Consider the following 57671-nt stretch of genomic DNA (forward strand, 5'->3'; position numbering starts at 1 on the left):
CTGCAAAGCATTAAATAGTGCCGCTGTTGTAAATTTGTTGTTAAGCTACGTTTTTTAATTACAACGTAAAAGTGGGCGATTTATCATGAAGAAGCTTAACAAGATCATGCTGGCCGGATGGTTAAGTATGCTTGCAGCGGGCCAGGTGTTTGCAGCACCTACTGAAGTGGCTAAAGCCAGTTCGCCGGTTGTTATCGACGGTAAGGCCGACGAAGCGGCCTGGGATAACGCAAAGTGGCATCCTCTTAAGCACCTCATGGTGGGCACTATGCCCATTCCGGCAGACTTTAGTGGCCGGTTTAAAATGCTTTGGGACGAAGATCAGTTGTATCTGCAGGTAGAAATTATCGACGATGTATTGATCGATACTCACCCGAATCCGCTCCTGGCTTATTGGGATGATGACTGTCTTGAAATCTTTATTGATGCCGATGCATCGGGCGGCAATCATCTAAAATCTTACAATGCTTTTGCGTACCACATTGCCCTTGATGGTAATGTTGTGGATATTGGCCCAACAAGCAATGGCGGTCAGGAGTTTGTTTTACTCAATGAGCATGCCACCAGTCACTGGACTCGTGAAGATACGTCACCCTATCAAATAACCTGGGAAGTCAGCTTCAGAGTGTATCCGGACACTTTTCATCATAATAAACCGGTGCCGCCACTGAGCCTGTCAGCAGAGCAGGTGCTGGGTTTTATGCTGGCCTATTGCGACAATGATGGCAGTGAAGAGCGCGAGCATTTTGTGGGATCCCACGAAGTTGAACCGGTTAATGGCGACCGCAATCTAGGTTATATCGACGCATCAGTTTTCGGCCAAATTAAGCTGGTTGACTAACCTTCGGGTAAGGACACCTCAACCCGTTACAGGCTAACTGCGGCATGCTTTTGTTCATACATCAGCATGTCGGCAGCGTGAAGTAACAGCGACAGATCATTGTGTGGGGCATCAATAATTTGTGCCCCCACGCTCGCTGACAGCGGGATATGTTGTTCATCAATTTTGACAATTAGGTCTTCCAGACGCTCAGTAACACGCTTTGTAACCCGCTCGGCAATGTTGCGGCTGTGGCAATGACTCATCAATACAAACTCGTCGCCGCCGAGCCTGCCTACAATATCCTGAGCCCGTGACTGACTGTTGAGAATTTTGGCCAGAATAATCAGGGCTTTGTCGCCTACCCGGTGGCCATAGGTATCGTTAACTTGTTTAAACTCATCCAGGTCGATAAACAGCAGCAACAGCACGCCACCTTCTTTGCTGTGGGCTGATAACATCTTTTGTGCCGACTCTTCCCAGCCCCGCCGATTGAGAACCGGACAAAGGGGGTCGCTTGAGGCAGCAAGATACGCCTGCATTTTGTCAGACTGAAGGCGCTTAACCCGCTCCGATGCCGCAATAGCCAGTACCAGAGCTTCTACCGTGACCGCCACTATCAGGGCATAGCGATGGAGGAATTCATTTACGTCAGGCAGGTAAACACGGAACAGCATGGCTGCCAGTAACACCATTAGCGCTATCAGTACCCAACCAGCTCCGTGTACTTTGCGTAATGTTGCGTATGCAGTGGCCAGAGTTACCGCTACCATGCCAAGCAGGGTAATCAGCCCCATTAACTGATTGGCGATAGCGGGCAGCGTGGTAACCGGGAGCGCCGCTACAAAGCCAAGTGCAAGCACGGCCATGCCGCTGAAGATAATGGTGTGATATTCCCAGCGCTTTAATATCAGTCGCAGATCGAGCAGTAAACAGATAAAGCGCAGAGCTGTGTAGACCGTGGTGCCAGCAAAGATGGCTTTGATCTGATGGCCGTGCAACCAGTGCGCCTCAGGGAGCAAAATTCGTAACACACCTTCCTGAAGTACAAAGAAAAATCCGGCGCTTAAGATATACCCACTGTAGGCATAAAATCCGGCGTTGCTCAGGCTACGGCCCAATATGCCTACATAAATACACAGTGCTATACAAAACCCACCAAAGGCACTGATGGTTAAAATATGCAAACTGTTGGCACGCTGAAAGGTTGTTAAATCGCGCAGAGATAGGCTTACTTTACTGTCATGGTCTGACTCGGCGGTCAGAGTGAAACGGTAAACCCCCTCAGGCAGCAGGTAAGCGGCCCGGGCACTAGCCAGGGGGGTAATAGTAGAGGCGTCATCAGCATAAATGGTGGGTTTGTGCAGGGCATCCAGCGGAAAACTCAGTACGCGGGCTTCGGCTAACTGACAACGAAACTGAATATCGTTTAATCCCACGGTTACATCAACCGTTTGCTGAAGTGATTGCGTACGAGGTGCAATGATCTGGCAATCGGCGAACCCTGGCGATGAAAATAGCATCATCAGCAGTACAGCGGTATACCACCCTTTGATACAGCACATTCCCTGTTTCACAGCTCAGCAACCCGATACCAAAATATTCGATTATTCATCTATTTACTGCACGCACCACTATGATGTTGCTTACTTTACGCGCACTATTGCGTGATGTGAACGAAAAAAAGGTTATGTGAGTATTTATTTCGATTAATGTCGGGAGACGAGGTTAGTCGCCTCCAACAATTTGTACCTGAGCAAGGTCGGTATCGCCTTTAATAACCTTGTAAATGGCATCCTGAACCAGGGTACGCATGCCATCCTGCATGGCCTGGGCTTTCATCTCGGCCACAGACGCTTCTTTATAAACCAGGGAGCGCAGCGCCGGTGTCATGCCTAATAACTCGTGTACACCGGTTCTTCCCCGATAGCCGGTATCACCGCAATCATCGCAGCCTTTAGCGCGATGCAATTCAAGGTTATCCGGTAGATTAAGTTCGTCGATATACTCCTCACCATACTGGCGTTTGATAAACGCTATATCGGTGTCTGAAGCCGGGTGTTTTTCCTTACAGGTGCTGCAGAGGGTTCTGATCAAGCGCTGCGCGAGGATCCCCACACAGGCATCGGAGAAGTTCACCGGGTCGAGGCCCAAATCCAGTAACCGGGTAATCGTTTCCGGCGCTGAGTTGGTGTGCAGGGTAGATAATACAAGGTGACCAGTTAAGGACGCTTCGATACCAGCATGGGCGGTTTCTTTATCCCGCATCTCACCAATCAGGATAATGTCCGGGTCGGCCCGCAGGAATGCTCTGAGTGCATTGGCAAAAGTAAAGCCTATTTTCGGGCTAACCTGCACCTGCTGAAGACCTGGCTGAGTGATTTCCACCGGATCCTCTGCCGTCCAGATTTTCTTTTCCGGAGTATTCAGGTACCCCAGAATAGCATGCAAAGTGGTAGTTTTACCGGAACCGGTCGGCCCTACAACCAACAGAATCCCGTGTGGTTTCTTGATCATGTCCTCAAGTCGCAACATATTGCCCGGCGCAACGTTCATTTTACCCATGGGCATGGCGCCGCCCGATGCCAGAATACGCATAACAACGCCTTCACCGGCAACCGTTGGAATAGTAGCGACCCGAACCTCTACCAACTGACCACTCATTCTGAAAGCCAGTTTACCGTCTTGGGGAACACGCTTTTCGGCGATGTTCAGGTTCGACATAATTTTAATCCGCGCGATAACAGCACTGTGGTGCGAGGCCGGAACCTGGTTGATATCCCGGCATACACCGTCTATCCGCATCCGCACGCGGGTAGGACCACTCTTTTCCGGATCAATATGAATATCTGAAGCGTTGAGCCGTTTGGCATCATGAAGAATGCGGCTGACTAAACGAACAACTGCAGGCGCATCGTCTGAAAGTTCATCAATCCCTTCCTCTGATTCCTCTGCTGAGGTACCAATTTCATCGAGGATCTCACTCATCTCGCCAGGCGCGCCGCTACCCGCTGAATCGCCGAGGTACTGCAGAACATGGTTAGGTAAGCCAACGGCAATATCATAGCTGTCGATACCCAGCGCGCTTTCAATTTCCATCAACAGGGAAGCGTTATTGGGCTCGGCCATCAGCACGATAGGTTTATCATGGGCATCGGCAATCACTGCCACAAAATTACGCTTCAGATAAGAGGTGTTGAGGCGGCTTTCGCTCTGGTAGACGTGGTATTTTTCAGGGTCAAAACCAATGAAGGGTACCTGATAATGAATAGATAACGAGGTGCCAAGTTTGCCTTCATTGATGCGGTATTCAGACATTAACCGCTGCACCATCTGACGAATATCGCCACTGGTTTCCTGTAGTTCCGTGAGGGCTTTCTCGTTGATCAGGTTTTCGTGGAGTAACAGATCAAATGGGTTTTGCGTGCCGCCGAGTTCGTAACGGAATTTAGTGCCTAAGATGTCGTTGAGCTGCTGTGCAAGCTCCATGTCGCGGTTGGTAAAAGGCCCGTTGTTTTTATTGATGATCTGAAAAACACCCATGATAACGCCGGCATTCAGAATAGGTACACACAGAATATTGCGGGTTCTGAAGTCGCTGCTTTTATCAAACCTGTCGGCAAAGCGCAGGCGCGGATGAATGGCGGCTAGCTCTTCCTGATCATAGGGATTAGAGATAATTAATGGCCGCTGTGATAAGGCAACGTAGCCCGCAATAGACAGTGGACTGATGGGCACCTTGATTTCCATTGTCTCTTTACCGGTTTTAAACCGGGCGACCAAATCCTGATGCTGACGACGACGCTGAAAGATACTCATGCGTTGTGCATCAAATAAACCGAGTATAAGGGGTTCTAGCTCTCTGTAGGCATCTAACAACGTAGGCTTTTTCTCAAGCACTGTGTTGATTTTATCGAACACCAACTGGTTTTCATTTATGTCTGACATATTCTACTACAAATTAGTAAGCTGTTACTCACAGGGCAGGAAACATATCCGGCTGTGACGAAGTATAGTATTAATATATATCACCTTATACCCTCTGACCTAATGCAGCAATACTGCAAAAGGTGCAGGTGGTAAAAGTCGGTGCATCTCGGGCTGTTTACTGCCCCTGCTCAGGTGATGATTTTAGTTGTTCGTTCAGCGTCACGCTAAAGTGAAAATCACCGATTTGCATTATGCGGTACTGCGGTTGACTGTAATTTACCTCCAGTGCCTGAAGATGCTCGCGTAGAGTCTTCGTTTTATTTTTGCCGGTCGGGCCCAAATCCTCTATACCTATCGGATACCAATTACTGTTTCTGCGTATATACAGGGTGGCATCTACCAGGTAGTTAGTTTCCAGCATTAGCAGGTAGTCGGTTTGGTTATCGCCATCAGGGTCGACCGCCAGCAGGTAAAGATGTTCAGCCTGTCGCAACAGGTAGTTACTTTTAGTCAGGCTGCCGTAAATGACATCGGCGAGATCTGAGGGCATCTCGCAGTCGTTGAGACATTCGATACTGTTGATCACCATCAGCTTGTCCTGCTCAGGCTCTATAGCATCTTCCTGATAGGCTCGGGAAAGTCTTAGCGCCAGTGTCGGGTGACTGTCGCCATAGGTTTGCTTTAGTTGTTCAATGGCAAGGTAGCCAGGCAACGCAAGCTGATTGGCAAAATACGCTATGTCTATGTCCTGCAAATCGGTTTGTCCGGATTCGATACGGGCTAACTGGCTATCAGCCGTCAATTTTCGTAAGTCTGCAAACGGGCTGTTTACCAATACCATCACCAGCATCAGTAGCCAGCCCATCGCGACATTAATGCGGCCGAGACCGGCAATCCAGTCATCTCTATAGCGGGCTATACAAGTTACATAGCCAAGGGAAAAAAGCGCCAGAAACATCCATACTATCATCCCCCAGTAACGACTTACTGACCAGCCATACTGCTCCACCCTTAGGGACAGACCATAAAATACCAGCCCACTGTAAACCGGTAACAAGAGTATGCCGAGATAGATAAACCGGTGCACAAAAGGGGAGTAAGGGCGTTCATCTGCATCACCCTGATAGACGCTGTTCAGCGCAAACAGCAGACAGGCCTGCATCCACAGAATGAGATAACTGCCCGGGCCTTTTTCCCATAGCGGCGATAAACCGGTAAACGGTAAAGCGAGCAGGAAGATCACCGAGACAAATACCAGTAATACCAGAAGGTACTTCAACAGCGCTTGCTGCAACTGTTTAATGGTATCGACGATAATGCTGAGCCGGCGGATAAGAATTACGCCCAGTGCCAGAGCAAGATTAAGCGCCGGGTAATAAAACCACTTTTGCTCAAACAATTCGTCAAAAAAGTCGATATTAATCACCGAGAACAACCCGGCCCACAGCATCAGGACCCCCCAGGTAACCAGCGTAAATGCCAGTGCCAGACCCAGAGTAAGCAGGTTGCGCCAGGAATAGTGAAACAACTGAGGATAAACGAAGGGCTCATCGGCCGTTTTCACCTGCACGTACATCAGCGCTTTAAAGGTCAGTAAAGCCAGAGTAAATGTCATGGGGGCGAGCAGAGTATCCAGGCGTGAGGGAGCAGAGGGGATTGCCTGGCCACCGGTGTAAAAGGCAAGCAGCGCACAAAGCGCGGCAAAGGGGGCTATGTAGGTAACCAGTCTGACCTTATTGCTGTCGTTAACCCCCAGCAGATACAGGCCAGGCCCGATAATGACCAGAGCATAAGCCGCAAATAGCCACTGCGGCGCCGTGGCCGGCCAGAACTCAAAGTCGATGGACTGATGTAATAGCAACAGAGCGAGCCCCTGTAGCAGGGCAATAAGTAGCATCAGCCGGGTAGGATAGCGCTGTTCTTCCATAAATATCATCGCCGGATTGTTTTACTAATTAAACTACAGTAGTTTTATGAATTGGTGAAAATTAAATAAAGAGAAGAACTTATGCCCGGTACTGAGCGTTCATTAACGTTGCGCTTTCTGGCAGAGCCTGCGGATGTTAACTTCGGTGGTAAAGTGCACGGCGGTGCGGTAATGAAATGGATCGATTTAAGTGCCTATGGGTGTGCTGCCGGCTGGAGCGGAAAATACTGCATCACCGCTTACGTGGGGGGAATGCACTTTGTGAAGCCAATCCTGGTGGGTAACATCGTGGAAGTTGAAGCGAAGGTTATTTATACCGGCACCAGCTCCATGCATATTCGTATCCTGGTTCGCGCTGGCGATCCTAAAAGCAGTGAACGCGAGCTTTGTACACATTGTATTGCGGTAATGGTGGCCATGGATGAAAACGGCAAGCCGTCGGCGGTTCCGGATTGGGTACCAAAAACGGAGCAGGACAAGCGTCAGCGCGAATCGGCCATCAAACTCATGACGATGCGAGACCAGATCCGCGAAGAGATGACCACCTACGTGGATAACTAAGGTATTCAGGTTAATCAACATGGCGCATAATGTTTGTTGACGGAGCCGGGCGTTGTGCCATGCTCAATGGATGATCTATTTTATGCTGGATGAATTGCCTGCCAGCTAGGTTGAGACAGTTTGAAGTTTAAGTGTTTCGTATTTCCAAGTAAACTACTGTTAAGTGTTATGGCTGCCGTGGCGTTGTCTGTCGCCAGTGCCAACGCCAGCGCTATTGAGTGGTCTGAAGAAAAGACCAGGCTACTCAGTGACATCAATCATCATCCTACCGAGGTCATCAACTCTATTGAGGCCCGGTTAGCGAATGCATCCGTATCGGTGCATGAACAAGCGCGGTACCATTACATACTCAGTGATGCTTATTATGCTTTATTCCTGGGTGATGAAGCGCTCGTTGAAGCCCAAAAAGCCCTTTCACTGGCACAACAGAGCGACGACGAAGAGTTCATCCAGGCATGTAACATTAAGGTCGCCAGGGCCTACGATACGATGGCCGATGCCTCACCTGGGATTGAATACGCCCAACGGGCATTATCCTGGGCGGTCGAGAATCAGTCTCCCTCTGTGCAAATTGATGCAATGATTGCCCTGGGTTCTATCAATCTGACTATTGTTAACCTGGTAGAAGCGCTCGACTATTTTACTCAGGCCTATCGCATAGCGCAGCAACATGAGCTGGATACGGTTGCTCCCCATATAGCTTCCTTTATAGCACTGGTATACGAAGCGCAGGAAAAATCGCGTTCGGCGATCCCTTATTTTGAAGAATCCGCACGTTATTATCGGCAAACCGATAATCAGGTTGAGTTGTCTAACTCTTTGTATGGCCTGGGACTCGCTTACGGCAAAATCCATCAGCTTGATAAAGCGGTTGATTACTTCAACGAAAGCATGGCCATATCGGTAGAAATTGGTGATAAACAAGGCGAGGCCTATACAACTCAGGCGCTGTTTGATGTGCTGTTGTCGAGCAATGAGGAACACAGTAGTGAACAACTGGCTCAGCTTATGCCCATGCTCGATGAGGCCATAGACACGTTCAGACAAAGCAATAATGTCCATCTAGAGGTGGGTACACTGCTAATTAAAGCCAAATGGCTTGAGCGAAATGCTTTACTTGAGCAAGCATTTGAGATTATTGAACAGCTGGAAATACTGGTCGCTGAGCACGATATCACTCTCCATAAAGCGACGATTCTGTTATTAAGGGCAAAATTGCATGCAGAATCGGGTGATTACGCTGCTGCTTACCAAACTCTGCAGGCTGCCAGGCAAGAGGAAGTAAAGCGCCGGCAAGAAACCGATGAAGAGAGGTTTCAACAGTTACGAGCCGGTTTCGAGCTGGATCAGAAAGCGTATGAAAACCGATTGCTGGCAGAAACCAACGCCCGGCAAACCGCCGAGCTGGCGGTTAATAAACGGGACCAAACTATTGTCGCGCTGATTATTGCTGTATTAGTAGTGTTGATTTTTGCCATCGTATTTATGTACTTCAGCATCAGACGTCAGCACCAACAGCTGGAAAGGCTGGCTCAAACTGATGAACTCACAGCGCTGTATAATCGCCGTCAGACATTTTTGTTACTTGACCGTGAGAAAAAACTGGCCGTCCGGCAGAATCAACCGCTGAGTGTCGCCATAGCCGACCTCGATGATTTTAAGTATATCAATGATACGTACGGGCATCAGGTTGGCGATGATGTGCTCAGGCACGTAGGCGAGTGTATCAAGCGCGATTTCCGCAATACCGATATTATTGGCCGGATTGGTGGGGAAGAGTTCTTATTTGTGTTTCCGTCAGCTGCTTGCGAGGAAGTGGCGGTTGCCCTCAGGCAATTTATGGACGAGTGCAAGGTGTTGCCCGCGGCACTCTCAGCGTATTCGGATATTAAGGTGGCCTTTTCCATAGGGCTGGTGGATGCCCAGGACCAGGAGTCTGTTACCCATACGCTGGCACAGGCGGATAACCTGATGTACCAGGCTAAAGCCAATGGTAAAGACCAGGTGGTTTATTAAGATGAAATAACTATGTGAATAAAGAGAAGTAACTAACAGGGCGATACTACGTACCCTGCTTAAATGACGGCTACTTGTTGTACTTTATTACTAAATGACTCAGTAAGTAAAAAAAAGTAATGATGCTAAACACAGGAAGCAAGTGATGCTTTTCGACAAACGATAAGCAAAACAAAATCGCACTTACGAAGGCGGAAAACGCAACGCCAATTGCAAAAGTGCTTAGCTGGGGGGTTATAAGTATTTCTTTGGCATTATCCATGCTAAACCTCTAGGTTTACTCAGGCTCGTATGCAGTGGCGATCGCGATACCTGAGCTGATAATTGATGCAGTTAAGAGTATACCCATCCCCACAGGGGTTAATGCGGCCGCTGATGTAATGGCTGTAAATAGAAATCCACCGGCACTGGCTAATGCGCCCGCATAGATAGTATCATCTGAAACTCCGCCTGAGACTGCATTCAGTTCTTGTATACTTAATTCTTTCATATGTTCATCCTCGTAAAATTTAACAGTTGCGTTAATCAACGCAACTAAATCGTACGACTCACAAAGCTATATCGCTACTGGACCTGAGGCGGTTTTTCTTTGCTTTAGGGAAAAGGTAAGCATGTGAGTACGAATCCGAGATTTGCTGATACTGCGCTTAACCAATAAGCTTTATCGCAGAGATGATCGAATTATGTACAAAAAGTGAAATCGCTAGTTGCATTAGTCCGGTAACTCTGTATAATTCGCGCCCACTTGCCCCGTACATATGTACCCAGGGCATGGTTTCAGCCGCAGCCACACTGTTTTTAGGGTGGTCGCCAAAGCGACGTCTTATGATGAAGCGGGCGTGTTAGAAACAAAAACAAGATTCCGATTGGGAATCACTGGTTTATAAGCACATCTTTTCGTCCCGGAATAATTGGGAGTGAGAAGATGATTTTTTTGTTCTTTCGATTGGAGCTTAATCGATGCCAAATCAAAGAATTCGTATTCGTTTAAAAGCGTTTGATCACAAGTTGATCGATCAGTCTACGGCTGAAATCGTTGAAACGGCGAAACGTACTGGTGCTCAGGTCAGCGGTCCAATTCCACTGCCTACTCGCAAAGAACGCTATACAGTATTGACTTCTCCACACGTAAATAAAGATGCGCGTGACCAATATGAGATTCGTACTCACAAGCGTTTAGTAGACATCATCGAGCCAACTGACAAGACTGTTGACGCTCTGATGCGTCTGGACTTGGCTGCTGGTGTTGATGTTCAAATCAGCCTGGGCTAACAAGAGAGGGTAATAACAATGGCGATTGGTCTAGTCGGTCGTAAAGTGGGTATGACTCGCATCTTCACTGAAGATGGTACGTCTATCCCTGTGACTGTTATTGAAGCGACCCCAAACCGTGTTACTCAGTTACGCACTGAAGAAACTGACGGTTATCGCGCACTGCAAGTTACTGCAGGTACCAAAAAAGCGAACCGCGTAAACAAAGCTGCAGCAGGTCACTTTGCTAAAGCTGGTGTAGACGCTGGCCGTGGTCTTTGGGAATTCCGCCTGGAAGATAACGAAGGTGGCGACATCGAAGTAGGCAGTGAAATCACTGTTGAAATCTTCAACGACACCAAAAAAATTGACGTCACTGGTACGTCTAAAGGTAAAGGTTTTGCTGGCGCTATCAAGCGTTGGAACTTCACTGCTCAACGTGCTACTCACGGTAACTCATTGTCACACCGTGCACCTGGTTCAATTGGTCAAAACCAATCACCAGGTAAAGTATTCAAGGGCAAGAAGATGGCTGGTCAGCTTGGTAACAAGCAAGTCACCACTCAGTCTTTGGAAGTTGTACGTGTAGACGTAGAAAACAACCTGATCCTGGTTAAAGGTGCCGTACCTGGCGCAACTGGCGGCGACGTTGTCGTAAAGCCAGCTGTTAAAGCGTAACGTCTGGGAGTTGAACTGATGGAATTAACATTGAAAGACGCGCAAAGCGCTCTTGAAGTATCCGAAGCGACCTTTGGACGTGAATTCAACGAAGCCCTGGTTCACCAGGTCGTTGTAGCTTACGGCAATGGTGCTCGTCAGGGTACTAAAGCACAAAAGACTCGTTCTGAAGTACGTGGTGGTGGTAAGAAGCCATGGCGTCAAAAAGGTACTGGCCGTGCTCGTGCAGGTACAATCCGCAGCCCAATCTGGGTTGGTGGTGGCCGTGCATTCGCAGCCAAGCCTCGTGACTTTGATCAAAAAGTTAACAAGAAAATGTATCGTGGTGCGGTTAAGAGCATCCTGTCTGAACTGGTTCGCCAAGACCGTCTGGTAGTGGTAGAGAAGTTCGGTGTTGACACACCTAAGACTAAAGCTCTGGTTGCTAAGCTGAACGAAATGGAATTAAACGATGTTCTTATCGTTACTCCAGAAGTGGAAGAGAACCTGTTCCTTGCTGCTCGTAACCTTTACAAGGTAGACGTGCGCGATGTAGCTGGTATCGACCCGGTCAGCCTGATTGCATTCGAAAAAGTACTTATCACTGCTGATGCAGTGAAACAACTTGAGGAGGCGTTAGCATGAAAGAAGAACGTCTACTAAAAGTGCTTAAGGCACCACACGTTTCAGAAAAGTCGACTATGGCTGCTGAAGCGGGTAACACAGTTGTATTTAAAGTAGCTAAAGACGCGAACAAAGCTGAAATCAAAGCGGCAGTTGAGAAACTGTTCGAGGTTGAAGTGGATTCGGTTCGTACTGTTAACGTTAAGGGTAAAACCAAGCGTCACGGTATGTCTTTCGGTAAACGCAGCGACTGGAAAAAAGCGTATGTAGCGCTTAAAGAAGGTCAGGACATCGACTTTGTCGGTGGTGCTGAGTAAGAAGGGGATTAGAAATGCCATTAATGAAAGCTAAGCCAACTTCTCCCGGTCGTCGTCACGTAGTTCAGGTTGTTAATCCTGACCTGCATAAAGGTGCACCTTATGCACCTTTGCTGGAAAAGAACAGCAAGTCTGGCGGCCGTAATAACAATGGTCGTATTACTACACGTCACATCGGTGGTGGTCATAAGCAACATTACCGTGTAATTGACTTTAAACGTAATAAAGACGGCATCCCAGCAAAAGTTGAGCGTTTAGAATATGATCCTAACCGTTCTGCAAACATTGCATTAGTACTGTATGCAGATGGTGAGCGTAAGTACATCCTGGCACCTAAGGGTATCCAGGCTGGTGACGCGATCCAATCTGGTTCAAATGCGCCTATCAAAGCGGGTAACGCTATGCCTATGCGCAACATGCCAGTGGGTACCGTTGTTCACGCGATTGAAATGAAGCCTGGCAAAGGTGCACAAATTGCACGTTCTGCCGGTGGTAGTGCACAGATCCTGGCACGTGACGGTAACTACGTTACTTTACGTCTGCGTTCAGGTGAAATGCGCAAAGTATTATCTGATTGTCGCGCCACCATTGGTGAAGTGGGCAATGCAGAACACATGCTTCGTTCATTAGGTAAAGCTGGTGCCAGCCGTTGGCGCGGTGTTCGTCCAACCGTTCGTGGTGTTGTAATGAACCCGGTTGACCACCCACACGGTGGTGGTGAAGGTCGTACTTCTGGCGGTCGTCACCCAGTAACTCCTTGGGGTGTTCCTACTAAAGGTAAGAAAACCCGAAGCAACAAGCGTACTGATAAGCTTATCGTACGTCGTCGTAACAAGTAATAGCGAGGATTCACCATGCCACGTTCTCTCAAGAAAGGTCCATTTATCGACCTTCACTTGCTGAAGAAGGTAGAGGCTGCAGTGGAAAAGAACGAACGTAAACCAATCAAAACCTGGTCTCGTCGTTCTATCATCATCCCAGATATGATTGGGTTGACCATTGCAGTCCATAACGGCCGCCAACATGTACCTGTCATCGTGAGTGACGAAATGGTCGGCCACAAGTTGGGCGAATTTGCGCCAACGCGTACTTACCGCGGCCATGTCGCGGATAAGAAAGCTAAACGTTAAGGGGTAGGAAGATGGAAGCATTAGCTAAACACCGTTTTGCCCGCACGTCGGCTCAAAAAGCACGCTTGGTTGCGGATCAAGTTCGCGGTATGCACGTAGAAAAAGCTCTTGAGCTTTTAGCGTACAGCCCAAAGAAAAGCGCTACGCTGATTAAGAAAGTTTTAGAATCAGCAATCGCTAACGCAGAGCATAACGAAGGCGCAGACATTGATGAACTGCGCGTCGCTAAGATCTTCGTTGACGAAGGCCCAACTATGAAACGTATCAAGCCACGTGCCAAAGGCCGTGCGGATCGTATCTTTAAGCGTAGCAGTCACATCACTGTGGTTGTAGCGGATAACTAGGAGTAGATAATGGGACAGAAGGTACATCCTACAGGTATACGCCTGGGTATCAGTAAACCATGGACTTCTACCTGGTACGCTAATACCGCAGATTATGCAGATAACCTGTACAATGACCATCAGGTGCGTCAGTACCTGACTAAACAACTGAAAAACGCTTCACTGTCTAAAATCGTGATCGAGCGTCCTGCTAAGAGCATCCGTGTGACTATTCACACTGCTCGTCCAGGCGTAGTCATCGGTAAGAAAGGTGAAGACGTTGAAAAGCTGCGTAACTATGTTTCTAAGCTGGCCGGCGTGCCTGCTCAGATCAACATTGCTGAAGTACGCAAGCCAGAGCTGGATGGTCAGTTGGTCGCTGACAGCATTTCAAGCCAGCTGGAACGCCGTGTTATGTTCCGTCGCGCCATGAAGCGTGCGGTTCAAAACGCAATGCGCCTTGGCGCAAAAGGTATCAAAGTAGAAGTTAGCGGCCGTTTGGGCGGTGCAGAGATTGCACGTTCTGAATGGTATCGCGAAGGTCGTGTTCCTCTGCACACTTTCCGTGCAGATATCGATTACGCGACTTCTGAAGCGGCTACTACTTACGGTATCATCGGCGTAAAAGTATGGATCTTCAAAGGTGAAGTGTTAGGCGGACTGCCTACAACACAAGAGCCGGCAGCGCCAGCTCAACCTAAGAAGAAAGGCCGCAACGCTAAGCGAGAGGGCTAATCATGTTACAACCAAAACGCATGAAATTCCGTAAAATGCACAAAGGCCGCAACCGCGGTACAGCTGCGGGAGCGACTGTTGCCTTTGGTACTTACGGTCTTAAAGCGGTTGGTCGTGGTCGTATGACTGCGCGCCAAATTGAGGCTGCACGTCGTGCCATGACTCGTCACGTTAAGCGTCAAGGTAAAATCTGGATTCGGGTTTTCCCTGACAAACCAATTACTGAGAAGCCTCTTGAGGTTCGTCAAGGTAAAGGTAAGGGTAACGTTGAGTACTGGGTATGCCAAATTCAACCTGGTCGTGTTCTTTATGAGATGGAAGGTGTTCCTGAAGAGCTTGCACGCGAAGCGTTTACTTTGGCTGCGGCAAAACTGCCATTTAAAACAACCTTTGTAACTCGGACGGTGATGTAATGAAAGCAGCTGAACTGAAAGATAAAAGCGTAGAAGAGCTGAATGCAGAGTTATTAAACCTGCTACGCGAACAGTTCAACTTACGCATGCAGCATTCAACTGGCCAGCTTGAAAAAACCGACCAGTTGAAGACAGTGCGTCGTAACATCGCGCGTGTTAAAACCATTCTGACTCAAAAGGCTGATGCGTAATGACTGAACAAAAAATTCGTACAGTACAAGGTCGTGTGGTTAGCAACAAAATGGATAAAACCATTACTGTTGCAGTAGAACGTTTTGTTAAACACCCTATCTACGGGAAGTTCATCAAGCGTACTACTAAACTGCACGCTCATGACGAAAGCAACGTTTGCAACGAAGGCGATACAGTTACTGTTCGCGAATGTGCACCAATCTCCAAGAATAAAAACTGGACTTTGGTTGATGTTGTAGAGAAAGCTGGCGTTTAATCGCCGCTTTTAAAGCGCTTAAAAAAAGCCGCTCTCAGGAGCGGCTTTTTTATTGCCTGCAATTCTATAAAACTGTTAAATATTCAGACTTAGCGCTTATCTTCGGGTAAAGCGCTGTTAAGTTAATGAATAAAGAGTAAATAGCTGAAATAAATAGTTAAACTCGATTGGTTTTCAAAGTTAAGGGTTGTTTAAAGGTATTTTAAGTAAAACTTTAAGTATAGAACCTGCAGCTTTCGCCAAAACCCTTGTTATAAATGAACCACAGAAGGTTTTAGTTACACAGTGTTCAAGAGTGATTCTGATAATGGTTTCTATCTTTATGAATACTTTGATTTTATTTTATTATTTTTGGTTTTTTTGAAGCTGTGTCAAAAATAAACAGCTCTACAATTTTCTATTTGTGTAACAGAAACATTGATAGTTGGCTATGCAAAGGCGAACAGCCTTTTGTCCCCTTTGCATAGCGGCAAATCAGGCGCCTTTAAGGCTATTCATATCGATAACAAAACGATACTTCACATCACCCTGTTTCATCCGCTCATAAGCAGCGTTGATGTTTTGAATATCGAGCATTTCGATATCACAGGTAATATTGTGAGCAGCACAAAAATCCAGAACTTCCTGAGTCTCAGCCAGGCCGCCAATCAGAGAACCCAGTATTGAGCGGCGCTTCATCACCAGTGCTCCGGTATTCAGAGCGGGTTCAAGCGGGGTCAGCTGGCCTACCACAATGTGAGTGCCATTGTATTTAAGACAATTCAGGTAGGGGTTAAAATCGTGCTCTACCGGGATGGTATCAAGAAGGTAATCAAACTGCTCTGTGGCCGCTTGCATTTGTTGCTCGTCCGTAGATATCACTAAGTGATCGGCTCCCTGCTGAAGTGCTTCTTCAACCTTTGCCTGTGAACGGGTAAAGATGGTGACTTCCGCGCCCATTGCCTTAGCAAACTTAACGCCCATATGGCCGAGACCGCCCATGCCCAGAACGCCAACCTTATCGCCTTTTTTTACGCCGGCAAATTTCAGTGGTGAATAGGTGGTTATGCCGGCGCATAAAATTGGCGCGGCTGCCGCCGGCTCAAGGCCGGTGGGGATAGTCAGCACGAAACTTTCTTTGACGACGATGGACTCTGCATAGCCGCCCTGATTTGGCGTACCATCGATTCGGTCTACGCCACCATAAGTGCCGTGGATCCCTTCATAACAAAACTGCTCCTGATGGTCATCACACGCCTCACAGGTTCCGCAGGAATCTACCAGGCAGCCAACGCCTACTGTATCGCCGACCTTATATTGGGTAACTCTGGGGCCGATGGCCGTTACTGTGCCAACGATTTCATGGCCGGGGACAATAGGATAGCTGGTGCGCCCCCAGTCGTTCTCTACAGTGTGGATATCAGAATGGCAAACGCCGCAAAAATCGATTGATATGGCAACGTCATCATCACGCAATGGCCGCCGTTGAATGGTTAATGGGTTAACACCGGAATCTGGTGCCGTGGCACCATAGGCTTTGGTCGTCATTATCTGTTCTCTTCAGGTTAAGTCATCACATTGTGCGAGATTAGTTAAACCAAAGCTTTAACATTTCTCTATCTGTTTTGACTATTACTCTAAAAATAAGGCAATTATCTGGTGTTGAAAAACTTCTGATTGCATAATTCTACTAAGCCCTCGGCAGGAATCATTATGTCCACTACTGCACTAATCCCCAACCAGGCAAGCCGTGTTAGCCATCCGTACCAGCATGCGCTGCTTGATCGGGTCAATCAGCTATTGCCGCAGGAAGGCGTTATTACTACCGCCATTGCGGGACTTACGGTGTTTCATAGCTGTCACCACCGTCCTGCCCGACCCTTTATTTATAATCCGGGCATTGCGGTCGTTTTGCAGGGCCACAAAATAGGCCGCGTCGGTGGCCGGGAGTTTCATTACGGCCCTGGCCAGTATCTGCTGCAAACGCTGCCAATCCCGTTTTATTGCGAGACCATTGGCAGTGTTTCCACACCGGCTATTGGCGTGCGTATCGACTTTGATCCGGCTATGGTTGCTGAACTGGTACAAAGCCTGCCTGAGACTCAGCCACTAGCCGATCAGATTGAGCCGACCGTTTCTGTCCCCATGCATACCGAGATGGCCTATGCAGTTATGAGGCTGTTGGAAGCCGGAGCCGACTCTGCGATGGCCGCGGTATTGGGGCAGGCCAGATTAAAAGAGTTAACTTATGAAGCGTTAAAAGGGCCTAATGGCCATGCTCTCAGAGCGCTGGCTGTGGATGGCGGTCATTACGCACGCATAGCCCGCACATTAAAGCAGATTTCGGCTAATCTGGACGCAGAGTTTAGTGTTGCTGCGCTGGCCCGTGATGCAGGGATGAGTGTGTCTGGCTTTCATGCAAGCTTTAAACAGATTACTCAGACATCGCCCATCCAGTATCTCAAACGTTGTCGGCTGCTGAAAGCCCAGGCAATGCTGAGCCGCCGTAGTTACAGTGTGTCGCAGATTGCCAGCGAGGTAGGCTATACCAGCATTTCTCAGTTTAGTCGCGACTACCGAAAAGCATTTGGTTATTCGCCTACTCAGGAACAGGGGATTGGCATTGTGGCCTAACGCGGGTCTTGTCGCTTTAGCCAACTGGTGAGTATCGCCTGAGTGATCAGCGGCCTGTCCCCGTAAAAGCCATGGGCGCCGCCAGGCACTACGGCAAGCTCCGCCCCCGGGGTTAAGGCCAGGTAATCCTGTACTGTATCGATTCGGGCAGAGTCGTACTGACCTATCATAAACAGTGTTTTAGCAGGGTCTATCGAGGCCAGTAAATGTGTTGCATCATAGTGTTTAAGCACCCCGGTGGAAGAAAATTCACTGGGGCCCCACATGGCATTGTAGATCACCGGATTAAAACCATTACCGCCGACGTTTTGGTAATACTCCTGTTCTTTCTTGGATGTAGCACCAGGCGTGTAATAAGCGGAATACAGCTTGGTATAGGCAGCACTGCATTTATCCCCTTCAGGAGGCTCTGCTGACTCACACTCTCGCAGTGTGTGCTGCACTGGTGCAGGCGCTGCTTTCACCAGCAGGTTGGCATCCATAATCCAATGTGGGGTAGAAATAAAGGTGCCACCAAGTACTGTGGATACCACATTGTCGGGGTACTTCGCGGTATATTCCAGTGCCAGTGCTGACCCCCAACTATGTCCTACCACATGCCAACGGGGAATATCGAGATGTTGACGAATGGTTTCAATAGCCTCAACAAACCTTGCGACCCGCCAGTTTGCGGGATCATTGGTTTGCTCGGACTTACCACTGTCGAGCTGGTCATACATGATCACCATGCGATCATCGGCCAGCCCTGTCATGCCGGCAAAACCATTGTGAGTACCGCCGGGTCCGCCATGAATAAAAATAACCGGGATAGCGCTTTTATGAGCGATGCCGTTGAGCCTGACATACACTTTTCCTCCCGCCACAGGCACCATTAATTCTTGCTCCGGTGGCGCGTAGGGGGGCGTTTCTGCATGGACCTGAGAAAGCAGTGAAGCTGTCAGGAATAGCCAAAGCGAAGATAACAATAAACGGCCGGATTTAATCACAACGGATCCCTTAATTTGAGTGGTCGACAACAGTATAAGGGGCTTTGGGGTTCGTCTCCAGCCAGACTAACGCTTAATCTGGTGATACAAACTGATATAGCCTGAAGCCATGCTATCAGTAGAAAAGTGAGTACTTACATGCTTGTATAGTGCACTAGCATAATTACGCCACTGGCGAGGGGCTTCTAGCGCACTAACGATGGCGTTGGCAAGTAACGTTGGCTCGCCAGCCGGGGTCAACCAGCCAGTTTGCTTATGTTTAATAATTTCCGGGATGCCTCCGGATGGACTGGCAATAACCGGGAGTGAACAGGCGCCGGCTTGCAATAAGATTACCCCGAGCCCTTCTGCATGGGCCGGGTGTACCAGCAAATCAATATTAGGCAGTATTCTGGCTACCTGCTCGGTAAATCCACACAAGCGGACATGACCGGCTAAACCCGCTTCGTCAATCTGCTGCTGATATTGTTCTGCCAGACTGCCTTTGCCAAACAGTAAGCAGATGGTGTTCGGCTGCTTTGCAACCACCTGTTTCATTGCTGCAATCAGTTCGCGCTGACCTTTTCGCTCAATAAGCTGGGCAAAGCTAGCCAGTACCCGGTAACCAAAAGGTACAGCGTAGGTTCGGCGAAACCAGTCCGGGTCATCGCCGTAGTGAAATTCTGATAAGTCCACCGACGAATGAATAATTCGCTGAACTACTGACGCCGGGCAACGCTGTGAAACCACTTTGCGAACGCCTTCGGAGATACTGATAACGGCCTGATACTGCGCATATTTCAGCCTGCTTATCGCAGACTCCGGGTTATCCACTCGTCTGGTGCAAATGGCCGGAACACCGGTACGCCGTGCGATTATTGCGCCCCACACATCGGCGCCACGGCGACTGTGTACATGCAGTATGTCTGGCTTTAACGCTTTTACTAACGCAGCCAACCGCCACAGAATACTGATATCAAATTCACCGGCGTAAGGCAAAGCGTGAGTTTCACATTCGGTAAGGTTGAGCGCGGCGATAGCGCTGCCCTCGGCACACACCAGAAACTGTTTTACTGAGTTGTCCCGGGCTGCAATGGCATTGATTAGGTATTCCACCTGTTTGGCGCCGCCGTACAAATGTCTGCCCAGTTCAAGGTGCATTACACGCATAATCACAGCAGTCCCTGAAGTGTGTGGTAAACCTGCCCGGGGGTTATTGCCTGCATACAATCAAAACGACCATCACAGGTAGGGCGACGCTTACAGGGAGCACAACTTAAATCTGCATACAGAATACGGGCATGAGGGTTCTGTGTTCGGGTATACGGACGGGTTGAACCGAAGATAGCTACTGTGGGCCGTTGATAAACCATGCCCATGTGAGTCAGGCCGGTATCCACGCCAACCAACGCGCCGCATTGTTCTATTACTGCGGCGCTTTCGGTCAGGCTTAAACTGCCGGCCATATTGAGGCACTGTGGATTGCCACCAGCGAGAAGTTCAGCCGCGCTTTGATCGGACGGGCCGCCAAGAATTACCACCTGATGACCGCTGTTACCAAGTATAGCAATAAGTTGCTGCCAGTAAGGCAAAAGCCAGTGTTTTTGCGGGCGCGTGGTAAAGGGGGCAATGGCAATAAAATGACGATTAAAGCCCTGAGCTCTGAGTAAGTCTTGCGCAGTTGCACGCGCCTGCTCACCCGCATGCAGGGTGAGTTGATAGGGAGCATTACTGAACTGGCTGGCTAAAAATTTATATTCACTGCTAATGTCATCGGACAGCGGCTTATCGAATGATTCTGTTAGTAACCACTGGCTGTGCTCCTTGCTGTTAAAACCGATTCGCTTTCGGGCACCGGTAAACCAGGCCAGCATGGCACTTTTTAACAACCCCTGGGCATCAATGACCATATCAAACTGAGCGGCACGCAAAGAACGGCGAAACTTTAACACTGCTTTTAACAAGGCGAGGTATTGGCGGGATTTCGCGAGGGCACGCCATTCCTGTTTAGGCCAGGCAATCACCTTGTCTACATCAGGATGACCAGCAACCAGTGAAACATAGGGCGTTTCAACCAGCCAGCTGATGGTCACATCGCTGTCAAAATGGTGTTTTAAGCTGGACGGCAGACCTGAGGTCATTACAATATCGCCCATTGCACTTAACCTGATTATGAGCACGGCGGGTTTGGCGGCAGTCGATAACATGCATCAGCAGTAAAAATATAATCCTGTGGTTCAGTGAAACAAAACTTCACGACAATTTGATGACGGCCACTTCAACGGTGTAAAAGGCAACATGAGCAAGCAACACACAACATATTCACCCAAGTGGTATCAGGATGCCTTTCGCTGGTTTTATTCGTTTATTCTGGCGCTGATTATTCCGTTTGCTTTTTTGAATCTGGTGAAGCGCGGCATGACCCGCCAGAAAGATTATAATCGCCGTCGGTTTGAACGTTTTGGTTATGTAGCGCATGCGCCGAAAGCCAATGGTTATCTGTTTCACTGTGTGTCGGTGGGAGAAGTGGTGGCAGCTTCAGTGCTCATAAAACGCATTATGCAGGAGCAGCCGGAGCGCCAGATTACCGTAACCACCACTACGCCAACCGGCTCGGCACGTGTGCGAGCTATCTTCGGCGAGAAAGTACATCATTTTTATCTGCCCTATGATTTACATATGGCTATGGCTGGGATGTTAAGACGAATTAAACCCAGCGCCGTCTTTATTACCGAGGTTGAGCTGTGGCCTAATCTTATCCACGCCTGCTGGAAGCGAGATATTCCGGTACTGGTGGTCAATGCCAGAATGACCGATCGCTCGGCGCGACGTTATGCGAAGTTTCCCATCCTGTTCGAGCCAATGCTTAACAAGCTGGCGCATGTGTGCGCGCAGGGCGAGCGTGATTATGCCAATTACCGGTTTTTAGGCATGCCGGAAACCAAACTCACACTCACCAACAATATTAAGTTCGATCAGGCCTCTGCCATTGATGAAACTGAAAGCGGCTTTTTAGGTCTGGAGGGCGCTGGTCGAACCATTCTGGTGGGAGGCAGTACTCATGATCCGGAAGAAACCGTGTTGCTGCAAACCTATCAGGCTGTCAAAGCGCAGTGCCCGCAGTTAATGCTGGTGCTGGTTCCTCGCCATCCTGAACGGTTTGAAACCGTCGCCAGACTGATTCAAAAAACCGGCTTAACCATGGCGCAAAGTGCCTCGGTGAGCAGCGTGCCGGATGAGTGTGATGTGTTGCTGGTAAATGAGATGGGCAAGCTCAACGCAGTCTATACCGTGGCAGACTTCGCGTTTGTTGGGGGCAGTATTGCCGACCGCGGCGGTCATAATGCCCTTGAGCCGGCGGCTAAAAAGCTACCTGTGATGATGGGACCGAATACCTACAACAACCCGGTTATCTGCGCCAAATTAGAAGAATCCGGTGCGTTGTTTATTGTGGCAGATGCTGACGCAATGACCGCGCTTACGTTGTTGTGGTGCAAGGATCCCAACGCTGCATCTCAGGCTGGACTGGCCGGTTATGAGGTGTTGGCTCAAAATAGCGGCGCCCTGGATAAAACCATGAAAGTTGTTGAGTCATACAACAACTGATACTCTTAGTTCTGCAGTGATTTCTCCTCAGGACTTTGATTATGCTAGGAAAGCTTATCGTTCGCCTGATGCTATTAAGCAGCATTTTAGCGTTGCTGTCAGGTTGTGTAGCCACCAGTGTTTCTTCCCAAAAGCAGGATGCCGACAAACTGGCAGATACCAATCAGGGCTACTTATTGATTGGCCTGGTGAATGATTATGATCTTCAGGCGCTGTACGTCTGGGGCGAAGAAAATTTCAAATTAACTCACGCCGATCTCTCAGCAGGAGAAAACTATATTTTGCTACCGGTGAAAGCCGGTGAGTATCATTTTGGTCGAATCGACTACAACTATTATTATCGTACCAAGCTCAACGAAGACGAATGGCGCTTTGAAGTCAAACCCGGGCGCATTAACTATGTGGGTCATTTAACCGTTGAGCAGCCTTTTTATTTCTTCTTTGCCAATCATATTGAACTGGAAAACCGAGCTGCCAACGCGCAGATGTTTATGGAAGCGCACTTTCCCGGTTTACTGACCAGTCGCGAGATGTTTTATGCCGGCCCCGGCCAGGATAGGTTTTACGACTTAATCGCAGAACTGGAGAACCCACAATGAGATGGGGATGGGTATTACTTGCTGTATTGAGTTTTTTGGGGGAGGCCCGGGAAAGTCGGCTGGCGGTGCCTGTGCCGGGCAAAAGTTTATTTACTAATCAGCAGTTTAGTGCACCGGTATTGTCGCCTGACGGCCGCTATATTGCACTGTTTGAAATGACCGGTGAGGCCGCCCAGGTAGGGCTTATCGAGCGTTCATCACTTAACTACGTGCCGTTGCTGAATTTAGGTGCCGGGGGCCGGTTGAAAGAGTATTTCTGGCTTTCCCCGAACCACCTTTTCTTTACCGGATCTCTGATCAGCAAGGGCGAAAGACAGGATGTCAGGGTCACGCTGGAAGTGATTGCCAGTGAGGAAGCCATTGCTGAAGTCAAAGCCCATGTTGTGAAAGTGAATGGCTATATTATGGGGCAAGCCGGTGCAGACCCGACCAAGGTACTGTTTACCACCACAAGTCGTAGCGGCGATACCGAAATTTATGTGGTTGATCCAATGGCTCTGGCCGATCCGCAGTGGTCAGGTAAAGACCGAATACGCCATCTACCCGATGACATGGTGCGTTACTTTTATGACAGCGGCGCCGACATGTTACTGGGACTGAGTTACGATAATGACAACGCTACCTACACCATAAAATATCGAAAACTACGAGAGAAATCGTGGCAGGTCATGCTGCAGGATTTTAATACCGACTACACGTTTGAACCCATGGGATTTCTCAACGATACGCAAATTGCAGTATTGAGTGATATCTCTACCGATAAAATTGCTTTGTATCTTTATGATATTCCGTCGGCCACTTTTGTTGACGTACTGTATGAGCATGAAAGTTACGATCTGGTCTCTGCCGAGATTGATCACGACCGCGCTCAGGCGGCCAGCGTACGCTACTACAAAGGTGGCGAAATGGTGGTGGAATACCTCAATGCGGCACAGGATTATCACCAGGCGCAATTAAATAAAAGTGTGCCCGGCCGTCATTTTGCGCTGGCTGATTACAGTGCGGCCGCCGATGTGTATGTGGCTGTTGCTTATGCCCCGGATGCGCCGACGGATTACTACTTGTTTGATGTCGCCAGACAGGAAGCGAGGATCCTGTTTTCGGCTCAACCTGAACTCGATAGCTACAAATTCTCAAAGCCGCAGGTGTACGAAGTGGCGTCTGGTGGCAGTATGGTTGAGTCTTATTACTATCCGCCCGTGGGACCAGACAACAATGTACTGCTAGTTATGCCCCATGGCGGGCCGGTAGGCGTTAGGGATACAACCGAATTCAACCGCCTGACGCAGTTCTATACCACCCGGGGCTATGCTGTTTTAAAGGTAAACTTTCGCGGCTCATTTGGCTTTGGGCGCGCGTTCAGGGAAGGAGGGGTTGGCGAGTTTGGCCAGCAGATAGAGCAGGATATTCTGGCCGCTATCACAAAAATTCAGCAGGTAGCGCCCGCAGAGAACATCTGTGCCATGGGATCCAGTTACGGTGGTTATTCTTCACTCATGCTTAGTATCCTGCACCCTGATTTGGTGGACTGTGTTATTTCCCGCTTTGGGGTGTACGACCTGCCCTTGCTGTTTAATCAAAGTAACCTGAAAACAGATGAAGTCTGGGCCAGTCAGGTATCGGAAACAGTGGGGGAGTACAGTGAAGACTTATATCAGATATCCCCGCTGTACCTGGCCAACAAAATAACCACGCCACTGCTGATCACGGCAGGTTATGACGATAAGGTGGCTTCTTTTGAGCATACTCAGCGACTCGATTATGTGCTCAGTAAGCTGGGCATCGCTTTTGAACATGTTTATTACAAGAATGCCGGTCACGGGCACCCTACCTGGCAAGGTGACATTCATGAAAATGTGATCATTGAAGATTTCATCCGGCGCACGCTGGGGCTTAAAACACTGGAAATCAGCACCCAACCTGAAGAGGTCAGAGCCGGCCTGGTGACGGACCTTACGGTAGCTGCTGATGCGTTTTACGGCAGTAATGTTGTCGATCATGACGAGACTAAAGCATTCACCTACTATCAAAAGGCGGCCGCCAATAATGATCATCATGCTTTGTATAAGCTGGCGCTGGCTAAATTGAATGCCCGCGAGACCCTCTATCCTATCGAAGATATCGTCCATTTGTTAAACCGGGCTATTGAGAATGGCAGTACCGAAGCGGCTAACTTCCTGGTTCGTGCCTATTTATTTAACGACCGGTTTGACGGTAATCAATCGCTTGTAAAGCAAGCCATGCTCAAGGTGCCAGATAGCCAGGATGACGCCACTACTAAGATCCTCGAGACTATTTATGTTTGTCTGTATCCCCAAAACGGTATACACAACGCAACCTGTGCTGATGCCTTTGAGGCCTTGCCTGCACAATCCAGAAAAACACACGGCCCACTGTTACGGCAGCTGATTGCCCGCTTGATCACAGAGCAGCGGCTAACTGAACCTGAGCTTAACGTTATCCTCAACAGTTATCACGCCATTACTACATCCAGAATCGATACCGAACTGGTTGAAGCTGGCAGACTGGTGACCCAGGTTAACGGCCAGAGTGACTATCAGTCGGATGCGCTGCCACTGAAAATCGGTGATCGGCTGGGCGTTAAGTTTACCGTTTCCGCCGGCGACTTTTTTGTACAGGCCGATGAACAGCTTGGTGCGGTGGTGCAATGGATTGGGCTGCGCGAAGATGGAACGAGCAGGGTATTAAAGAATATGTTGTTTTATGGATCGCCAAAACAACTCAATTACTTTAATTACTGGCGTGCAGAGTTTGATATTGGCGCTTACGACGCCACTTTTAAAGCCATTAAACTGCTTATCAGAGACGTTCACAGTGAGCCCAAACTGGAACACGTGTTTCAGCTTCACTAAAAGCAGAACGGATTGATCAATCCGTGAAATTTAATGAAATGAATAATTTATTAAACTGTGAATTTATCATTTCATTAACCTTTCTTAAATTTATAGCTTATTGTTTTCCTTACAAATTTGTAAAAATTTACACCTAAGCTTTTGATCTAAATCAACTAAAAATATTATTTTCCGGCCTGGCACCGCCTTTGCTTTTGTTGGCTTAATGTTAACAAAATATTATTAAAATAATGAAATTAGGTGAATATAAGGTTCGGTGTTACACCAAAGTCATTGCTTGTTGTTTCTTAACCACTCTGCTGTTAACCGGCTGCGAAGCCCCCTTAAATCTGGCAGCCGTTGAAGCGCAACGAGCGCAATCCATTCAACGTATCGATTTTTATCAGTCCATGGTAGCTAACGGTGATGAACTTATCGCCGTGGGGAATAATGGTCTGGTGATCGCTTCTGAAGATGGCGAGATCTGGCAGCGTCAGACATTGCCAGATGCGGCCTCGCTGTTGAAAGTGTCTGCCTGCCCATCAGGCGAAACCATAGCGCTGTCATTCGACAATAACATCTGGTTGAAACAACCGGGGGGCAGTCAGTGGCAGTCCCTGGCTATTCCTACCAACGAACAATTAATGGATGTGACCTGTGCACCCGATGGCAGCTGGTGGGTGGCGGGCAGCTTTTCCACCATCATGCACAGCACCGATAGCGGGGCTAACTGGCAGACTTTCTCACTTCAGGAAGATGCCATCATTACCAATATCGCCTTTGTGAATGACACCGATGCCGTGGCCAGTGCCGAGTACGGGATTATTTTATCGTCTACCGATGGCGGTCAGAACTGGGACGTCACCGGCTACCTGCCTGATGAATTCTATCCTCACGGTATGTATTTCTCGTCGCTGCAAAACGGCTGGATCAGCGGCCTTAACGGCTACATTTATGCCACCGAAGATGGCGGCGAAACCTGGACAAAAGAAGCGGTGGATACCGCCGTGCCGGTTTATCAGTTAGTTACCGCCAATGACCAGTTGCTGGGACTCGGAGAAAACACCACGGTCCTACGCCGCAATGCTGCCGGCAACTGGACCACTATTGTTTCCCCTTCTGCGCCGGTTTATTTGCGGGCTGCTGCAACCTCTGCCGACGGCGTTACGCACGTAGTGGGCGGGCGAGGCGTTTATCTGGCGCTGACTTCATCAATGACGGGTTCTCAGGAGTAATACCATGAATAAGCCAAAGCATAAGTTTACGCACGCGTTACATGGGTTGGAATTAAGCCTGTTTCGTCATCCTAAAACCGTCTTGCTGGTCATACTGGCTCTGACTTTATTTTTTATGAGTCGTATTCCGGCGCTCAGGATCTTTACCGACTTTTCTAACCTGTTGCCCCAGCAACACCCGTACATCCAGCTGCATAATAGTATCAAAGACAGTTTTGGCGGAGCCAATGTGCTGGTGGTGGGCATTGAGTTTACCGACGGCGATATCTTTACCAACGAGAATCTGAAAAAAATTGATCGGATGACCCAGGCGATTGATAGCCTGCCCGGAGTTAACCACAACCTGGTGTCCAGCGTAACCCACCGGAACTCACGTCATATATGGCTTACAGAAGTCGGGAGCATTAACTCGCAGCCCTATTTTGATGCCACATCCGGCGACTATACTCAGGCGCAACTGGATGAAATGCAGGCCAATATTGCGGCAAACCCCAGGGTTTACGGACCACTGGTTTCACCGGATTTTAAAATGGCGTTGGTGAAAGCCCAGTTAATTGAAGGTCAGCTCGACTACGCCGGGACGTTCGAGAAGCTGCAAAAAATCCGTGAACAGGAAAACGTTGCAGGCATCAACATTTATGCCACCGGGCAACCGGTACTGGTGGGCTGGGCGTACACCTATCTTGACCAGATTGTACAAATTTTTCTGTTCACCATTTTAATCATGCTGGCGTTGTTGATTTTCCATTTTCGCCGAGCCTACGGAGTACTGGTACCACTTGGCGGCGTGATGGTCTCGACCATTTGGGGCCTTGGAATTATTAGCTTGCTTGGCTATAACCTCGACCCGCTGGGCCTGGTGATCCCTTTTCTCATTGCCGCCCGGGCCATGAGTCATGGTGTGCAGTTAGTTGAGCGTTACTATGCTGAAGTCGCTCAGTGTGGTGATGGGGTGGTAGCCGCTAAAGAAACCTTTAACAGCCTGTTCCGCCCGGGAACCCTCGGGGTGGTTTCTGACGCGGTTGGTCTGTTGTTGATTGCGGTGGGCTCGATCCCACTGAATACCCAGCTTGGGTTTTATGCATCGCTGTGGGCGATTACGGTGGTCTTTACCGTGTTGGTGGGGGTCCCGGTGCTGCTGACGATCCTGCCCACACCGAAAAATCCGCAGATCAAAGAAACGTTCCTGCGTCATATTGGCGCGAGTTGTTCCCGCTTGGTCGGCCGACCCGGTGCCGCGCGGAGTTTGTTGCTCACTGCCGCAGCACTGATGGCTATCGGCCTGGTCAGTGCTTCGCAGGTGCAAATAGGCGATTCGGAGCCGGGCTCACCCATTCTCTATCCCCATCATGATTACAATGTGTCGTCACGGGTGGTTAACGAGCAGTTCCCAGGATCTGAAGAGCTGTACATCGTGGCAGAGACTGATGAGCCGGGGGGTCTTAAGTGTCCGAAAGTTCTGAAGTCGCTGATAGATTTGCAGCAGCATATGCTGAGCGACCCGGAAGTAGGCGGTAGTAAGGGGCTGACCGACCTGGTAATGCAGGTTAACCGCCTGATGCACAATAACGATCCCCGTTGGTATCAAATTCCCCATGATAAGTCTTATGTGGGCGGTCTGATGTTTACGTATATGGCGTCAAGCCCGATCCCCGGTGCGCTAAATGAGTTCAACGATACCGACGATCGTATTGCCAATCTGGTGTTCTACTACAAGGACCGCCAGGGCGAAACTATTCGCCGGGCCATTCATATGGCCAAGGCCTGGATTGCTGATCACGGCGATGATGTGCAAGGGCTCACTATTCGTTTAGCTGGCGGTACACTTGGTGTAGCGGCGGCAATGAACGAGTCTGCATTTGAAACCAACCTAATTGTTCTACCCAGCGTTTTCCTGCTTATCTTTATCTTTGTGATGGTGTTTTACACCTCCTGGCATGCCGGCGTCATGATGTTGATGACCATGATGTTTGCCACCACACTGACCTATGCCTACATGGGACTGTATGGCCTGAGTATCGACATTAATACCGTGCCGGTAGTAGCAGTTGGGATTGGCGTGGGTATCGATTACTCCATTTACATGATGGACAGAATTCGTGAATTTATGGCCCGGACCCAGGATTTAGCAACCTCTGTTCGCCAGTCTATAGCCACTACGGGTATGGCTATCAGTTTTACCGCGGTCACGCTGATGGCCGGTATCGTCATGTGGGTCATTCTCTCCGACCTGCGCTTCCAATCCGACGCCGCCCTGTTGCTGTGCGTCATGATCGTAATTAACGGGTTTGCCGCCATGTTGCTGGTACCAGCATGGGTGTTGGTGTTCAAACCCAAATTTATCGTCAATGTATACAGCGACGAAGATGGTGTGCTGTATGCCGATGGCGAATCTGCCAAAGAACCCACCACGCATAAAGACGTTGGCGACGAAGGCGGAAGTCTAGCCGGAAACGTAAGCCGCGCGTAAGCGGCACTTTCCCTACACATTGCTCCAGAGGACATTAGGATGCACACAATAAAACCCAATAAGTATTGCTCCATATTGCGTCGTTATGCGCTGCCGACGTTGCTGTTATGCAGCACAGGTACAGCGCTGGCAGAAGACGCAAGAGTCAACGGCTTTATCGAGAACGCGACTTATGTTCGCGATGATGTCGGACTGTCAAAGTTTAGAAATACCCTGCAAATCGAAGCTGAAAAAAATTATGGCAACAAAGGTATGTTCAGTAATGTATCGGTTAACGGTACCTTCAGACTCACCTACGATGGCGTATTTGATCTTAATGACGATGAATACGGCGACAACGCCGGCGGCCCCATAGCGCTGGAAAACATCGCGACCGGACCGGGTACTACTGTCCCCTTTGGTGAGGGGATTCCGTTGCCATACACCTTTGATGTGGCCAACCACCCTAACGAAGGCATGATTGTACTGGGTCAGCCTCTGCATGAGGCTAACGGCGGCGTAACCTTTGGTGTACCGGTTCGCCCGTGTGATGTGGACTCTCGCGGCTGTATTAATGGTTATCTGGACAAGGATGGTGATGAATTACGCTCACCGGAGCTTAATGACCGCCTTGACTTCATCCGTGAGTTATATCTGGATTTTGATATTTATACCGACAGCGGCAGTGTGCTGAGTACCCGTCTGGGTAAACAGCAGGTTATCTGGGGGCGTACCGATTTATTCCGGGTACTGGACGTAATAAACCCGGTGGATTATTCGCGCAACAATATCTACGACGAGCTGGAAGATATTCGCATCCCGATGTGGATCCTGAAAATGGATTATCGCATGGGGGCCACGGAAACCTTCGACGATATCAATTTACAATTAATCTGGAACTTCGACCGGTTCCGCCCACATGATTTAGGTCAGTGTGGTAACCCTAACGTTATTCTCGATGCCGGGTGCTTGTTCCGTGGCATGAAGACGCTGTGGGATCAAGGCGGCACGGTATCAAATTTTGCCGGTGGTGCAGCGGCGACTGACTTTGGCCCTGGCCAGGTGGGTTTGCGGCAAGCGCATATGCCAAGCTGGAGCCTGTCTAACTCGCAGGTGGGGCTTAAATTTGAAGGTATTCTGGGCGACCTGGGCTTCTCTCTGAATGCGCTGCATTATCGTTCACAATTGCCTTCACTGCGTGGTGGCATCCCGGCACAAAACTCCTTTACCGGGGAAGTGGGCGTCTGGCCATCGCTGATTGCCTTTGATGTGCATTTCCCACGAGTTACCTTGCTGGGTGGCTCTGTTGATTACTACTCACAGGGCATCGATACGGTGTTCCGGGTTGAGGCGGCTCACACCTCGGGGGAGGAATTTGCGAACACCATGCGTGAAGAGCTGTACTCCGAATCAGCAGTTATTCGCTACGTTATTGGTGCGGATAAAAACATCTTCATCCCGTTCTTAAATGATCGCCGTGCTTTCCTGTTCTCAGGTCAGATTTTTGGTCAGCACCTGCTCGACCATGAAGAAGAGCAGCGAGCTCTGGGCCCGGTGGGCATGCCTGACTGGGACGAAAACTGGACAGCTACCCTGTTGATTAAAGGCTGGTGGATGAATGACCGCTTAAGCCCGCAAATTGTAGCGGCCCACGACTTCCGCGCCGAAGCATCGGTTATCTCTTTTGCGGTTGAATACATCGTGAATGACAACTTCAAAATTACTGGCGGGGCCAACTTTAAGGTCGGTACCGGCGCCCGTGCTTACGATGATTGTCGCACCTGTAATCCATTCTCACCCTTTACCCAGGCGTTCCCGGAACATCCGGATGGATATTCTCTCGGCCTTGGTGGCTATGAACCATTGGGACGCTTTAAATCCGGCCCCATCGGCATGGCACAAAAAGAAGATGAGCTTCAGTTAACGCTTCGTTATAGCTTCTAATAGGAATCCAATTATGACTCTAAAGATAAAAAAACTATCAGCATTGATTATCGGGGGCGCGCTTTCCTCTCTGGCGGGCGGTGCACTGGCTGCCTCTGAAGTAGTGGAAAAATCGTTTTATCCCTACAAAGCAGATACCCCTGAATTTGCCGGACTGACCCCGGGCATGGTCATCGACCAGTCAAACGTAGAGCAGTTCAAAGACATCGTCGATCCGGCCTATTACGACTTTATCTCCAGCGGTATGACATCTATCACCGTAGGCGAAACCACGTCTTTCGGTTTGCATGAAAACTATGTCAAAGCCACGGAAGACGGGCTGGGTAAGGTACAGCTGGGTGACAAAGTGGGTGAGATCAGTGGTTGGGTGGCAGGCCGCCCGTTCCCTGAAGAGCCGGACATGAATGACCCACGCGCCGGTGAGAAACTGGCCTGGAACTATAAATACGGTTACAACTGGGGCGACAGCGCCTCCATCTATCCGTTTTACTGGAAGTACCGGGACATGGGTTCGGGCAAAATAGAGCGTACCATTAAGTTTAATTTCCACTTCCTTAACTTTAAAGGTCGGGTTAACCACGAGCCTAAGCCCGAGATTACGCCTAACCCGTCGGACTTATTCCGCGCGACCTATGCCATGGTGCTGGATCCGTCGGACGTGCGTAACACGCAGTTGCTTATTCACCGCTCAAGCGACGACCTTAAGCGTGATAACTCCTGGTTATATCTGGGCTTCCAGCGTCGGGTAAGACGTCTGGCTACCGGGCAGGTAACCGATGCGTTTCTGGGTTCAGATCTGATGATTGAGGATTTTGAGGGGTATAACGGTCGCGTTTCTGACATGACGTGGACCTACAAAGGCACCCGTAACATCCTGATGCCTTTCTACAATCACAATGACCTGGAACTGGACTCTGAGACTCACCAGGATGATGATGGCTTTGAAATGGTTGCCTTTAGTGGTCAGGGCGGCTGTTTCCCGAATATTACCTGGCAGCTGCGTAAGGTCTATGAGCTGGAATCCGTGCCTGTGAACGATTCACACCCGCTGTCTAAGCGTGTTCATTTCATTGATGCACAAACATTTACTATTCCGCGTACCATCTCTTACGACCGTAAAGGGTCTATGTGGAAGTCGTTTACCATTGGTCAGGCCCACCCTGATCACCATCTGGCCATGAATAAGGGCTCCGGTGTGTCTATAGACGATGCCGTGAGTATGGTGGATGTGCAGGCTAATCACTGCACCACCGCACAGTTTAAAGGGGTGATTGACCCGAGCCTGTCACCAGTGACCAAGTTTAACACGCAGTATATGCGCGCCTCAGGCAGTTAATTCAGTCAGCCATCCTGGCATCCGAACCATGCCAGGTTCCTCCTCGGATAATGGCTAACTGAATAAAGGAATATGGGGCAGGCGACGGTCCGCCCCATCATTCTGAAACATCTCCCTCCTTAAACAAAGCTTTATTGCCACGAATAGCTGGTGCCATCGTTGCTGGCAAAAGCCTTTACTTACCGACATGAATTGCGGACCATGCCTGATAACCATCGCAAATAAAAAGGAAAATCAGATCATGGTAATTTTCAGGCTGGCAACAATACTGATCGCTATTTCGCTAAGCATCTGGCCCTTATTGAGTCAGGCCAGCACCCCGGCACTTACCCTTGAAGAGGCGAATCGCCTGGCTGCTCTGCCGCTTAAATGTACCCAGGTGGAGTATCCGAACAAACTCAATCAGGTGCTCGATAGTGAAACATATCTAAAGTCACCCAAGGCACTGCACCCGGCCTTTTATGGCTGCTTTGACTGGCACTCGAGCGTGCATGGTCATTGGATGATGGTCAATCTGCTACGTAATTTTCCGGATCTGGCCGACAGAGAAGCCATTAAGACCATCCTGAAAACTAACCTGACGGCAGAAAATATTGCAGCAGAAGTGGCATTTTTTGCGACGCCGGGCAATAAAAACTACGAACGTACTTACGGTTGGGCGTGGTTACTAACCCTGGCTGCAGAACTGCATAGCTGGGATGACCCGCTGGCCAGTAAGCTGGAGCAAAACTTACAGCCATTAACCGAGTTGATGGTAAGTAAGTACGAAACCTTTTTGCCGAAACTTATCTATCCCATTCGAACAGGTGAACACCCGAATACCGCATTCGGACTCTCAATGGCGTATGACTTTGCCGTGGTAACGGCTAATAAGGCACTGGCCGAGCTCATTACAGCGCGTGCCTTGCACTGGTACCTTAATGATAAGCAGTGTCCACTTGCCTGGGAGCCTAACGGATTCGATTTCCTGTCGCCTTGTTTTGAAGAGTTAAATCTGATGCGCAAGGTGTTACCTAAGGAACAATTCAAACGTTGGGCCGGTGACTTTATGCCGCAACTGATTCATCAGACATTTACACTGGTGCCTGCCCGGGTGAGCGATCGCACGGACGGTAAATTGGTTCACCTGGACGGGCTAAATTTCAGCCGGGCCTGGTCGTTGTACGGGGTAGCCAAAGCCTTTCCTGCTGAATACGGTCACCTGCGAGCTATAGGCGATGCGCACGTTAATGCGGCATTACCGACTATTGTGGATAACCATTATGAAGGGACACACTGGTTAGGCAGTTTTGCCATGTATGCACTGCTTAGTCGTGAGGGGCTCTGACAGCAATTATCAGAGGGCAGTGTGCCCTCTGCCACATTGCCGTTATTCTGGCTGCTTGGTGAGCTTATACTGAAGTTTACCTCTGCCCATATTCAACAGGCGCGCAGCGGCCGAGACATTGCCATCGGTGCGGCGCATGGCCTGCTCTATCATCTTTTGTTCAATCTCTTCTACACAAACGCCTTGTTCAAGCAGGCTATCAATCAGGGCTTCTTCGTGCGCATCCGTGGTTAAGATTTTCTTGTCGGTTTGTTGTAGCCGGCCTGAAGAACTTAACCCCAGAGAAGCGGTTTCAATATTTTCTCCGCCGTTAAATAAATGGGGGATATCTATCGGCATGTTGTCGTCTACCAGTATGACGGCCCGTTCCACCAGGTTTTCCAGTTCCCGCACGTTGCCAGGCCAGTCATAATGCCACATAGCATCTAAGGCCCTGCGTGTAATTCCGGCAAGTGCTTTACTGGCTTTTTGTCCATACCGCTCGACGAATACATTAAACAACAGGGGAATGTCTTCGCGCCTTTCTTTAAGTGGAGGTATTTCAATAGGATAGACATTTAAACGATAGAATAAATCGGCTCTGAATTCGCCGTCTTCGACGGCTTTGCGCAGGTCATTGTTGGTGGCTGCAACGATTCTTACATCCACCTTAATTACCTCTGTTCCCCCTACGCGTTCAACTTCGCCTTCCTGTATAGCGCGCAGAAGCTTACCCTGAGCCGCGAGGGGTAGACTGCCTATTTCATCGAGAAATAAAGTGCCGCCGCTGGCTCGTTCAAAGCGTCCTGGCCGGGTGGTATTCGCGCCGGTAAATGCGCCTTTTTCGACCCCGAAGAGCTCAGACTCAACCAGCTCGCTGGGAATGGCTGCGCAGTTAACCGACACGCAAGGCCCTTTACTTCGTTTGCTGATGGCGTGCAGGGCTTTAGAAAAACGTTCTTTTCCCACCCCACTTTCACCTAATAACAACACACTGGTATCCGTTGGCGCTACGCGCTTAAGTCGATAAATGACTTTGTTAAAACCTGCGGATGCCCCCACCAGTTCATTTAAAGGCGAGGATGACTCTTCGGCGCTACTGATATCAGCGGGAACCTGATGCTGGCGCAGTTTGGGCAGGTCGACAAACGGTTCAACTTTGAGAAAGCTACCCAGTTCCTCTGAATCTTCCCAGTCATCGAGGGGTTTACCTATTACCCGACAGGTCTTATGACCCATGGCTTTGCACTCAACCTCCCGCCATACCACCGGGCGACCAAACATGGCAGTAGAAAAGCCGTTAGCGTAGCCAACCATGGTCCAGCAGGTCGGGCGGCTGCTCAGACCAAAATGCGACAGGTAGTTTTCCGCTTCCCAGGATGAGTGCCACTGATAGTCGCCCTGAAAAATGCCTTTTTCCACATCGATTTGCATGCTTTCAATGGGGTCGTGATACACATACCCTTCTAGTTCTGCCAGCCGCATGGCTGAACGAATAAGAATATCAGTGTCTTCACCGGAGATGCTTCGCAGATGATGATAGTAATTCACGCCGCGTTGATATCCCAGCCGGGTTAGCAGTTCTTTTGCCTTTTCAAAACTGAAGGTTTCGATCATCTCCTTACGCAATTGCCCGAGAGTCTTACCAGGGATGAGCAGCATACGTTGATCGAATAACCGGATGTGGCCGGTGTCGGGGGCAAACATAAGTTGCTCGGAAAGCAACTGCGTGACTTTAGCTTCAACTTCCTGCTTTTTTTCCATGCTTTTGACGTCTCAAATAGGTGAATGAAATCAGTGACTGAAACCATTAACCCTATTTCAGTATGATTGAAATCATGTAATGAAACCTACCATGAAAGTTTTCAGTTGCAAATAAAAAGTTAACAAATAATACACATATCAACAACATAAGACATTTTTTAATAACCTGGCTCGGCCTTTGCTATCTCTGAGGAAAGATTGCAAAAGTTGTTTTTAATTAATTGGTTAGCTTTCTCTTATTGATTGAAAAGAGACACGGCCGAGAGAGGGAAGAATGAATTCAGAACTGATAGATGTTGAAGTTGTTAACAAGTCTTCAGAAGCCGAAGGGATTGTCAGTGTCGAGCTGGCAGCCACCAATGGCCAGTTGCTCCCGACGTTTACCCCGGGGGCACACATTGATTTGATATTAGCTAACGGTCTTATTCGTCAGTATTCGCTGTTTGAGCACAGTGCCCGTCCGGCCCGTTACAAAATAGCAGTATTGCGGGAGCCTGAAAGTCGCGGAGGCTCCGAGTATGTTCATCAGAATCTGACGGTTGGCAGTACTTTGCAAATCAGCGCACCACGTAATCACTTTGAGTTAGTGCCTGCCAAAAAATACCTGCTGCTGGCGGGTGGGATAGGTGTGACGCCAATTATGTGTATGGCCGGCAAACTGGCAGAGGACAAAGCGGACTTCACTTTCCACTATTGTTGCCGCAGCCGGGAACGCATGGCGTTTCAGGCACAGCTTTCAACCTGTAAATTTGCGAACAATGTGCATTTACACATAGACGAAGAGTCTGACCAGCCGGCATTTGATGCCAGCACCGTGTTTGCAGAAGCTGATCAGGATACACACCTGTTCGTGTGTGGACCGAAAGGTTTTATGGATTTCGTTATTGCGGCGGCGAAAGCGGCCGGCTGGCAGGACAGCCACATTCACTTTGAATACTTCTCCGGGGTTGAGATGACCCCTGACGATGCCGACTCCTTCCAAATCAAGCTAGCCAGCTGTGGTCGGTTACTCACTGTGAAAGATGATCAGACGGTATTACAGGTATTACAGGACAACGGCGTTGAAGTGCCGGTTTCCTGTGAGCAAGGGGTATGCGGGACCTGTGTAACGAAAATCATCGACGGCGAGCCAGAGCATCGCGACTTGTTTTTAACCGAAGCCGAGCGCGCCAGCAATACGATGTTTACACCGTGTTGTTCGCGCGCCAAATCAGCCTTACTGGTTCTCGATCTGTAACGACAGCACCGAGCAAAGTCAGGGCGTTTCACCCCCTTTAAATAAAAGCTAAAAAAACGTGTTAAGGAACTACTAATGAAAGACACTAGCCAAAAATTTCTGATAAATACCTGGTATGCGGCAGCGTTGTCTGCCGATGTCACCGATACGCTGTTTAAGCGGCGCCTGCTGGATACCCCGGTAGTTATGTATCGCCGCAACGACGGCTCTCCGGTTGCTTTACATGACAGATGTCCACACCGGTTTGCACCGTTGAGCATGGGCAAGAAAAAAGATGACTGTGTGGTGTGCCCTTATCATGGCCTGGCTTTTAACGGCGAGGGTAAATGTACGCATAACCCCCATGGTGGCGGGCATATTCCGGCTAAGGCTGAAGTGAAAAGCTATCCTTTAATGGAAAAATACGGGTTTATCTGGATCTGGATGGGCGATAAGCCGGCAGACCCGGCGTTGCTGCCTGACTATTCTTTGTTGGATAACGGCCACCCCAATGCGCTGGCGCACACGTATATGAAGCGTCCCTGTAACTATGAGCTGATCACCGATAACGTGATGGATCTTAGTCATATTGATCACCTGCACGGCGAAATCATTACTACCCGTGGCCAGTTGTCACCGCAGATCCCCAAGGTTAAAGACGAAAATAATGAAGTCGCCGTGCGCTGGGAGTGGGAACAAACCCCACCGATGATGATTTTTAATGATTTTCTGCCCAAGCCCGGCGAGCCTGCCGCACACTTTGTAGAGGTAACCTGGTCACATCCCACGCATATTCAGCTGACCGTAGGCGCTACCCAGGACGGCGTGCCAATGGACTATGACAGTACGATTTCGCAGTATGATTTGCATACTTGTACACCGGAATCGGAGTACAGCACACATTACTTCTTTGCGACCCGTCGTAATCACAATGTTGAGGATGCAGAGTTTAATAAGATCAAAATTGAAGGCATGCACGGCGCCTTTGAGGACGAAGATGGCCCGATCCTGGATGCCGTTCAGGACCAGATGGAAACCAACGACTTCCTGGCCCTTGATCCGGTACTGATTAGCAGCGATGCCGGGCCTGTCAGAGTGCGTCGTATTTTAAAATCGATGATTGAACAGGAGTCAGCGTAAGCAGGCTATCGGTGTGCCGGTGCACCAGAGCGCTGCGCCGGCAATGGGTTAACCAAATTGGTGCGATACAGAATTTTATGCTTTATTGTGGTGCTTTGTAAGCGCATACTTTTGCTGATGCAGCAGGCTTTTGTTTATAAAATTGCTAAATTTCAGCTATTTATAAATTATACTAAAGTTGGCCTGCTGATTGCTATATCCAAGCGACGCTGTAATTAGGCAAAACAAGAATTCAAAAGGTTGCACCTAACGCACCATCTAATTGCTCGTTTTTTCCAGGGAGAGGCACCCTGTCTACAGACAGGGTGCTGTTCTGCTAATCTTCTTTAGGTTTCACTACCTTTTCGGTTTCCAGCATTTCGGCTTCTATCAAACTAACCAATTTACTGCCCGCACGCGGAATCGTCTCGTCTGAACTCAACAGCACGTGCATACGATTGTTTTCGTTGATGTACATCAGCGGTGTAGCGGCGTCGCCATATTTCTCTACATAATCTTTAAAGGTAAATTCCGGGGTCAGGGATGTGGTTTTTATTTTGGCGCCGCGGCTAACGGCACTGGCCAGATAGCCATATGTGATGCCTTCTGCAAACAAAGAGAGTTTCTTGGCGTAGTCTTTAGAAACCTGATGGCTGGGGCGTGTGGCCAGCTCATTATTGGTTAACCCCCACACCTTGTCTTTCCCAAGCGTATACTCGAAGTGGTAACCAATCATGGGGTTGAGTTGTTTATAGGGCGATAACAGCAGCACAGTCCCTATAGTGTTTAAATCCAGGTGAATAGCCGCATGCTCTGACGTTGGATTACCAAAATATACCGGGATATCCTGCATTCTGGCCGCTCTGATGGCATCCCAGTTGGTATCCGCTACCCGCACCGGGATCTTGTGCTTAAGTAATTCTAACGCCAGCATGCGGCTGAATTCGCTGGCGCCAAACAGCAGAAAGCCATTGGGCACCGGTGCCCGTACTTTTAATAATGCTGCAACAGGTTTGGCAGTAAGGCCTTGCAGAACCACCGTTGTAATGATGACCAGAAATACCAGCGGCACAATGATTTCTACCTCAGCATAGCCCAGTTGTTCCAGCTTTAGTGAAAATAAGGCGGAGACTGCAGCGGCCACAATTCCCCTGGGGGCGAGCCAGCTGAGCAGTGCGAGTTCGCGCAAATTCAGTCCGGTTCCTATGGAGGAGATAAACACCGCCAGCGGGCGGGCAATAAATATGATAGACACCAACACCAGCGCCGCGGCCCAGCCTACATCGGCCACCGCACCTAAATCGAGGCGGGTTGCAAGCAATATAAACAAGCCGGATATCAGTAACACACTGAGGGTTTCTTTAAATTCTAGAATGTCCTCTACATCCACATCCCGCATATTGGCCATCATCACGCCAATGACAGTGACGGTTAGCAATCCCGACTCGTGGGCAAAATAATTCGAGCCTGCAAAGGCACCCAGAATAATGGTTAATACCGCTGTATTGCGAAGATAATGGGGAACCAGATTATGGCGTAGGGTGACACCTAAAAAGTAACCGACGGCTATACCCAGGCCCAGGCCTAACCCCAGTGTTTTACCAAAAGCCACCAGGGTATGAGACACCGCACTTTGTGAAGAGATGATATATTCATAAACCAGTACGGCCAGTAACGCGCCAATGGGATCGATGATTATACCTTCCCAGCGCAGGATATTACCCAGGTTGGTTTGCGGGCGCACAGTACGGAGCATGGGCACAATGACAGTCGGACCAGTAACCGTAACTATGGCACCAAACAGAAATGACAGTTGCCAGCTTATATCGAGTGCGTAATGAGCTACGGTGCCCGCTATTACCCAGGTGACCAGAACACCAATGCTGCAAAGGTTGCGTACCATATTCCCGTGGCCGGCAATGTCGCTGTATTTAAGGGTAAGAGCCCCTTCAAACAGAATAATCGCCACCGACAATGAAACCACCGGAAAAAGTAAATCACCGAACAGGGCGTCGGCATCCAGTACGTTAAAAACCGGCCCGACTAATATCCCAACTACCAGCAGCGGCAGGATGGCCGGTAACCGAATTTTATAAGCTAAATACTGACAACTGATTGAAAGCAGGCCAACGGCGACCAGAGCAATGGTTGGATCTGACACTAAGAGAGTCCTTATTATTGTTTGGCTGTTACGCAATACGACAGCAATTAGATTCCTACCAAATGTTATACACCAGAATTGTGTCAGGTGTTCACTTTCCGGTATAGAAACCGAGGCTGGTTTACCGGTATAATTCTGTCGGAGTTTTTTACAATATTAATTATGTCGTTCATTTCGGCAATAATAAACCAATGATCTTGAGCCATTTTTTTAAATGGTATGATTATTGCATTTTTTCTTTTATAACAGCGCATTACCGTAGTAAAAAATGAAAAGACAGAACAGAAAAACGTGGTCAGCCCTGATAACCATTGTCGTACTCGGGTTTGGTTTATTCACTGTTACGGCCCCTGTGAATGCGGCCCTTATCAAAACAGATATTGTTATGCTGGTGGATGAAAGCGGCTCAATGAGTACTATTCACAATAACCTCCGCGACAGTATCAGTAATTTTGCCGGTATTTTGCAAAACGGCGGACTGGATGCCCAGTTTGCGCTGATTGGTTACGGCTTTGCGGGTGACGGCATCCGCCTTTTGTCTGATTTTGTTGATGCGGCAGGTTTCGCCAGCGCGATGTCGGGAATTACGCCGATTGGTGCAGATGAACCCGCTTATGATGCCACGGCTTACGCGCTTGAAGCATTGCCATCAGAACAGCCCGGATTAAGTTATCGCGATGATGCTGTAAAAAACCTGATCCTGTTTGCGGACGAAGCGAGTAACGGTGATAACTATTACAATGCACAATCACTGGATGGTGTGCTAGAAGACAATTCGGCGTTATTCAACGTGGTGCTTGGCGGCGATTTTTCTGATCTGATTGATTTGGCATTAAACAATGGTGGTAACAGCTTCGATTTGAATGCACTTAACACTACTAATCAGTCTAACATAGAAGACTTTGTCACCCACTTTGCGGAAGTGAAGTTGCAGGAAACACTGGATTTTTGTGCTGAAAATCCGGATCACCCTGCATGTACAGACAGTGAACCTGTTCCTGCTCCAGCCGGCATTGCGCTGTTTTCTTTAGGCCTGTTGTTGCTGTCACGCAGAACGTTTAGCTAACCTGTTCAGGGTACGCTGATGGACCCGGGCGGTAAACGATATACCAGCCGGGATAGAACGAATCGCCAACCTTAAAAGCGGCAACAAATGGAACGTTTTACCGCGTTAATTTAGTTATGAAAAACCCATCATGTTTGGCAGGCGCCGGTAAGGCGTTTGCGCTAGGACTGTTATTACTTCCCGCTGCGTGCAGCAGCACGGATGCAGGTAACGACAGCAGTATCGAAGTGATTGAGGAGTTTGCTTTAGACCCACAGCTCCGGGAAACTTCGGGCTTATTTTGTGATGCAAACCACAGTTACACCATCAATGACTCAGGCAATCATCCTGAACTGTTCACCCTGGATGCGACCGGCAAGGTAATAACCAGCCAGTTACTGGCGCGTAAAAATACCGACTGGGAATCGATAACCGCAGACAGCAACTTCTATTATATTGGTGATTTTGGTAATAATGCCGGAAAACGCAGCGACCTTAGCGTGTTGAAAATCAGCAAGTCAGATCCGAGCGACATCAGCGTTTTACCCTTTTCTTATGAAAATTATGATGTGGCTAAAAACGAATACTACGCCCACGATTATGACGCCGAAGCGATGGTCGCTAAAGACGATCATCTTGTGCTGTTTTCAAAAAGCTGGCTTACCCGGGTAATGAAAGTTTACCGGCTGGATAAAGACTCAGAAAATCAGTTGCTGACACCTGTAGCAGAAGTGTCGGGTTTGCCGGGGGTGGTCACCGGGGCCGACTTCGATGCACCAAACAACCGCTATGTTATTGTGGGCTATACCAGCAATGCGCTGGGAATGTTTAAACCTTTTATGGCGACACTATCGGCAGAGTTTACGCTTGTTAAAACCTATAGTCTTGCCGGCTATGGCCAGGTAGAAGGTCTGTGTGTTCGCAGCAATAATACTGTTTGGCTGACCCAGGAAAGCTCACCTTTAAGTGACGCAAAGCTGATTAAAATAACCCTTCCCGAATAAGCGCCCTGTAACACAAACAAAAAAGGCCAGCCGACGGGCTGGCCTTTACAGGCTTAGCAAACCGTTTATTTGTTTTGCTCTGAGGTTACAGGGAAGCCACGATCGCGCATTAGCGCTTCTACGTTAGCATCCCGGCCACGGAACATACGATAGGCCTCAGCCGGATCCATAGCATTGCGCACTGAGAAGAGATATTGTACCAGCTTAGCCGAAACTTCTTCGTCATAGAAACCGCCCGGTGCTTGTTCAAATGCTTCAGCAGCGTCTGCGGTTAGTACCTCCGCCCACATGTAACCATAGTAGCCGGCGGAATAGCCCTCGCCTGAGAACACATGACCAAAGTGAGGAGTACGGTGACGCATCACGATCTCTTCGGGCATACCCAGTGCGGCTAACTTTTCACGCTCAAAAGCGTCGGGTTCTATGTTGGCCGGATCGGTGGTGTGATAAAGCAAATCCATCATCGCAGAGGCCATGTACTCAGTGGTTTTGAACCCTTCATTGAACGTCGAGGCTTTCTTAATCTTAGCGATCAGGCTGTCCGGAATCGGCTCACCGGTTTCATAATGGACCAGGAACTGATCAATGACCTCATCAGTGGTTAACCAGCGTTCCAGTAGTTGCGACTGGAACTCAGTGTAATCCCTGACACCTGAGTGTGAAGTTGGGTATTTTACGCTAGCCGAGAGGAAATGGAGGGCGTGACCAAACTCGTGAAAATAAGTTTCCGCGTCATCCCAGGAAATCAACGACGGCTCGCCCTCAGGCCCTTTCACGAAATTGGAGTTATTGGACGACAGCACGTTTTTATCGCCATCAAAGGTGGTATGACTGCGATAAGTGGTAGCCCAGGCACCCGAGCGCTTGCCCTGACGTGCAAACGGGTCGAGATACCATAAGCCAACCAGCTCGCCAGAGTCCTTATCGGCCACTTCCCATACTTTTACATCAGGATGGAAGACCGGCACAGTCCCTGCTGGTACCGGTTTAAAATCAAAATTAAACAAACGGCCGGCAACATAAAACATCGCTTCACGCAGCTTATCCAGTTGCAGGTACTGTTTTACCTCGTTGGAATCCAGGTCGTATTTGGCCAGACGTACCTTCTCGGCGTAAAAACGATAATCCCAGGGCTTGATAGTAATTTGTGCGCCTTCAGCATCGGCAATAGCCTGCATGTCGGCCACTTCTTCCTCAACCCGGGCCAGCGCGGCAGGCCAGACCTTCATCATAAGCGCCATGGCATTTTCAGGGTTTTTCGCCATGCGATCTTCCAGGCGCCACTGTGCGTAGTTATCGTAACCGAGCAGTTGCACGCGCTCGTGGCGCAGGGTCAGAATTTGTTTAATGATTTCGTTGTTATCAAACTCATCGCCATTGTCACCACGGTCGTAATAGGTGCGCCATACCGTTTCACGTAAATCCCGGTGCGTCGAATAGGTCAGGAAAGGATCCATGGATGAACGGGTGTTAGTGATGGCGTATTTGCCTTCCTGCCCCCGTTCTGTAGCGGCTGCTGCGGCGGCTTTTACAAAGCTCTCTGGCAGGCCGTCGAGCTGCTCTGCAGTAATGTAAGTAACATAGTTCTCTTCATCTGCAAGAACGTTATTAGAAAAGCGAGTGTGCAGGCTTGCCAGTTCTTTATTGATTTCGGCGTAACGGGCCTTGGCATCGCCTTCAAGGGTCGCGCCATTGCGGGCAAAGCTGTTGTATATCAGCCATGTTATACGCTGCTCTTCGTCACTAAGTGAGTTGAGCGCGTCACTTTCATAGACTGCTTTTATCCGTTCAAAGAGCTTGGTGTTTTGATTAATCTGGGAGCGGTAGGCTGACAGTTTGGGTGATAACTCCCGCTGCAGTTCACGAAATGCCGGGCTCGATACATTGGAGCTCCAGATTCCGTAGTAGGTATAAACCCGGCCAATAGTGTCGCCGGCTTTTTCATAAGCGACGATCGTGTTGGCAAAACTGGGTGACTCCGGGTTATTGGCAATGGCGTCAATTTCGGCTAAATGCTCGGCCATAGCGGCCTCCATTGCCGGCATCAGATCGGCAAGTTGCATATCTTCAAATGCCGGTACGCCGCCATAAGGGCCTTTAAACGGTTGCAGCAATATATTCTCCGCGCTCTGGCTGGGCGTTTCGGCAGCGCTTGATGAAGCACTTTCATTAGCTGTTGGCGGCTCAGAACAGCCGGCCAGCGCCAGCACTATTGCAGTAGCAGTAAGCGTCTTTTTTATAGTTAGCATAAGTTTCCTGTCATTTTCTTATTGTTGAATTATGAATAGTGGCTCTTCGCCACACAGGTGTGCAACTGACAGGCGTTATCTCGCGCCTGTCAGCGACAAAAGCCCTAGGCGAATACTACGGTTTTATTATGGTGAATAATGACTCTGTCTTCGAGGTGGTTGCGAACACCGGTCGCCAGCGCATTCACTTCACAGTCTTTACCTTTACGTACCATATCGGTAGCTGTATCACTGTGGCTAATTCGTTTTACGCTTTGCTCAATGATAGGGCCTTCATCGAGATCTCGTGTGACATAGTGACAGGTCGCGCCGATGAGCTTCACGCCGCGGTCGTACGCTTGCTGGTAAGGTTTTGCTCCGGCAAAAGAGGGCAGAAAGCTGTGATGAATATTGATTGCCCGGCCGGCGAGTTTGGTGCACAGATGATCGGGCAGGATCTGCATAAAACGTGCAAGTACGGTGAGGTCGATGGCGTATTCATCCAGCAATACCTCGACTTGCTTGAACGCATTTTCCTTCCCTAGGGTCTTAAAGTCTACCCAGTGGAATGGCACCTTATACCAGTCAGCAAACTGCTTCATTTGTGGGTGATTACCGATAATACAGGGGATATCGCAATGTAACTCACCGGTATGCCAGCGGTGCAGAATATCTACCAGACAATGGGATTCAACGCTGCTGAGCAGGGCCACGCGCTGGCGCTTGGCGGAATCAGTGACTTTCCATTGCATCTGAAACTCGTTGGCCAGCGGCGTAAATTCTTCAATAAACCGATCGTAAGAAAGGGTTAAGGAATCGGTACTGATTTCATGACGCATAAAAAACCGACCAGTTTGCACGTCGGTGTGATGGCTGGCTTCGAGAATTGACGCATCGTGGTCGGCCAGAAACTGGGAAACCCGCGCTACCAGGCCAACCTGGTCGGGGCAATCGATAATAAGTCTGAAAGTTTGGTGCATGTGACTGGTGTTCTCTAAAGTGAAGTGTCTTTTTACCGAGCAGGGAAGGTGCTGTAAAGAGGCAAAGGTTAAAAATTCCCGCGGAGTAATTTTTCGCGTATCGAATTGCCGTCCCGCAACGGCCAGCTCTGGCGGATAGGGTATGTTACACCAGAATGGGTCGAGACCGACTCAAATAAATGGAACTGACTGAACTGACAGGCAATAGACGGCGGAAAAAGCGGTGGCGGGAAGTCTGCCTTAACGTTACGAATCATCGTAACGTGAGGCTGATAGTCACGCTTTTCTATGGCAATGTCAGCCTGGTGCGCCGCGGTTGATACTTTAGCGGCGAGCTGTTTCAGGGGATCAGGAATGACATCGGGGCACACATAGAAAATCTTTGGACCCGACCAGAACCCGGTGTTATTCAGTGTGAGTTCGAAAGGTTGTGCGGTTACTTCCCCCAGTAAGCCGGTGACGGCCTCTAACTGGCGCGGCGTAACAGAACCAAGGAAACAAAGAGTCATATGAAAATTTGCGGCGGGCACCGGCCGTGGCTGGCGGATAGGTGCTTTGGTGTTTACCGGCATCTTAACACGAGGGAATTCTGGCAGGCTTTTTTCACGCCAGCCGTCGAGCGCCAGTTTGTTTGCCGGCGATAAATCCAATCCAATAAAATAACGCATGTCACACCAGGGCCTGATAAGCTAATTCGTTATCTATGTTGGCAGTTTATAAAACGCAGAACAAGACAGGTTTATGTCTGGAATGTCCGCCGATATACTGCCGTACGCACTTATTGTAGTGTAATTAAATAAAGAACAACTATTCTTTTTCTGTTGCTAAAAGTATTTCAATGTCGAACTTGTTACCTGTAGAAAGCATTATTCCCGATTTTCTGGCTACACTGACCACTAATGATGTATTGCTCAGTGCACCGCCTGGTGCCGGTAAGTCTACTGCAGTGCCGCTGGCTTTGTTGCGTTCAACATCGGCCAGAATATTGCTGCTACAACCACGTCGCGTAGTGGTTAAACAGCTGGCGGGTTATCTGGCCCGACAATTAGGCGAACAAGTGGGAGAAACAATTGGTTATCGTATCCGTGGTGAGCAGAAAACCAGTACTGCGACCCGCCTTGAAATTATTACCGAAGGCATTCTTACCCGGAGGCTACAACAGGATCCGGAGCTGCATGATGTCGATATAATCTTATTTGATGAGTTTCACGAACGCAGCTTGCACAGTGATTTTAGCCTGGCGCTGGCGACAGAAGTGCGGCAAAACCTGCGTGATGACCTGCGACTGGTGGTGATGTCTGCAACGCTGGATGTCAGTCCCCTGCGTCGGTTGTTGCCTGACGCCGCAGTATTATCGAGTCAGGGGCGGCGATTTGACGTTGAGGAAGTCTACGTAGGGGAATGCCATATCTCACAGCTTAGCCCGCGTGTGGCAGCGCTGATTGGCGAAGTGCTCAATAGCGAAAACGGCGATGTACTGGTGTTTTTACCGACCGTGAAACATATCAGTCAGGTGATGGGCGCGCTGTCTGCAATAGAGGGAAAGCAGGCTGCAATTTTACCGTTGCACGGTAACTTACCGATTAAGGAACAGCAATTGGCTCTTAGACCTCATGTGGATAATATGAGGAAGGTGATACTCGCTACCAACATTGCTGAAACCAGCCTGACCATTGAAGGGATCAGACTGGTTATTGACAGTGGTCGGGAGCAGGTCGCTCAGTTTCACCCGACCACCGGCATGACCGAGCTGTCATTAAAAATGATCTCCCAGGCTTCCGCTGAACAACGAAAAGGCCGGGCGGGAAGGGTGCAGGAAGGGATCTGTTATCGCCTTTGGAGCAAAGAATCACACAGCCGTCTGGCAGAGTTTTCCCAGCCCGCCATACGGACTGAAGATATCACTCCTCTGGTGCTGCATAGTGCCGACTGGGGCACCGCCCTTGAAGCACTGCCTTTATTGGATCTCCCCAGCGAGGCCCAACTGAATGCCGCTAGCCAATCTTTGCAGGAATTGAATTTGCTCGATGGGCAAAAGCGCATCACGCCACTTGGAAAGGCGAGTCTGCGACTACCGGTTGACCCCAGATTTGCCAGTATGCTGTTACAACTCAAGGATGAAGCTGAGCTGAGCGACGATCAGTCTTTGCTAATCGCCGGTTGTGTGGTGACAGCGTTGGCCGAGGAGTCACCACGCACAGACCAGTGGGTGATAAGCGAGGTGATTCGCTGCCTGACTCCCCAGCAAAGGCAATCGGTGAGTCGCCAGGCGGCGCGGTATGCCCGCCTCCTGGGTTACCAAAATACAATAGCAGATATCCTGCATGTGTCAGAGCAGAGTATCGGACTCGCTGTTAGCCTTGCGAAGCCCGGATGGATTGCCAGGGCGCGGAACCTGCAGGAGTTTAAGCTGGCGATGGGAACCGGCGCTGAGTTGGTTCAGCCGTCCCCTGCTGAGCAGCCCTGGCTGGCGGTATTAAGCGGACAGCGCAAAGGCGCTAATTTACTTATCCGTTTGGCCCAGCCAATTGAAGAGTCAGTCATTTTTAGTCACTTTGCGGCGCTTATCAGGACCGAGCAGTATGCATTTTATGATGCCCAAAGCGATGCCATAAAAGCCGAGGAACGGTGTTACTTCAAACAAATACTTCTGTCTCGCAGACCACTGGCAAGGCTCGGTGAAGCGCAACGGATCCAATGCTGGAAGGACTGGCTGTGTGATAGAAACATTAAAGACTGGCCATTCTTTAACGAGTTGGAAGAGACCTTAAATCGGCTGACTATGGCTCGTGAACTCAATATTGTTTCCGGTGGTTATGAGGGCAATGCCCCCTGGCCGGATATAGATGCTCAGTGGATGCTTGACCAGGATGAGGTGCAATCTGCGTTGGGTCGGTGTAAGTCACTGGGTCAGTTGCAAAAAGTTCACTGGCCGGAGGTCGTTCTCCAGACGTTAGCCTGGCCACTGCGTCAGGCTATTGAACTGCATCTGCCCATGAGCTTGAAAGTACCCAGCGGCAGTGTTCGTCGATTACGGTATGAAAGTGAAAGCCGCGTTGTGCTGTCAGTCAAGATGCAGGAAATGTATGGTAGTGCGGCGCCGGTAACTGTGGGGCAGGGACGCCAGACTGTGACGGTTGAACTGCTGTCGCCGGCCAGTCGACCGATTCAAACCACCAATGACTTACCACGATTCTGGCAGGGCAGCTATGCGGAAGTGAGAAAAGACATGAAAGGCCGGTATCCCAAACATTACTGGCCCGAAGATCCGACCACTTCAATTCCTTCAGTTAAAACAACGAAGAATAAGTAACTGAATACTATTATTAAAATGTCATATAGACCTAATAGGCTATTGACCAGGAGAATAGTTTATAGACCAACGTCTGATTTTCACGGTGGAATATTCGAGCTATAGATGATTATATAGTAATCAGTTGTACGTTGAGCAATATCAAACAAGAAGGAAATAGCATGAGCAGAGTAGCACTCGTTACAGGTGGAACACGCGGTATTGGTGAAGCAATCTGTACGACACTAAAGAATGCGGGTTATACCGTAGTGGCTAACTACGGCGGAAACGATCAGGCAGCACAGGAATTTACCGAACGAACCGGTATTGCTGCGATGAAGTTTGACGTGTCAGATTTCGATAAAACCAAAGCTGCTATAGAGCAGATCGAGTCGGATTTTGGCCCGGTTGATGTACTGATCAACAACGCGGGTATCACTCGTGACGGCACCATGCATCGTATGACCTTTGAGCAGTGGAACGCGGTCATTCAAACCAACCTGGCATCTTGTTTTAACACCTGCCGGGCGGTAATTGAAGGTATGCGCGAACGCTCTTTTGGCCGTATTGTTAATATTGGCTCAATCAACGGACAGGCTGGTCAGTATGGCCAGGTTAACTATGCTGCAGCGAAATCAGGGATCCATGGTTTCACCAAAGCACTTGCTCAGGAAGGCGCTGGTAAAGGCATTACCGTAAACGCTATTGCTCCAGGCTATATCGACACGGATATGGTACGTGCGGTGCCAGAAGACGTACTCAAGAAAATCGTTGCGCGGATCCCGGTAGGCCGTTTAGGTAAGCCGGAAGACATCGCTGACGGTGTGCTATTTCTAATCAAAGATGAGTCCAGCTTTATCACAGGTTCAACACTGTCGATAAACGGCGGCCAACACATGTATTAAAAGAACAAAGCCGGGCATCGCCCGGCTTGTTTTTAGGTGTCAGGAGGTCGGGGTAACATTAATGCCCAAGGCTTCCATTACCGCGAGCGACGGAAAGCCATCGGCAATCATGTCGGTACGGCGCTGAAATTCGCGGATCCCTTCACGGGTCGCTGGGCCTAATATGCCATCTGCTCCACCTACATCAATGCCTTTCAGGTTTAGTTGCTCCTGCAGGGTTTTAATGTCGTCCCGGCGGTAATTAGGCAAAGGCGGCAATGACGCCACTAATTCCCCGTCGCCAGCAATTCTGTCTGCCAGTCGGCCTACGGCAATGGCGTAAAACTCTGAATTGTTCCAGCGCATAATCACTCTGAAGTTAGGATACGCCAGAAAGGTAGGTCCTTCATGACCGGCAGGCATCACTAAATAGGCATTCATATCGCTATTACCCAGGGCGTTACCGTTGGCGCGAGTGACCCCGAGTTCATCCCAGTCAGTCACAGTGCGGCGTTTGGAGTAGCCCAGCAGTGAGTAGTCAAATCCAACGGGCAGTTGAACTTCTCTGCCCCAGCGAAAGCCCGGTTGCCAGCCTAACTGGGAAAGGAAGTTGGCTGCCGAGGTTAAGGCGTCCGCTTCGCTGTCCCAAAGATTAATTTGTCCGTCGCCGTCGCCGTCTATGGCGTAGTTGGCATAGGCAGATGGCATAAACTGGGTATGCCCCATGGCTCCCGCCCAGGAACCTACCATTTTTTCCTGCTCCAGAGACTGTGCTTCCAGTAACTTAACGGCCGTTAATAATTCGCGGGTGAAAAACGTGCTGCGACGCGGATCGCAGGCCAGGGTAGCCAATGAATCCAGTACCGGCATCTTACCTTTGTAGCCACCAAAATTGGTTTCCAGGCCCCAAAATGCCAGTAGGTACTGTGCCGGAATGCCGTATTGTTTTACAAGGTCCTGCAACAATACTTTGTGTTCGCCGGCAAGCTGACGCCCTTTGTTGATTCGCCAGTCATTAACCCTTTTGCTGAAATAGCTGGGAAAGGTTTGCACAAACTCCGGCTGACTCCGATCCAGTTCAATCACTCGAGGCTGATAGTTAATATTGGCAAATACCTGCTCTGCAATGGCTGGCGTAATACCGGCTTCTATAGCTGACTGTTGCAGGCTTTGTTTACAGACGTTAAAGGTCTGCACCGGATCGTCATTCGTAGTGGGTTGTTCTTCGTCATTTTGCTGAGCATAGGCTAAAGGTTGAAAACTCAACGCAGCCAGTGACAACATAAAACAGGAGGTTAACCGTGGGAACAACCGCTGACCTTTAGCGGCTGTGCAGCGGGGAACAAAGCGCATAGAATTCTCCCTGAAATTAAGTGCACCCATGCTAACCTAAGTTGCTAGCATGGGCGAGATAACGTCAGGCAAATTTATGAATAAAATCGGTGATTAGCGGACGAATATGTTTGCGGAACTGAGAGCCACTAAAAATACCGTAGTGACCAGCGCCCTGCTGGACGTGATGCTTGCGTTTGGATTTAGGAATGCTTTTGCATAACTGCTGAGCAGCTTCCGTTTGACCCAGGCCACAAATATCGTCATTAGCACCTTCAACCGTCAATAAAGGCGTGTTGTCGATGGCTTCGAAGTTAACCGGGTGTCCTTTGTAAGTAATGGCGCCGCGGGCAACTTCGTTGTTTTTGAAAACCCGTTCAATGGTTTCCAGGTAAAACTCTGCCGGCATATCCAGCACGGCCAGATATTCATCGTAGAATGCCCGGAAACGGTCGGCATCTTCTTCCTCACCCATAAACAGGTTCTGGTAGAAATCGATATATTTTTGCATGTGTGATTTGTGGTTCATGCTAATGAAACCACCGAGCTGCATAAAGCCTGGATAGACCTTGCGACCTTCACCGGGATAGCCATGAGGCACACTCATGATGGCCACATTGCGAAACCATGACATGGGGTGTTTCTTGGAAAACTCGTTTACCCGGGTTGGGTTTTTACTGGTATCGATTGGACCCGCCATCAGCGTCAGAGAATGCGGCGTACCCGGATTCTTCTGTTCTGCCATAACTGCGGTGGCGATCAGAGCCTGAACCGTGGGCTGACAAATAGCCATTAAATGCGTATTAGGCCCCAGATACTCCATAAAGTTAATCAGGTACTCAACATAACAGTCAAAACTAAATGGCCCCTCTGACAGAGGCACTTCACGGGCATCCGCCCAGTCAGTGATATAGACCTCATGATCTGGCAACAAGGCTTCTACCGTACCTTTCAGTAAGGTTGCAAAGTGGCCGGAGAGTGGTGCAACAAGCAATACTTTATGGTCGTCGTGCACACCTACGCGATTAAAATGAATCAGATCGCAGAAAGGTTTTGCCACTGCGACTTCTTCCTTAACGGCGTGGTACTTGCCATCAATGGTGATCTCATCGATATTAAAGCCAACTTTCTCGTAGCGGCGGGTAAGTCGCATGGCGGTCTCAAGACTCGCCCGGCTGACCCGGCCCGGAATAGTGTGGGAAAATGGATTCGACGGGTGGCTGGCAATATCGTTTAGCAGACTAAACCCTTCATGCATGATTTGCGCACCGCGAGCCATGTAGTCGTATGCTTGGTAATTCATTGTGTCACTCCCGGAGGTACTACTTTTGAGTGATAAGTGGACCAGCAAAAAATACCTTGGTTCCACAAATGTCAAAATAATGTAATACAAATATCAAAAAAGGGCCATTAAATATAACAGCCCTTTTTCTCGGCCCGCATAACACTTTTGTCCAATATTTAGCGCAAGTGTTGCGGGCATTTTTAGCCTGGCGGAGTCTTACTTAGCAGTAAACTTAGTAGAAAACTCTTCGCTCATGCCTTTCATCATTTCGCCCGCTTTTTGCTGGGTTTCAGTGATCAGCGTGTAGCTGCTTTTGGCTGACTCAGTCATTTTTTCCTGCAGGCTTTCTAAATACGCTTTTTGCGCTTCAGCAAGGCTCATCAGGTCTTTTTGCTGGCTGGCAGTCTCAACAAAAGACATACCGTCAGACATCAGGGTAGAAAACAGAGAATTTTGCTTTTCAGCTAATTCCTGCATTGTGTTCATGTTCAAAGTCGCAAGTTCAGTTACTGGCTTCATTGCAGTTTGAAATTTTTCAGTCATTTGCTCTAGCATTAGTCTCTCCTTAAAGAGTCGTTAATTAATTAGTTGATTTGGTTTCGGCCGCTTTAGTTGCTGGCTTTTTAGCTGTCGAAGTTGTTCTGCGAGTACGCGTTGTTTTCTTAGCAGCAGGCTTGCTTGCCGGCTTAGCTTCAGCTTCAGCTGGCTTCGCCGCTGCGGTAACTTCCTTTGCCGGGGCTGGCTCCTCTTTAGGCGCTGGCGCCGGAGTTGGAGCGGCCTTTGCGGCAGGCTTAGGCGCCGCTTTCTTGGCTGGCTCTTTTGCCGGTGCGGCCTTAGCTGCTGGTTTCTCAACAGCCTTGGTGACTTCTTTTGTTACTTCCTTGGCGACTTCAGCCGTATCTTCAATCGAAGACTTCACCACGCCCTTCATGTCGGACTGTAAATGGCTAAGCGTTGAATAAGCGCCCTTAGAGGCAACGGCCAAACGGTCGCGCATTGCTTCTGCAAACTCAGAATTGGCGGCAAAAACACCTTTTGCTTCGGTTTGAACCGATACGGTCTCGAGATATTTCACACTATCGCTCAGTAAACCGGTAAACAGTTCGGTTTGATTTTGCGATAAGTCTTCCAGCATTTTTGCATTCACAGCCATCCATGAATTCACCGGCTTAGAAGACTTTTTGAGTTGTTCTGAAAATTTGCCAAACATATAACACTCCCGTTCGAAGTTTATACTTGCTGCGTTGCAGCATTCGTTGGTTATATATTAGACAGTAGAGGTCGGAATGGTCAAGAGGTATTTTGTTGCAATGCAGCAAAACGACTAGAACAATATAGAATAACTATACAACTTTTTATGCTGCAGTGCAGCAAGTGGCTATTTTTTCTGATCTTTTGTCGATTTGGTCCAGGCGTCGATATTCTGTTCCATGATTTTACTGAACATACCCAGCGGGCTGGTATCTACCATATTCTTCATCATACCCTGCAAACTGTCCTGTTGTTCCATAAAGTTAATCAGGCTTTGTTCCAGGTATTCGCGCAGGAATAACTGCATATCTGAATCGTAGAAACGAATGAGTTGCTTAAGGAGTTTGTTGGTCAGCAGCGACTGATGTTCATTGGTTTCAGATTCACTGATGATTTGTAACAGAATCGTTTTGGTCACATCGTCGCCGGATTTCGAGTCGACAACGTTAAAGTCGGTACGCTCGTTAACCAGGGTTTTAATGTAATCCATGTTCACATACTGACTGCGTGAGGTGTCATAAAGTCTGCGATTTGGATATTTCTTGATAGTAACCATTGGAACCTGTACTTGTCGTGATTGAACATGAGTGAGCAGCGTTCTCAGCTGCTTATCGTTGCTGGTAGCAGATGTCGAACAGCCGGTTTACCAGCGTCAAAATCAGGTGTACAGAGGTCTGAAATATCAACATTCGGCCCGGATATAAGCGGCGGATGGTTCAGCAAACTCTGTCAGCTATCCTGCAATGTAGCGCAGAACAGGCCGACAGAGCAAATATCGGTCGGATGATCCTTAGCCCAGACGTCGCTTAACGTAGCTGCCCGGGGCTTCCTCAATAACAGGGTAAGACTTGTGTTTACCCGGTTTCGGAGCCGTAACCTGTTTATCATCGTGGGACTGTAACCAGTTATACCAGTCCGGCCACCAGGAGCCTTCGTGCTGGGTGGCACCATCAAACCAGGCCGCCGCATCTTCCGGCAGGTCTTCGTTTATCCAGTGCGGATACTTGCCTTTGGCCGGCGGATTGATCACGCCGGCTAAGTGTCCTGAGCCAGCCAGCACAAAGCGGGTATCTCCCCCTACCAGCTGCGTGCCTTTGTAGGCAGCTTGCCAAAGCACAATGTGATCGGCAATCGTCGCCAGGAAATATACCGGCACGTCGATATTGCCTAAATCAATTGGCACGCCGTCAATCACCATGCCCCCTGGCTCGCGCAATTTGTTTTCCCAGTACATAGTCCGAACATACTGTTTGAAGCAGGCCGAGGTGATGTTGGTCGCATCACTGTTCCAGAACAGAATATCGAAAGCTGCCGGATCCTCACCTTTTAAGTAATTATTAATAAAGTACGACCAGAACAGGTTGTTCTCGCGCAACAGACTGAAACTTAAACCGAGTATACGGCCATCGTAGACCCCCTTAATGTCAGCGTTTTGCTCCATGGCGTTGAGGCTTTCTTCAGTCAGATAGTTACCGATTTCGCCTGGTTCACTGAAATCGGTCAGGGTAGTCAGCAGGGTAAGTGACTGAATACGTTTGTCGCCCTGAGCTCGCAGGTACGCCGAGGTAACGGCTGACAATGTGCCGCCAACACAAAAACCGACCAGGTTTACCTTCGGTTGCCTGGTTATATCGCAAACCACATCCAGTGCGGCCAGCGGCCCGAGCTTCATGTAGCGGACAAAGTCATAGTCGGCGAGCGTTTTATCCGGATTAACCCAGGAAATCATAAACACACTAAAGCCGTTTTCGAGCAAGCCTTTTACTGCCGACTTCTTTTCATCCAGATCGAGTATGTAATATTTATTGATAAACGGCGGCACAAATAAAATCGGCGGTGCGTAGGTTTTCGCTTTCTTGGGCGTATAGTGAATAAGCTGGATCAGTTCATTCTGATACACCACTTTGCCTTCGGTGGTCGCCAGGTTTTCGCCGAGTTCGAAGGCTGACATGTCGGTTTGGGTAATCTTGAACGCTTCAAGGGGGCTTTGCTCAAGATCGCGCATAAAATTCTCAATGCCTTTGAGCATGCTTTGCCCTTTGGACTTAAGGATTTCTTCACAAACGTCGGGGTTCGAAAACAAGTAGTTGGTTGGTGCGACCGAGTTAATGTACTGGCGGGTGTAGAATTTAACCTGCTCAGCCGACTTAGGATCGGCAAAGGTCATGGAGTCCATCATACCCTGCAGCATTTTGGAGTTGATCAGATAGGCTTGCTTTAAATAGTTAAATACCGGGTTTTCGTTCCAGTCGGAGTGGCTGAAACGCTTATCCCCCCGTTGTTCGTTTACCACTGTTTCGGCTTTTTCACCGAACATCGCTTTGGTTGCCTGTTGCCAGAGTTCGGTTTGCTGGCGCATGAACTCCATTTGGTTTTCAACCAGCCTGGATGTGTCTACCTCTACCTTATCGGCCAGTTTTGTGGTCAGTAGCTGTTGCAAGTGTTGCGGGTCGAACATCGCAGCAGCGTCATTCGAATCAGCCTGTCGGGTAAGAATTTTCTGTACCATGCTATTAAACTGCTCAGCATACTGGTTCAGCGTGTTCAGAATTTCCTGCTTATCCTGTTGCTCCACAAGTGCTCCTTGAAGTTGTTATTTTTTGCCTGACGCAGCGCCAGTGGCAATGCCTTCCATCATTTTCTGGTAGAAAGAAAAGGCCTGCTGACTGCCGTCAAGGTAGGGTTTTAGAAGGGTCATCATTGTTTCCTGGTTACCGTTTTGTAATTGTTCGGTAAACATAGCAATGGTGGCTTCATGGATTTTGGTCATGTCCGGCCAGCCTAAGAGTTCGCGAGCTTCTGACGGTGACAGATCGATATCGACGGTAATTTTCATGGTAAACTCCTTACTTTAGCCAGTATTATGGCTTTCCCATGGGCTGTTTGACTTACAGAGTAAAAAGCGAACAATCACTTGTCTAGTCTGATGAGCCTAAAGTTGCATAAAGGTAATTGATACAGCGCAAACAATCCTGCTGTATCCCTTGCCCGGTCTGAATGCCAGCAACCGGTCGTTCCCGCAAAGTATTTACAGGAAGTGTTGTGACATCAAAAAAAGCCGAACCTACTGCTAATCCTAACCGAAAACGTCGACTCTGGCGGTTTTTCTGGAAGCTATCTTTGATCCTGCTGGTGCTGTTTGGCGCCTATGTCATTTATCTGGATGCCCAGATAAAACACCATTTTTCGGGCAACAAGTGGCAGGTGCCTGCACAAATCTATGCCCGGCCACTGCAACTGGAAACCGGTGAGGAAATTACCCGCAAGGAAGTACTCGATGAGTTGAAGCTGCTGGGATACCGGCGGGTGACTCAGATTCAGGGGAGTGGCGAATACAGTGTTGGCTCGGCAGCCATTAATATTTTTCGCCGGGCTTTCCATTTTCCTGACGGCTTTCAGCCGCTGCGCCAGTTAAGCATTCGCTGGAACGGTTCACGTATTGCTTCAATAACCGATTTACAGACCGACCAGCAGTTGCCACAGGTCAGACTCGAATCCTGGCTGGTGACCCGTCTTGCCAGTGGCAGTCAGGAAGATAGAATGCTGGTGACGCTGGAAGACTTACCGCCCTTACTGGTAAAAGCCCTGACCCTCACTGAAGACCGTGATTTCTATAGTCATCACGGGGTTGCACCATTATCGATCATTCGGGCGTTGCTGGCTAATATTGCGGCCGGACGCACGGTTCAGGGGGGCAGTACGCTTACCCAGCAACTGGTAAAAAATCTCTATCTTACCCGTGAGCGGTCGCTGGAACGGAAAATAAAAGAAGCATTAATGGCCATCATCATTGATGCCCGTTACAGCAAGGATAAGATTATTCAGGCCTACCTCAATGAAGTCTTCCTCGGCCAGAGTGGGGATATGGCGGTGCACGGGTTCGGTCTCGCCAGCTACTTCTATTTTGACCGTCCGGTGAATGAACTGGATGAAACGGAAATTGCCATGCTGGTGGGCATGATCAAAGGCCCTTCGTTTTATAATCCACGAAAGTATCCTGAACGGGCTGTGGAACGTCGCAATCTGGTATTACGCCTGTTACTTGAAGGCAAC

General features: G+C 49.2%; 50 protein-coding genes (1 of these 50 running past the window's edge). 30 read left to right on the forward strand and 20 right to left on the reverse strand.

From position 1 onward, the window contains the following. Positions 1-85: 85 nt before the first annotated feature. On the forward strand, positions 86-841 hold the full coding sequence (locus AC27IB_RS10830) for a sugar-binding protein (RefSeq protein ID WP_487120852.1): 756 nt from the start codon (positions 86-88) through the stop codon (positions 839-841). Positions 842-867: 26 nt separating this feature from the next. Here the strand turns inward: AC27IB_RS10830 and AC27IB_RS10835 are convergent, their stop codons facing one another. The 3 genes from AC27IB_RS10835 to AC27IB_RS10845 form a co-directional block, all read right to left on the reverse strand. Next, positions 868-2397: a GGDEF domain-containing protein gene (locus tag AC27IB_RS10835; RefSeq protein WP_296052019.1), complete on the reverse strand. Its 1530-nt coding sequence runs from the start codon at positions 2395-2397 to the stop codon at positions 868-870. Between the two features lie 151 nt (positions 2398-2548). Next, the gene (locus tag AC27IB_RS10840) at positions 2549-4768 is read right to left on the reverse strand and encodes a GspE/PulE family protein (protein WP_296052020.1); all 2220 of its coding nucleotides are present in this window, start codon (positions 4766-4768) and stop codon (positions 2549-2551) included. A 157-nt stretch (positions 4769-4925) separates the two neighbouring features. Then, positions 4926-6677: a DUF4153 domain-containing protein gene (locus tag AC27IB_RS10845; RefSeq protein ID WP_487120855.1), complete on the reverse strand. Its 1752-nt coding sequence runs from the start codon at positions 6675-6677 to the stop codon at positions 4926-4928. Between the two features lie 81 nt (positions 6678-6758). Between AC27IB_RS10845 and AC27IB_RS10850 the strand changes: the two genes are divergently transcribed. Together AC27IB_RS10850 and AC27IB_RS10855 are read left to right on the forward strand one after the other, a co-directional pair. Then, a complete protein-coding gene (locus tag AC27IB_RS10850) occupies positions 6759-7238 on the forward strand; it encodes an acyl-CoA thioesterase (protein ID WP_296052027.1) in 480 nt (159 codons plus the stop codon). A gap of 120 nt (positions 7239-7358) precedes the next feature. After that, positions 7359-9254 carry a tetratricopeptide repeat-containing diguanylate cyclase gene (locus AC27IB_RS10855; protein ID WP_487120857.1) on the forward strand — a complete coding sequence of 632 codons (1896 nt, stop codon included), beginning with the start codon at positions 7359-7361 and terminating at the stop codon, positions 9252-9254. Between the two features lie 277 nt (positions 9255-9531). Here AC27IB_RS10855 and AC27IB_RS10860 read toward each other — a convergent pair whose 3' ends face one another. Then, positions 9532-9744, reverse strand: a complete 213-nt coding sequence (locus AC27IB_RS10860; protein WP_296052032.1) for a bacteriocin — start codon at positions 9742-9744, stop codon at positions 9532-9534. Positions 9745-10214: 470 nt separating this feature from the next. Between AC27IB_RS10860 and rpsJ the strand changes: the two genes are divergently transcribed. The 11 genes from rpsJ to rpsQ are packed head-to-tail and all read left to right on the forward strand — an operon-like array spanning position 10215 to position 15152. Continuing rightward, on the forward strand, positions 10215-10526 hold the full coding sequence (gene rpsJ / locus AC27IB_RS10865) for a 30S ribosomal protein S10 (RefSeq protein ID WP_006012796.1): 312 nt from the start codon (positions 10215-10217) through the stop codon (positions 10524-10526). 18 nt (positions 10527-10544) lie between these two features. Next, the gene (gene rplC / locus AC27IB_RS10870) at positions 10545-11183 is read left to right on the forward strand and encodes a 50S ribosomal protein L3 (RefSeq protein ID WP_296052039.1); all 639 of its coding nucleotides are present in this window, start codon (positions 10545-10547) and stop codon (positions 11181-11183) included. Between the two features lie 18 nt (positions 11184-11201). Next, positions 11202-11807 carry a 50S ribosomal protein L4 gene (gene rplD / locus AC27IB_RS10875; RefSeq protein WP_296052042.1) on the forward strand — a complete coding sequence of 202 codons (606 nt, stop codon included), beginning with the start codon at positions 11202-11204 and terminating at the stop codon, positions 11805-11807. Then, the gene (gene rplW / locus AC27IB_RS10880) at positions 11804-12103 is read left to right on the forward strand and encodes a 50S ribosomal protein L23 (RefSeq protein ID WP_105935536.1); all 300 of its coding nucleotides are present in this window, start codon (positions 11804-11806) and stop codon (positions 12101-12103) included. Before rplD ends, rplW begins: the two co-directional genes overlap by 4 nt. Before the next feature lie 14 nt (positions 12104-12117). After that, a complete protein-coding gene (gene rplB, locus AC27IB_RS10885) occupies positions 12118-12942 on the forward strand; it encodes a 50S ribosomal protein L2 (protein WP_296052045.1) in 825 nt (274 codons plus the stop codon). A 15-nt stretch (positions 12943-12957) separates the two neighbouring features. Further along, complete coding sequence (gene rpsS, locus AC27IB_RS10890) at positions 12958-13233, forward strand: 30S ribosomal protein S19 (protein WP_070177558.1); 276 nt, start codon at positions 12958-12960, stop codon at positions 13231-13233. A gap of 11 nt (positions 13234-13244) precedes the next feature. Continuing rightward, complete coding sequence (rplV, locus tag AC27IB_RS10895; RefSeq protein ID WP_296052051.1) at positions 13245-13577, forward strand: 50S ribosomal protein L22; 333 nt, start codon at positions 13245-13247, stop codon at positions 13575-13577. Between the two features lie 9 nt (positions 13578-13586). Then, positions 13587-14291 carry a 30S ribosomal protein S3 gene (gene rpsC / locus AC27IB_RS10900; RefSeq protein ID WP_487120861.1) on the forward strand — a complete coding sequence of 235 codons (705 nt, stop codon included), beginning with the start codon at positions 13587-13589 and terminating at the stop codon, positions 14289-14291. 2 nt (positions 14292-14293) lie between these two features. Beyond that, positions 14294-14704 carry a 50S ribosomal protein L16 gene (rplP, locus tag AC27IB_RS10905; RefSeq protein WP_487120863.1) on the forward strand — a complete coding sequence of 137 codons (411 nt, stop codon included), beginning with the start codon at positions 14294-14296 and terminating at the stop codon, positions 14702-14704. Next, a complete protein-coding gene (rpmC, locus tag AC27IB_RS10910) occupies positions 14704-14895 on the forward strand; it encodes a 50S ribosomal protein L29 (protein WP_487120865.1) in 192 nt (63 codons plus the stop codon). Before rplP ends, rpmC begins: the two co-directional genes overlap by 1 nt. Beyond that, the gene (rpsQ, locus tag AC27IB_RS10915) at positions 14895-15152 is read left to right on the forward strand and encodes a 30S ribosomal protein S17 (protein ID WP_487120867.1); all 258 of its coding nucleotides are present in this window, start codon (positions 14895-14897) and stop codon (positions 15150-15152) included. Before rpmC ends, rpsQ begins: the two co-directional genes overlap by 1 nt. Positions 15153-15626: 474 nt before the next feature. Here the strand turns inward: rpsQ and AC27IB_RS10920 are convergent, their stop codons facing one another. Next, positions 15627-16679 carry an NAD(P)-dependent alcohol dehydrogenase gene (locus AC27IB_RS10920; protein ID WP_487120869.1) on the reverse strand — a complete coding sequence of 351 codons (1053 nt, stop codon included), beginning with the start codon at positions 16677-16679 and terminating at the stop codon, positions 15627-15629. Between the two features lie 165 nt (positions 16680-16844). On the opposite strand from AC27IB_RS10920, the gene AC27IB_RS10925 reads away from it, so the two are divergent. Continuing rightward, positions 16845-17765 (forward strand): AraC family transcriptional regulator, encoded by a 921-nt coding sequence (locus tag AC27IB_RS10925; protein ID WP_487120871.1) that lies wholly within the window; start codon positions 16845-16847, stop codon positions 17763-17765. Here the strand turns inward: AC27IB_RS10925 and AC27IB_RS10930 are convergent. The 3 genes from AC27IB_RS10930 to AC27IB_RS10940 form a co-directional block, all read right to left on the reverse strand. Then, entirely contained in the window at positions 17762-18751 is a 990-nt protein-coding gene (locus tag AC27IB_RS10930; RefSeq protein ID WP_487120873.1) for a proline iminopeptidase-family hydrolase, read from the reverse strand. The genes AC27IB_RS10925 and AC27IB_RS10930 overlap by 4 nt on opposite strands. A gap of 66 nt (positions 18752-18817) precedes the next feature. After that, entirely contained in the window at positions 18818-19900 is a 1083-nt protein-coding gene (locus AC27IB_RS10935; protein WP_487120981.1) for a glycosyltransferase family 4 protein, read from the reverse strand. 2 nt (positions 19901-19902) lie between these two features. Then, complete coding sequence (locus AC27IB_RS10940; RefSeq protein ID WP_487120875.1) at positions 19903-20886, reverse strand: glycosyltransferase family 9 protein; 984 nt, start codon at positions 20884-20886, stop codon at positions 19903-19905. Between the two features lie 142 nt (positions 20887-21028). Here AC27IB_RS10940 and AC27IB_RS10945 point away from each other — a divergent pair, with 142 nt between their 5' ends. From AC27IB_RS10945 to AC27IB_RS10980, 8 genes are all read left to right on the forward strand, one after another. Continuing rightward, positions 21029-22336, forward strand: coding sequence for a 3-deoxy-D-manno-octulosonic acid transferase (locus AC27IB_RS10945; RefSeq protein ID WP_487120877.1), 1308 nt, complete (start codon positions 21029-21031; stop codon positions 22334-22336). A gap of 41 nt (positions 22337-22377) precedes the next feature. Further along, positions 22378-22935: a hypothetical protein gene (locus tag AC27IB_RS10950; RefSeq protein ID WP_487120879.1), complete on the forward strand. Its 558-nt coding sequence runs from the start codon at positions 22378-22380 to the stop codon at positions 22933-22935. Next, entirely contained in the window at positions 22932-25808 is a 2877-nt protein-coding gene (locus AC27IB_RS10955; protein ID WP_487120881.1) for an alpha/beta hydrolase family protein, read from the forward strand. Before AC27IB_RS10950 ends, AC27IB_RS10955 begins: the two co-directional genes overlap by 4 nt. Before the next feature lie 230 nt (positions 25809-26038). Further along, positions 26039-27022 (forward strand): YCF48-related protein, encoded by a 984-nt coding sequence (locus tag AC27IB_RS10960; protein WP_487120883.1) that lies wholly within the window; start codon positions 26039-26041, stop codon positions 27020-27022. A gap of 4 nt (positions 27023-27026) precedes the next feature. Continuing rightward, positions 27027-29492 (forward strand): efflux RND transporter permease subunit, encoded by a 2466-nt coding sequence (locus AC27IB_RS10965; protein ID WP_487120885.1) that lies wholly within the window; start codon positions 27027-27029, stop codon positions 29490-29492. Between the two features lie 39 nt (positions 29493-29531). Next, the gene (locus tag AC27IB_RS10970) at positions 29532-31415 is read left to right on the forward strand and encodes a DUF1302 family protein (protein WP_487120887.1); all 1884 of its coding nucleotides are present in this window, start codon (positions 29532-29534) and stop codon (positions 31413-31415) included. Between the two features lie 13 nt (positions 31416-31428). Continuing rightward, positions 31429-32751, forward strand: a complete 1323-nt coding sequence (locus AC27IB_RS10975; RefSeq protein ID WP_487120888.1) for a DUF1329 domain-containing protein — start codon at positions 31429-31431, stop codon at positions 32749-32751. Between the two features lie 241 nt (positions 32752-32992). Continuing rightward, positions 32993-34078 carry a DUF2891 domain-containing protein gene (locus AC27IB_RS10980; RefSeq protein WP_487120889.1) on the forward strand — a complete coding sequence of 362 codons (1086 nt, stop codon included), beginning with the start codon at positions 32993-32995 and terminating at the stop codon, positions 34076-34078. A 42-nt stretch (positions 34079-34120) separates the two neighbouring features. Here AC27IB_RS10980 and AC27IB_RS10985 read toward each other — a convergent pair whose 3' ends face one another. After that, positions 34121-35821 carry a sigma 54-interacting transcriptional regulator gene (locus AC27IB_RS10985; protein WP_487120890.1) on the reverse strand — a complete coding sequence of 567 codons (1701 nt, stop codon included), beginning with the start codon at positions 35819-35821 and terminating at the stop codon, positions 34121-34123. Between the two features lie 274 nt (positions 35822-36095). Here AC27IB_RS10985 and AC27IB_RS10990 point away from each other — a divergent pair, with 274 nt between their 5' ends. Together AC27IB_RS10990 and AC27IB_RS10995 are read left to right on the forward strand one after the other, a co-directional pair. Then, the gene (locus AC27IB_RS10990) at positions 36096-37058 is read left to right on the forward strand and encodes a PDR/VanB family oxidoreductase (RefSeq protein ID WP_487120891.1); all 963 of its coding nucleotides are present in this window, start codon (positions 36096-36098) and stop codon (positions 37056-37058) included. Between the two features lie 75 nt (positions 37059-37133). Further along, the gene (locus tag AC27IB_RS10995; protein ID WP_487120893.1) at positions 37134-38177 is read left to right on the forward strand and encodes a Rieske 2Fe-2S domain-containing protein; all 1044 of its coding nucleotides are present in this window, start codon (positions 37134-37136) and stop codon (positions 38175-38177) included. Between the two features lie 316 nt (positions 38178-38493). Here the strand turns inward: AC27IB_RS10995 and AC27IB_RS11000 are convergent, their stop codons facing one another. Further along, positions 38494-40317: a cation:proton antiporter gene (locus AC27IB_RS11000; protein WP_487120895.1), complete on the reverse strand. Its 1824-nt coding sequence runs from the start codon at positions 40315-40317 to the stop codon at positions 38494-38496. A gap of 268 nt (positions 40318-40585) precedes the next feature. On the opposite strand from AC27IB_RS11000, the gene AC27IB_RS11005 reads away from it, so the two are divergent. Together AC27IB_RS11005 and AC27IB_RS11010 are read left to right on the forward strand one after the other, a co-directional pair. Further along, complete coding sequence (locus AC27IB_RS11005; protein ID WP_487120897.1) at positions 40586-41383, forward strand: vWA domain-containing protein; 798 nt, start codon at positions 40586-40588, stop codon at positions 41381-41383. A gap of 116 nt (positions 41384-41499) precedes the next feature. Beyond that, on the forward strand, positions 41500-42366 hold the full coding sequence (locus AC27IB_RS11010; protein WP_487120899.1) for a hypothetical protein: 867 nt from the start codon (positions 41500-41502) through the stop codon (positions 42364-42366). Between the two features lie 65 nt (positions 42367-42431). Here AC27IB_RS11010 and AC27IB_RS11015 read toward each other — a convergent pair whose 3' ends face one another. The 3 genes from AC27IB_RS11015 to thpR all read right to left on the reverse strand — a co-directional run bounded on the left by AC27IB_RS11015 (position 42432) and on the right by thpR (position 46242). Continuing rightward, positions 42432-44615 carry a M3 family metallopeptidase gene (locus tag AC27IB_RS11015; protein ID WP_487120901.1) on the reverse strand — a complete coding sequence of 728 codons (2184 nt, stop codon included), beginning with the start codon at positions 44613-44615 and terminating at the stop codon, positions 42432-42434. Positions 44616-44719: 104 nt separating this feature from the next. Beyond that, entirely contained in the window at positions 44720-45574 is an 855-nt protein-coding gene (purU, locus tag AC27IB_RS11020) for a formyltetrahydrofolate deformylase (RefSeq protein WP_487120903.1), read from the reverse strand. Positions 45575-45642: 68 nt separating this feature from the next. Continuing rightward, entirely contained in the window at positions 45643-46242 is a 600-nt protein-coding gene (gene thpR / locus AC27IB_RS11025; RefSeq protein ID WP_487120905.1) for an RNA 2',3'-cyclic phosphodiesterase, read from the reverse strand. 170 nt (positions 46243-46412) lie between these two features. Here thpR and hrpB point away from each other — a divergent pair, with 170 nt between their 5' ends. Next, positions 46413-48887, forward strand: coding sequence for an ATP-dependent helicase HrpB (hrpB, locus tag AC27IB_RS11030; RefSeq protein WP_487120907.1), 2475 nt, complete (start codon positions 46413-46415; stop codon positions 48885-48887). A 161-nt stretch (positions 48888-49048) separates the two neighbouring features. Then, positions 49049-49771, forward strand: coding sequence for an acetoacetyl-CoA reductase (gene phbB / locus AC27IB_RS11035; protein WP_487120909.1), 723 nt, complete (start codon positions 49049-49051; stop codon positions 49769-49771). A 39-nt stretch (positions 49772-49810) separates the two neighbouring features. Here phbB and AC27IB_RS11040 read toward each other — a convergent pair whose 3' ends face one another. The 7 genes from AC27IB_RS11040 to AC27IB_RS11070 all read right to left on the reverse strand — a co-directional run bounded on the left by AC27IB_RS11040 (position 49811) and on the right by AC27IB_RS11070 (position 56454). Further along, positions 49811-51103: a lytic murein transglycosylase gene (locus AC27IB_RS11040; RefSeq protein ID WP_487120911.1), complete on the reverse strand. Its 1293-nt coding sequence runs from the start codon at positions 51101-51103 to the stop codon at positions 49811-49813. 64 nt (positions 51104-51167) lie between these two features. Next, the gene (locus AC27IB_RS11045; RefSeq protein WP_296044270.1) at positions 51168-52385 is read right to left on the reverse strand and encodes a polyhydroxyalkanoate depolymerase; all 1218 of its coding nucleotides are present in this window, start codon (positions 52383-52385) and stop codon (positions 51168-51170) included. A 198-nt stretch (positions 52386-52583) separates the two neighbouring features. Then, positions 52584-52922 carry a phasin family protein gene (locus tag AC27IB_RS11050; protein WP_296044268.1) on the reverse strand — a complete coding sequence of 113 codons (339 nt, stop codon included), beginning with the start codon at positions 52920-52922 and terminating at the stop codon, positions 52584-52586. A gap of 25 nt (positions 52923-52947) precedes the next feature. Further along, positions 52948-53577, reverse strand: coding sequence for a phasin family protein (locus AC27IB_RS11055; RefSeq protein ID WP_296044267.1), 630 nt, complete (start codon positions 53575-53577; stop codon positions 52948-52950). Between the two features lie 168 nt (positions 53578-53745). After that, the gene (phaR, locus tag AC27IB_RS11060; protein ID WP_296044265.1) at positions 53746-54174 is read right to left on the reverse strand and encodes a polyhydroxyalkanoate synthesis repressor PhaR; all 429 of its coding nucleotides are present in this window, start codon (positions 54172-54174) and stop codon (positions 53746-53748) included. Positions 54175-54408: 234 nt separating this feature from the next. Next, a complete protein-coding gene (locus AC27IB_RS11065) occupies positions 54409-56193 on the reverse strand; it encodes a PHA/PHB synthase family protein (RefSeq protein ID WP_487120914.1) in 1785 nt (594 codons plus the stop codon). A gap of 18 nt (positions 56194-56211) precedes the next feature. Further along, entirely contained in the window at positions 56212-56454 is a 243-nt protein-coding gene (locus tag AC27IB_RS11070; RefSeq protein ID WP_296044262.1) for a DUF6489 family protein, read from the reverse strand. A 206-nt stretch (positions 56455-56660) separates the two neighbouring features. On the opposite strand from AC27IB_RS11070, the gene mrcB reads away from it, so the two are divergent. Next, positions 56661-57671 carry the 5' end (the start) of a penicillin-binding protein 1B gene (mrcB, locus tag AC27IB_RS11075; RefSeq protein ID WP_487120916.1) on the forward strand. The gene runs 1314 nt beyond the window's last position, so 1011 of the gene's 2325 nt are visible here — the first part of the coding sequence; the start codon lies at positions 56661-56663; its stop codon lies beyond the right edge, outside the window.

The organism is Alteromonas sp. 4NH20-0104, assembly GCF_057547795.1.

Coding starts and splice junctions, on each gene's coding strand:
- AC27IB_RS10830 (WP_487120852.1), top strand. CDS start 86: ATGAAGAAGCTTAACAAGATCATGCTGGCCGGATGGTTAAGTATGCTT.
- AC27IB_RS10840 (WP_296052020.1), bottom strand. CDS start 4,768: ATGTCAGACATAAATGAAAACCAGTTGGTGTTCGATAAAATCAACACA.
- AC27IB_RS10845 (WP_487120855.1), bottom strand. CDS start 6,677: ATGGAAGAACAGCGCTATCCTACCCGGCTGATGCTACTTATTGCCCTG.
- AC27IB_RS10850 (WP_296052027.1), top strand. CDS start 6,759: ATGCCCGGTACTGAGCGTTCATTAACGTTGCGCTTTCTGGCAGAGCCT.
- AC27IB_RS10860 (WP_296052032.1), bottom strand. CDS start 9,744: ATGAAAGAATTAAGTATACAAGAACTGAATGCAGTCTCAGGCGGAGTT.
- rpsJ (WP_006012796.1), top strand. CDS start 10,215: ATGCCAAATCAAAGAATTCGTATTCGTTTAAAAGCGTTTGATCACAAG.
- rplC (WP_296052039.1), top strand. CDS start 10,545: ATGGCGATTGGTCTAGTCGGTCGTAAAGTGGGTATGACTCGCATCTTC.
- rplD (WP_296052042.1), top strand. CDS start 11,202: ATGGAATTAACATTGAAAGACGCGCAAAGCGCTCTTGAAGTATCCGAA.
- rplW (WP_105935536.1), top strand. CDS start 11,804: ATGAAAGAAGAACGTCTACTAAAAGTGCTTAAGGCACCACACGTTTCA.
- rplB (WP_296052045.1), top strand. CDS start 12,118: ATGCCATTAATGAAAGCTAAGCCAACTTCTCCCGGTCGTCGTCACGTA.
- rpsS (WP_070177558.1), top strand. CDS start 12,958: ATGCCACGTTCTCTCAAGAAAGGTCCATTTATCGACCTTCACTTGCTG.
- rplV (WP_296052051.1), top strand. CDS start 13,245: ATGGAAGCATTAGCTAAACACCGTTTTGCCCGCACGTCGGCTCAAAAA.
- rpsC (WP_487120861.1), top strand. CDS start 13,587: ATGGGACAGAAGGTACATCCTACAGGTATACGCCTGGGTATCAGTAAA.
- rplP (WP_487120863.1), top strand. CDS start 14,294: ATGTTACAACCAAAACGCATGAAATTCCGTAAAATGCACAAAGGCCGC.
- rpmC (WP_487120865.1), top strand. CDS start 14,704: ATGAAAGCAGCTGAACTGAAAGATAAAAGCGTAGAAGAGCTGAATGCA.
- rpsQ (WP_487120867.1), top strand. CDS start 14,895: ATGACTGAACAAAAAATTCGTACAGTACAAGGTCGTGTGGTTAGCAAC.
- AC27IB_RS10920 (WP_487120869.1), bottom strand. CDS start 16,679: ATGACGACCAAAGCCTATGGTGCCACGGCACCAGATTCCGGTGTTAAC.
- AC27IB_RS10925 (WP_487120871.1), top strand. CDS start 16,845: ATGTCCACTACTGCACTAATCCCCAACCAGGCAAGCCGTGTTAGCCAT.
- AC27IB_RS10935 (WP_487120981.1), bottom strand. CDS start 19,900: ATGCGTGTAATGCACCTTGAACTGGGCAGACATTTGTACGGCGGCGCC.
- AC27IB_RS10940 (WP_487120875.1), bottom strand. CDS start 20,886: ATGGGCGATATTGTAATGACCTCAGGTCTGCCGTCCAGCTTAAAACAC.
- AC27IB_RS10945 (WP_487120877.1), top strand. CDS start 21,029: ATGAGCAAGCAACACACAACATATTCACCCAAGTGGTATCAGGATGCC.
- AC27IB_RS10950 (WP_487120879.1), top strand. CDS start 22,378: ATGCTAGGAAAGCTTATCGTTCGCCTGATGCTATTAAGCAGCATTTTA.
- AC27IB_RS10955 (WP_487120881.1), top strand. CDS start 22,932: ATGAGATGGGGATGGGTATTACTTGCTGTATTGAGTTTTTTGGGGGAG.
- AC27IB_RS10960 (WP_487120883.1), top strand. CDS start 26,039: ATGAAATTAGGTGAATATAAGGTTCGGTGTTACACCAAAGTCATTGCT.
- AC27IB_RS10965 (WP_487120885.1), top strand. CDS start 27,027: ATGAATAAGCCAAAGCATAAGTTTACGCACGCGTTACATGGGTTGGAA.
- AC27IB_RS10970 (WP_487120887.1), top strand. CDS start 29,532: ATGCACACAATAAAACCCAATAAGTATTGCTCCATATTGCGTCGTTAT.
- AC27IB_RS10975 (WP_487120888.1), top strand. CDS start 31,429: ATGACTCTAAAGATAAAAAAACTATCAGCATTGATTATCGGGGGCGCG.
- AC27IB_RS10980 (WP_487120889.1), top strand. CDS start 32,993: ATGGTAATTTTCAGGCTGGCAACAATACTGATCGCTATTTCGCTAAGC.
- AC27IB_RS10985 (WP_487120890.1), bottom strand. CDS start 35,821: ATGGAAAAAAAGCAGGAAGTTGAAGCTAAAGTCACGCAGTTGCTTTCC.
- AC27IB_RS10990 (WP_487120891.1), top strand. CDS start 36,096: ATGAATTCAGAACTGATAGATGTTGAAGTTGTTAACAAGTCTTCAGAA.
- AC27IB_RS10995 (WP_487120893.1), top strand. CDS start 37,134: ATGAAAGACACTAGCCAAAAATTTCTGATAAATACCTGGTATGCGGCA.
- AC27IB_RS11005 (WP_487120897.1), top strand. CDS start 40,586: ATGAAAAGACAGAACAGAAAAACGTGGTCAGCCCTGATAACCATTGTC.
- AC27IB_RS11010 (WP_487120899.1), top strand. CDS start 41,500: ATGAAAAACCCATCATGTTTGGCAGGCGCCGGTAAGGCGTTTGCGCTA.
- AC27IB_RS11015 (WP_487120901.1), bottom strand. CDS start 44,615: ATGCTAACTATAAAAAAGACGCTTACTGCTACTGCAATAGTGCTGGCG.
- purU (WP_487120903.1), bottom strand. CDS start 45,574: ATGCACCAAACTTTCAGACTTATTATCGATTGCCCCGACCAGGTTGGC.
- thpR (WP_487120905.1), bottom strand. CDS start 46,242: ATGCGTTATTTTATTGGATTGGATTTATCGCCGGCAAACAAACTGGCG.
- hrpB (WP_487120907.1), top strand. CDS start 46,413: ATGTCGAACTTGTTACCTGTAGAAAGCATTATTCCCGATTTTCTGGCT.
- phbB (WP_487120909.1), top strand. CDS start 49,049: ATGAGCAGAGTAGCACTCGTTACAGGTGGAACACGCGGTATTGGTGAA.
- AC27IB_RS11040 (WP_487120911.1), bottom strand. CDS start 51,103: ATGCGCTTTGTTCCCCGCTGCACAGCCGCTAAAGGTCAGCGGTTGTTC.
- AC27IB_RS11045 (WP_296044270.1), bottom strand. CDS start 52,385: ATGAATTACCAAGCATACGACTACATGGCTCGCGGTGCGCAAATCATG.
- AC27IB_RS11050 (WP_296044268.1), bottom strand. CDS start 52,922: ATGCTAGAGCAAATGACTGAAAAATTTCAAACTGCAATGAAGCCAGTA.
- AC27IB_RS11055 (WP_296044267.1), bottom strand. CDS start 53,577: ATGTTTGGCAAATTTTCAGAACAACTCAAAAAGTCTTCTAAGCCGGTG.
- phaR (WP_296044265.1), bottom strand. CDS start 54,174: ATGGTTACTATCAAGAAATATCCAAATCGCAGACTTTATGACACCTCA.
- AC27IB_RS11070 (WP_296044262.1), bottom strand. CDS start 56,454: ATGAAAATTACCGTCGATATCGATCTGTCACCGTCAGAAGCTCGCGAA.